Source organism: Arthrobacter sp. B6, assembly GCF_001663775.1.
Taxonomy (GTDB): domain Bacteria; phylum Actinomycetota; class Actinomycetes; order Actinomycetales; family Micrococcaceae; genus Arthrobacter.
This window is the reverse complement of sequence record NZ_KV467169.1, coordinates 279,447-337,117: the sequence shown is the minus strand read 5'-3', so window position 1 is coordinate 337,117 and position 57,671 is coordinate 279,447. Positions and strand designations below refer to the sequence as shown.

The 57,671-nt window shown below is 64.5% G+C and carries 49 protein-coding genes, 2 tRNA genes and 1 riboswitch (2 of these 52 cut by a window edge); of the genes, 40 read left to right on the top strand and 11 right to left on the bottom strand.

Annotated elements, in window-relative coordinates:
• Together AU175_RS16190 and ndk are read left to right on the top strand one after the other, a co-directional pair.
• Positions 1-170: the 3' end of a DUF4233 domain-containing protein gene (locus tag AU175_RS16190; RefSeq protein ID WP_066291957.1), read on the top strand. It extends 268 nt beyond the left edge of the window; 170 of the gene's 438 nt are visible here — the last part of the coding sequence; its start codon lies beyond the left edge, outside the window; its stop codon occupies positions 168-170.
• Positions 171-207: 37 nt separating this feature from the next.
• Entirely contained in the window at positions 208-627 is a 420-nt protein-coding gene (gene ndk, locus AU175_RS16185) for a nucleoside-diphosphate kinase (RefSeq protein ID WP_066291953.1), read from the top strand.
• 108 nt (positions 628-735) lie between these two features.
• Here the strand turns inward: ndk and AU175_RS16180 are convergent, their stop codons facing one another.
• Positions 736-1,416 (bottom strand): vitamin K epoxide reductase family protein, encoded by a 681-nt coding sequence (locus AU175_RS16180; protein ID WP_066291950.1) that lies wholly within the window; start codon positions 1,414-1,416, stop codon positions 736-738.
• Positions 1,417-1,916: 500 nt separating this feature from the next.
• Here AU175_RS16180 and AU175_RS16175 point away from each other — a divergent pair, with 500 nt between their 5' ends.
• The 13 genes from AU175_RS16175 (at position 1,917) to AU175_RS16115 (ending at position 15,379) form a co-directional block, all read left to right on the top strand.
• Complete coding sequence (locus AU175_RS16175) at positions 1,917-5,333, top strand: Rne/Rng family ribonuclease (RefSeq protein ID WP_066291946.1); 3,417 nt, start codon at positions 1,917-1,919, stop codon at positions 5,331-5,333.
• 120 nt (positions 5,334-5,453) lie between these two features.
• Positions 5,454-5,551, top strand: a riboswitch (TPP riboswitch).
• On the top strand, positions 5,534-7,129 hold the full coding sequence (locus tag AU175_RS16170; RefSeq protein ID WP_156642452.1) for a bifunctional hydroxymethylpyrimidine kinase/phosphomethylpyrimidine kinase: 1,596 nt from the start codon (positions 5,534-5,536) through the stop codon (positions 7,127-7,129). (Overlaps the previous riboswitch by 18 nt.)
• Positions 7,130-7,401: 272 nt before the next feature.
• Complete coding sequence (gene rplU, locus AU175_RS16165; RefSeq protein WP_066291943.1) at positions 7,402-7,710, top strand: 50S ribosomal protein L21; 309 nt, start codon at positions 7,402-7,404, stop codon at positions 7,708-7,710.
• 60 nt (positions 7,711-7,770) lie between these two features.
• Positions 7,771-8,034 (top strand): 50S ribosomal protein L27, encoded by a 264-nt coding sequence (rpmA, locus tag AU175_RS16160; protein WP_009372867.1) that lies wholly within the window; start codon positions 7,771-7,773, stop codon positions 8,032-8,034.
• A gap of 116 nt (positions 8,035-8,150) precedes the next feature.
• Positions 8,151-9,740 (top strand): GTPase ObgE, encoded by a 1,590-nt coding sequence (obgE, locus tag AU175_RS16155; RefSeq protein ID WP_066291939.1) that lies wholly within the window; start codon positions 8,151-8,153, stop codon positions 9,738-9,740.
• Entirely contained in the window at positions 9,730-10,881 is a 1,152-nt protein-coding gene (gene proB, locus AU175_RS16150) for a glutamate 5-kinase (RefSeq protein ID WP_066291936.1), read from the top strand. Before obgE ends, proB begins: the two co-directional genes overlap by 11 nt.
• Before the next feature lie 25 nt (positions 10,882-10,906).
• On the top strand, positions 10,907-12,280 hold the full coding sequence (locus tag AU175_RS16145) for a glutamate-5-semialdehyde dehydrogenase (protein ID WP_066291932.1): 1,374 nt from the start codon (positions 10,907-10,909) through the stop codon (positions 12,278-12,280).
• 77 nt (positions 12,281-12,357) lie between these two features.
• Positions 12,358-12,588, top strand: a complete 231-nt coding sequence (locus tag AU175_RS16140) for a hypothetical protein (protein ID WP_066291929.1) — start codon at positions 12,358-12,360, stop codon at positions 12,586-12,588.
• A gap of 13 nt (positions 12,589-12,601) precedes the next feature.
• The gene (gene nadD, locus AU175_RS16135) at positions 12,602-13,258 is read left to right on the top strand and encodes a nicotinate-nucleotide adenylyltransferase (RefSeq protein WP_442855362.1); all 657 of its coding nucleotides are present in this window, start codon (positions 12,602-12,604) and stop codon (positions 13,256-13,258) included.
• Between the two features lie 7 nt (positions 13,259-13,265).
• Positions 13,266-14,459, top strand: coding sequence for a hypothetical protein (locus tag AU175_RS16130; RefSeq protein ID WP_066291924.1), 1,194 nt, complete (start codon positions 13,266-13,268; stop codon positions 14,457-14,459).
• Positions 14,460-14,507: 48 nt separating this feature from the next.
• Positions 14,508-14,909: a ribosome silencing factor gene (gene rsfS, locus AU175_RS16125; RefSeq protein ID WP_066291921.1), complete on the top strand. Its 402-nt coding sequence runs from the start codon at positions 14,508-14,510 to the stop codon at positions 14,907-14,909.
• A gap of 126 nt (positions 14,910-15,035) precedes the next feature.
• A tRNA-Ala gene (locus tag AU175_RS16120) sits at positions 15,036-15,108 on the top strand.
• A gap of 195 nt (positions 15,109-15,303) precedes the next feature.
• A tRNA-Ala gene (locus AU175_RS16115) sits at positions 15,304-15,379 on the top strand.
• Between the two features lie 74 nt (positions 15,380-15,453).
• Here the strand turns inward: AU175_RS16115 and AU175_RS16110 are convergent.
• Positions 15,454-16,788, bottom strand: coding sequence for an SAM-dependent methyltransferase (locus tag AU175_RS16110; protein WP_066291919.1), 1,335 nt, complete (start codon positions 16,786-16,788; stop codon positions 15,454-15,456).
• Positions 16,789-16,917: 129 nt separating this feature from the next.
• Here AU175_RS16110 and AU175_RS22565 point away from each other — a divergent pair, with 129 nt between their 5' ends.
• The 7 genes from AU175_RS22565 to AU175_RS16080 all read left to right on the top strand — a co-directional run bounded on the left by AU175_RS22565 (position 16,918) and on the right by AU175_RS16080 (position 23,963).
• Positions 16,918-17,046: a hypothetical protein gene (locus AU175_RS22565; RefSeq protein WP_269449495.1), complete on the top strand. Its 129-nt coding sequence runs from the start codon at positions 16,918-16,920 to the stop codon at positions 17,044-17,046.
• Between the two features lie 16 nt (positions 17,047-17,062).
• Positions 17,063-18,208 (top strand): NAD(P)-binding domain-containing protein, encoded by a 1,146-nt coding sequence (locus tag AU175_RS16105; protein WP_066291917.1) that lies wholly within the window; start codon positions 17,063-17,065, stop codon positions 18,206-18,208.
• Complete coding sequence (locus AU175_RS16100) at positions 18,189-19,355, top strand: class I SAM-dependent methyltransferase (RefSeq protein ID WP_066291914.1); 1,167 nt, start codon at positions 18,189-18,191, stop codon at positions 19,353-19,355. The genes AU175_RS16105 and AU175_RS16100 overlap by 20 nt, the downstream gene beginning before the upstream one ends.
• Before the next feature lie 153 nt (positions 19,356-19,508).
• Positions 19,509-20,714, top strand: coding sequence for an ROK family transcriptional regulator (locus tag AU175_RS16095; protein ID WP_066294303.1), 1,206 nt, complete (start codon positions 19,509-19,511; stop codon positions 20,712-20,714).
• 106 nt (positions 20,715-20,820) lie between these two features.
• Positions 20,821-22,173, top strand: a complete 1,353-nt coding sequence (locus AU175_RS16090) for an extracellular solute-binding protein (protein ID WP_066291912.1) — start codon at positions 20,821-20,823, stop codon at positions 22,171-22,173.
• Between the two features lie 45 nt (positions 22,174-22,218).
• Positions 22,219-23,094 (top strand): carbohydrate ABC transporter permease, encoded by an 876-nt coding sequence (locus AU175_RS16085; RefSeq protein WP_066294300.1) that lies wholly within the window; start codon positions 22,219-22,221, stop codon positions 23,092-23,094.
• Positions 23,091-23,963: a carbohydrate ABC transporter permease gene (locus AU175_RS16080; protein ID WP_066291910.1), complete on the top strand. Its 873-nt coding sequence runs from the start codon at positions 23,091-23,093 to the stop codon at positions 23,961-23,963. Before AU175_RS16085 ends, AU175_RS16080 begins: the two co-directional genes overlap by 4 nt.
• A gap of 13 nt (positions 23,964-23,976) precedes the next feature.
• On the opposite strand, the gene AU175_RS16075 is transcribed toward AU175_RS16080, so the two are convergent.
• Positions 23,977-24,180: a hypothetical protein gene (locus AU175_RS16075; protein ID WP_066294296.1), complete on the bottom strand. Its 204-nt coding sequence runs from the start codon at positions 24,178-24,180 to the stop codon at positions 23,977-23,979.
• A gap of 141 nt (positions 24,181-24,321) precedes the next feature.
• Between AU175_RS16075 and AU175_RS16070 the strand changes: the two genes are divergently transcribed.
• The 8 genes from AU175_RS16070 to metE all read left to right on the top strand — a co-directional run bounded on the left by AU175_RS16070 (position 24,322) and on the right by metE (position 33,224).
• Positions 24,322-25,329 carry an AAA family ATPase gene (locus tag AU175_RS16070; protein ID WP_066291908.1) on the top strand — a complete coding sequence of 336 codons (1,008 nt, stop codon included), beginning with the start codon at positions 24,322-24,324 and terminating at the stop codon, positions 25,327-25,329.
• An 8-nt stretch (positions 25,330-25,337) separates the two neighbouring features.
• Positions 25,338-26,216 carry a DUF58 domain-containing protein gene (locus tag AU175_RS16065; protein ID WP_066291903.1) on the top strand — a complete coding sequence of 293 codons (879 nt, stop codon included), beginning with the start codon at positions 25,338-25,340 and terminating at the stop codon, positions 26,214-26,216.
• Entirely contained in the window at positions 26,206-26,676 is a 471-nt protein-coding gene (locus AU175_RS16060) for a hypothetical protein (protein WP_066291900.1), read from the top strand. The genes AU175_RS16065 and AU175_RS16060 overlap by 11 nt, the downstream gene beginning before the upstream one ends.
• Positions 26,676-27,683 carry a vWA domain-containing protein gene (locus tag AU175_RS16055; RefSeq protein WP_082979254.1) on the top strand — a complete coding sequence of 336 codons (1,008 nt, stop codon included), beginning with the start codon at positions 26,676-26,678 and terminating at the stop codon, positions 27,681-27,683. The genes AU175_RS16060 and AU175_RS16055 overlap by 1 nt, the downstream gene beginning before the upstream one ends.
• Entirely contained in the window at positions 27,680-28,798 is a 1,119-nt protein-coding gene (locus tag AU175_RS16050; RefSeq protein ID WP_066291896.1) for a vWA domain-containing protein, read from the top strand. The genes AU175_RS16055 and AU175_RS16050 overlap by 4 nt, the downstream gene beginning before the upstream one ends.
• Positions 28,795-29,541 (top strand): hypothetical protein, encoded by a 747-nt coding sequence (locus AU175_RS21845; RefSeq protein WP_066291894.1) that lies wholly within the window; start codon positions 28,795-28,797, stop codon positions 29,539-29,541. The genes AU175_RS16050 and AU175_RS21845 overlap by 4 nt, the downstream gene beginning before the upstream one ends.
• Before the next feature lie 328 nt (positions 29,542-29,869).
• Entirely contained in the window at positions 29,870-30,838 is a 969-nt protein-coding gene (locus tag AU175_RS16040) for a methylenetetrahydrofolate reductase (protein ID WP_066291891.1), read from the top strand.
• A 55-nt stretch (positions 30,839-30,893) separates the two neighbouring features.
• Complete coding sequence (gene metE / locus AU175_RS16035) at positions 30,894-33,224, top strand: 5-methyltetrahydropteroyltriglutamate--homocysteine S-methyltransferase (protein WP_066291888.1); 2,331 nt, start codon at positions 30,894-30,896, stop codon at positions 33,222-33,224.
• 176 nt (positions 33,225-33,400) lie between these two features.
• Here metE and AU175_RS16030 read toward each other — a convergent pair whose 3' ends face one another.
• Positions 33,401-33,907: a DUF2004 domain-containing protein gene (locus AU175_RS16030; RefSeq protein ID WP_066294294.1), complete on the bottom strand. Its 507-nt coding sequence runs from the start codon at positions 33,905-33,907 to the stop codon at positions 33,401-33,403.
• Between the two features lie 45 nt (positions 33,908-33,952).
• Complete coding sequence (locus tag AU175_RS16025; protein ID WP_066291885.1) at positions 33,953-34,870, bottom strand: LysR family transcriptional regulator; 918 nt, start codon at positions 34,868-34,870, stop codon at positions 33,953-33,955.
• Positions 34,871-34,995: 125 nt separating this feature from the next.
• Here AU175_RS16025 and AU175_RS16020 point away from each other — a divergent pair, with 125 nt between their 5' ends.
• From AU175_RS16020 to AU175_RS15975, 10 genes are all read left to right on the top strand, one after another.
• A complete protein-coding gene (locus AU175_RS16020) occupies positions 34,996-36,372 on the top strand; it encodes an NAD(P)/FAD-dependent oxidoreductase (protein WP_066291882.1) in 1,377 nt (458 codons plus the stop codon).
• Positions 36,369-37,100: a DUF1365 domain-containing protein gene (locus AU175_RS16015; protein WP_066291877.1), complete on the top strand. Its 732-nt coding sequence runs from the start codon at positions 36,369-36,371 to the stop codon at positions 37,098-37,100. The genes AU175_RS16020 and AU175_RS16015 overlap by 4 nt, the downstream gene beginning before the upstream one ends.
• A complete protein-coding gene (locus tag AU175_RS16010; protein ID WP_066291874.1) occupies positions 37,097-38,467 on the top strand; it encodes a class I SAM-dependent methyltransferase in 1,371 nt (456 codons plus the stop codon). Before AU175_RS16015 ends, AU175_RS16010 begins: the two co-directional genes overlap by 4 nt.
• Positions 38,468-38,851: 384 nt before the next feature.
• Positions 38,852-39,097: a glutaredoxin-like protein NrdH gene (nrdH, locus tag AU175_RS16005; protein WP_013601222.1), complete on the top strand. Its 246-nt coding sequence runs from the start codon at positions 38,852-38,854 to the stop codon at positions 39,095-39,097.
• Between the two features lie 196 nt (positions 39,098-39,293).
• Positions 39,294-39,698, top strand: a complete 405-nt coding sequence (gene nrdI / locus AU175_RS16000) for a class Ib ribonucleoside-diphosphate reductase assembly flavoprotein NrdI (RefSeq protein WP_066294293.1) — start codon at positions 39,294-39,296, stop codon at positions 39,696-39,698.
• Positions 39,699-39,751: 53 nt separating this feature from the next.
• Positions 39,752-41,872, top strand: coding sequence for a class 1b ribonucleoside-diphosphate reductase subunit alpha (nrdE, locus tag AU175_RS15995; protein ID WP_066294290.1), 2,121 nt, complete (start codon positions 39,752-39,754; stop codon positions 41,870-41,872).
• A 93-nt stretch (positions 41,873-41,965) separates the two neighbouring features.
• A complete protein-coding gene (gene nrdF / locus AU175_RS15990) occupies positions 41,966-42,940 on the top strand; it encodes a class 1b ribonucleoside-diphosphate reductase subunit beta (RefSeq protein ID WP_066291871.1) in 975 nt (324 codons plus the stop codon).
• 595 nt (positions 42,941-43,535) lie between these two features.
• Positions 43,536-44,546 carry a hypothetical protein gene (locus tag AU175_RS15985; RefSeq protein ID WP_066291867.1) on the top strand — a complete coding sequence of 337 codons (1,011 nt, stop codon included), beginning with the start codon at positions 43,536-43,538 and terminating at the stop codon, positions 44,544-44,546.
• Positions 44,547-45,025: 479 nt separating this feature from the next.
• Positions 45,026-45,541 (top strand): hypothetical protein, encoded by a 516-nt coding sequence (locus AU175_RS15980; RefSeq protein ID WP_066291864.1) that lies wholly within the window; start codon positions 45,026-45,028, stop codon positions 45,539-45,541.
• Between the two features lie 608 nt (positions 45,542-46,149).
• Positions 46,150-46,755 (top strand): DUF6994 family protein, encoded by a 606-nt coding sequence (locus tag AU175_RS15975; protein WP_066291861.1) that lies wholly within the window; start codon positions 46,150-46,152, stop codon positions 46,753-46,755.
• A 253-nt stretch (positions 46,756-47,008) separates the two neighbouring features.
• Here AU175_RS15975 and AU175_RS15970 read toward each other — a convergent pair whose 3' ends face one another.
• From AU175_RS15970 to AU175_RS15945, 6 genes are all read right to left on the bottom strand, one after another.
• Entirely contained in the window at positions 47,009-47,950 is a 942-nt protein-coding gene (locus tag AU175_RS15970; RefSeq protein WP_066291860.1) for a hypothetical protein, read from the bottom strand.
• A 385-nt stretch (positions 47,951-48,335) separates the two neighbouring features.
• On the bottom strand, positions 48,336-49,820 hold the full coding sequence (locus AU175_RS15965) for a hypothetical protein (protein ID WP_231938633.1): 1,485 nt from the start codon (positions 49,818-49,820) through the stop codon (positions 48,336-48,338).
• Positions 49,821-49,875: 55 nt separating this feature from the next.
• Positions 49,876-53,064 (bottom strand): type I restriction endonuclease subunit R, encoded by a 3,189-nt coding sequence (locus tag AU175_RS15960; RefSeq protein ID WP_066294287.1) that lies wholly within the window; start codon positions 53,062-53,064, stop codon positions 49,876-49,878.
• 87 nt (positions 53,065-53,151) lie between these two features.
• The gene (locus tag AU175_RS15955) at positions 53,152-54,333 is read right to left on the bottom strand and encodes a restriction endonuclease subunit S (protein WP_066291856.1); all 1,182 of its coding nucleotides are present in this window, start codon (positions 54,331-54,333) and stop codon (positions 53,152-53,154) included.
• Complete coding sequence (locus AU175_RS15950; protein WP_066291853.1) at positions 54,326-55,957, bottom strand: class I SAM-dependent DNA methyltransferase; 1,632 nt, start codon at positions 55,955-55,957, stop codon at positions 54,326-54,328. Before AU175_RS15950 ends, AU175_RS15955 begins: the two co-directional genes overlap by 8 nt.
• Positions 55,957-57,671, bottom strand: partial view of a hypothetical protein gene (locus AU175_RS15945; protein ID WP_082979250.1) — the 3' portion only. Its footprint extends 319 nt past the window's final position; only the last 1,715 of its 2,034 coding nucleotides appear in the window; the start codon falls outside the window, past its right edge; it ends in the stop codon at positions 55,957-55,959. Before AU175_RS15945 ends, AU175_RS15950 begins: the two co-directional genes overlap by 1 nt.

The window sequence follows — 57,671 nt, the reverse complement described above, 5'->3', positions numbered from 1 at the left end:
TTGTCCTCATTCTCACCGGCCTCGTGGAACCACTGATGTTCCTGGTGGGCGGGCTGTTCGGCCTTGCCTGGTGGTACGGGATCCGGACCGGCATCAGGATCGACTCCGAGGCCGCGCAGCGCGAACGCGAGCAGGCCGAGTGGAACGCCGCGCACCCGGAAGCCTCGTAGAATTGACCCGAAACCCCACCAACGCATTGGAGCAACCGTGAGCATTGAGCGCACCCTCGTTTTGATCAAGCCCGACGGCGTGGCCCGCAACCTCAGTGGCGCCATCCTGAGCCGCATCGAGGCCAAGGGTTACACCCTCGCCGAGCTGAAGAAGGTTGAGGCCAGCCGGGAGCTCCTGGAGCAGCACTATGAAGAACACGTGGGCAAGCCGTTCTACGAGCCCCTCGTTGAATTCATGCTCAGCGGCCCGGTGGTGGCGGCGATCTTCGAAGGCCACCGCGTGATCGAAGGCTTCCGCGCCCTCGCAGGCACCACGGATCCCACCACGGCGGCACCGGGCACCATCCGCGGCGACTTTGGCCGTGACTGGGGCGTGAAGGTCCAGCAGAACCTGGTGCACGGTTCGGATTCCGTAGACTCGGCGGAACGCGAAATCAAGATCTGGTTCCAGGACTAACATCCCGCCCAATTCAGGCGCGAACGTACACTTGAGGCCCTGCTTTCTTCGGAAAGCAGGGCCTCAAGTGTACGTTCGCGCTTCCCGCGGGCGCGTTATGGGGCTGGGTCAGAAGCCTGACGTCCCGGCGAACACCTGGATGAAGGCGAAAAAGATGGTGGCAATGACGGCCACGTACAGCAGCGCCGTAATGATCCAGCCTGAGTCGCCCAGTACCCGCGTGGCCCCGGCGGGAAGGGGAAGGACGCCGTGGGAGACGTTCCTGACCGTCACCCAGACGAAGAGCGGGATCATGGCAGCCCACACGATCATGCAGAAAGGGCACAGGACGTGGATCTCGTACAGGGCCTGGGACCACAGCCACACTACAAAGGCGAAGCCCAGGGTCACTCCGGCCTGAAGCCCCGCCCAGTACCACCGCGCGAACGCAGCACCGGAGAGCAGCGCCATCCCCGTTGTGATGATCACCGCGAACGCCACGATGCCGATGAACATGTTGGGGAAGCCAAAGACCGAACTTTGCCACGTCTGCATCACCTGCCCGCAGGAAATCCACGGGTTAACGTCGCAGACGGTGGTGTGGCTGGGGTCCTTGAGTACTTCGAGCTTCTCCAGGACCAGGGTCCCCGAGGCGAGCCAGCCGATGATGCCGGTGACCACCATCAGCCACCCCATTGGCCGGTTCCGCGTCATCGGGGGGACGGTCCCGCGAGGCTCCGGGGCCGTGGCTGTGCCCGCCGAGGCCGGGCTGCCGGTTTCGGCGCCGCTGACGGATGAGATGCTGGGCATGGTTTCAGGCGTCCTTTTCATCGGGTGCTCTTTGCCCGATTGTAACGCCGGAGCCTGAATCCGGCGCCCAGTTTGTCCTCCGGCCCTCGCAGCGGGGCGCGCCGCCGCCTGAATCGGACACGGCAGGCCCGTAGTGATCCCCTGCTCTTGCTTCCGCCGCCTTTTAGTCGGCATGTGAGAGAATGAATTTGGCTGGAGGCCGACCCACATTCGGACTCCGGTCCGGTGGCTTTGTTCCCAAGACCGCCAATGATGAGCTGGCAGGCTTCGGATTCTCTGATCCGTCTTCCCGCCATTCCATTGGTCGGCACCTGGTTGTGGCATGTAGAACAACGGGTTTCAGAACGCAGTTGCCGGCTCCCACGGGCTGCCGCACCCCACTGCCGGTGCGAACCTGGGAGTATCCACTTGACTTCTGTCAACGCCTGCGGGTTTTGACAATATGTGCCCCAATGGGTGCCGGATGTGGCGGCGCGTCAGGGGCAGGAGTGTTGCCACATATGGAAAATGAACAAGTACAGGCCGTTAACAACGAGGAAGCGGCAGCCGAGGCTCCGGACGTGCCCAAGAAGGCCACCAGGACCCGACGGAAGGCCGCACCGAAGGCGGAAGCCGCAGCAGCAGCCACACCGGAAGTGACGGCAGCGGCTGCCGGTCCCGCGGCTGGAAGCGAAGAAACTGCGCCCAAGGCGGCAGCGCCGGTCCGGCGCACCCGCTCGCGCAAAAAGGTTGACGCCGGAGCCGAACCGCTCCCTGCCTTCGCCGCGGATGCAGCTGACCAGGACACACCAGCCGAGGTGGATTCCGGCCAGGCGGATGCCGCTGTGTCCGCGATCGCCGCCCCGGAAGCGGAACCGGAGGCCAAGCCGGTCCGCCGACGCCGCGTAGCAACGCGGAAGACGTCGGCTCCCGACGCCGCCGCCGGGTCCGAAGACGTCGCTGGGTCCGAAGCTGCGGGGGAGCCCGCGGTTGCGCCGGAGTCCGCCGCAGCAGCTCTTGAAACCTCAGCAGACACAGAGAACTCCGCTCCGGAAGCCGCTGCTGTGGAAACTCAAGCACGTGACGTTCCCGGGTCCTCAGTTCCGGAAGCGGGCGCCACGGGTGGATCCGCAGATGCAGCGCAGAAGGCACCGGCCGGGACTGCACCCGCCAGCCCGTTCGGTTCCCTTTTCCTGGAGCCAGGATCGGCATCGTCCGTGCTGTTCCAGGCACCGGACCTGAGCACGGTGGTCCGCCCCGCCCCTGCCCCCGTTGCGGCCGCAGAGGAAGCGGAAGAGGACGACGCCGACCTCGGCGAAGAGGACGACGCCAGCGGCCGCCGCAGGCGTCGCAGCCGTGGCCGCCGCGGGCGCAGCCGCACCGGCGACCGCGATCTTGACGGAGACACCGAAAGCGCCGACAACGAGACCGACGAACCTGATGAGGAATCAGCCGGCCCGGCCGAGGAGGGTGTAACTTCCCGACGCCGCCGCCGGCGCCGCCGCGGCGACCAGGACCTGGAACTGACCGGCGGCGGGGACGACGACCCGCCCAACACGGTAACCCGCGTCCGCGCTCCGCGCGCCGTGACCGAGGCACCGGTCAACAACCGCGTGACCAGCGTCAAGGGCTCCACCAGGCTCGAAGCGAAGAAGCAGCGCCGCCGCGAATCCCGCGATACAGGCCGCCGCCGCACCGTCATCACTGAGGCGGAGTTCCTGGCCCGCAGGGAATCCGTGGACCGCCAGATGATCGTCAGGCAGCGCGACGACAGAATCCAGATCGCCGTCCTGGAAGACGGCGTCCTGGCCGAACACTTTGTGTCCAAGACGCAGCAGGACTCCCTGATCGGCAACGTCTACCTCGGCAAGGTGCAGAATGTCCTGCCCTCCATGGAAGCGGCGTTTGTTGACATCGGACGCGGCCGCAACGCAGTCCTTTACGCCGGCGAGGTGAACTGGGAAGCTGTCAACCTCGAAGGCAAGCAGCGCCGGATCGAGAACGCCCTGAAGTCCGGCGATACTGTCCTGGTCCAGGTCACCAAGGACCCCGTGGGCCACAAGGGCGCACGCCTGACCAGCCAGATCTCCCTGCCCGGCCGCTACCTGGTCTACGTCCCCGGCGGCTCCATGACGGGGATCTCCCGCAAGCTGCCCGACGTCGAACGCAACCGCCTTAAGCGCATCCTCAAGGACCGTCTCCCGGAGCATGCCGGCGTCATTGTCCGGACCGCTGCCGAAGGCGCCTCGGAAGAGGAACTCACGCACGACATCAACCGGCTGCGGGCCCAGTGGGAGGGCATTGAAAGCCAGTCCACGTCCACGAAGATCCTTGCCCCGGAACTGCTCTACGGCGAACCCGACCTCACGATCAAGGTGGTCCGCGACGTCTTCAACGAGGACTTCTCCAAGCTGATCGTCTCCGGTGAGGAGGCCTGGGACACCATCGAGGCCTACGTGACGTATGTTGCCCCGGACCTGGTGGGGCGCCTGGAAAAGTGGACCAAGGACCAGGACATCTTTGCTGCCTGGCGGATCGACGAGCAGATCCACAAGGCTCTGGAACGCAAGGTCTTCCTGCCCTCCGGCGGCTCGCTGGTCATCGACCGCACCGAGGCCATGACCGTTGTGGACGTCAACACCGGGAAGTTCACGGGCAGCGGCGGCAACCTCGAGGAAACCGTCACCAAGAACAACCTTGAAGCGGCGGAGGAAGTTGTCCGGCAGCTCCGGCTCCGCGACATCGGCGGCATCATCGTCATCGACTTCATCGACATGGTCCTTGAATCCAACCGGGACCTGGTCCTGCGCCGCATGGTGGAATGCCTGGGCCGGGACCGCACCAAGCACCAGGTGGCCGAAGTCACCTCGCTGGGGCTCGTGCAGATGACGCGCAAGCGCATGGGCACCGGGCTGCTGGAAGTCTTCGGTGAGCAGTGCGAGACCTGCGCCGGACGCGGCGTGGTCACCCACGACGATCCTGTGGAGCACCGCCGGGCCAACACCGTCGCCGCCGAGCACCACGTGCAGCGTGCGGACAGCCACCGCGCGGAAACACCGCGGCCTGACCAGCGTCCGGACAGCCACCGGGCTGACAACCAGCCCGGTGCCCGCGGTGACCGCAAGCGGCGCCGTGGGCGCGGAGGCGCGCCGCTGGAGGCCGCACCGTCCGCACCGGTCCAGATCCACACGGTCCACCCGGACCCCAGCGACGCCGAGCGGCACGCCAAGGCCGAGGCTACCCGGTTGGCCCTCGCCAACATCGCCGCGGCAGCGCACGCAGCGCACCTGCACGACGACGAGATAGCCCACGCCGCCGGCGCCGGGGCGTCGGCTGCCCCTGTAGCGCCCGCAACGGGGACGACGGCGGAGCAGGCACACGCTGCCCAGGCACCAACAGGCCAGGCACCAAGCCGTCCGACCGCCGCAGGCCAGGCACCAGGTACAGCCGCGCCGCACGACGCCGATGCTTCCGGACGTCCTGCTGCCGTACTCACGTTCGGCGGGGAGCAGGTGGTGCTGCCGTTCGTGGAGCACGCGGCAGACCAGCCGCAGCAGCCTGCCCTGACGCTCGACCGGCTCGCGGAAGCCTTCGCACACCTCGGCGAGCCCGCCGTTGCGGCGCCGGAGCCCTCCCAGGCCGTGCCACAGTCCGGCGCAGCAGTGCAGTCAGCTCCTGCCGTAGAGGAGAAGGACTACTCGGACCACACGGCTGAGCAGTCACGTACGCGCAGGCCCCGCCGCAACCGCAGCGCCAGCCGCGCCCAGGGTGCGGCCAACGCCACTTCGGTTGAACACCACGAGGCAGCGCACGCGGCGGCGGGGGGCCACACCCACGCGGCCAAGGCGCCCGAGCCGGCAAAAGCTGCCACGGGGGACAAGACGCCGGCCGAGGCACCCATCATCCTCGGCGTTGGGGTTCCGGCCTCCGAGCTCTGATCCTTGGCAAGGACATCCGCCAGGGTGCCCGGTCGCGGCCCTTCACGGGGGCGCCTCCGGGCATCCGGTGTTTAAGGGGCTTCATCTGACACGGAGCCCTGCGCAGAAACGCTAGGCTGGGTTACCGACACGGGGTGCCGCGCAGAGGGCCGGCTGAGATCCAGACCCGTTGAACCTGTCCGGCTAGCACCGGCGAAGGGATGTCTTCCTTGTCTTCAACTTCCGTCCTGCCTGCGGCACCCGCCTTGCGCCCTGCCGTGCCGTCCGCCGTCCTCCGCGATGTACCCCGGGTACTGTCCATCGCAGGCTCCGACCCGTCCGGCGGCGCCGGCATCCAGGCGGACCTGAAAAGCATCGCAGCCCACGGCGGCTACGGCATGGCCGCCATTACCGCTTTGACAGTCCAGAACACGCGGGGTGTCCGTGCAGTGCACGTGCCGCCGCCTGCCTTCCTGGCCCAGCAGCTGGAAGCCGTCAGCGACGACATCACGATCGACGCCGTTAAGATCGGCATGCTGGGCGACGCAGAGGTGGTGGCAGCAGTCCGCAGCTGGCTCGAAAAGGTGCGTCCCGGCGTCGTGGTCCTTGACCCGGTGATGGTGGCCACCAGCGGCGACAGGCTCCTGCAGGCATCGGCTGAAACTGCCCTGCGGGAACTGCTTCCGCTGGCTGACCTGATCACGCCCAACCTTGCGGAACTGGCGATGCTTCTGGGCGAGGCCCAGGCGGACACCTGGGCTGAAGCCCTGGAACAGGGCCGGCGGCTCGCCGCGGACACCGGGGCCACCATCCTGGTGAAGGGCGGACATCTCGACGGCGCCGCCTGCCCGGATGCCCTCGTCAACACCGGGGGACTGCTTGCCCGGGAAATTATTGAAATTCCGGGGGACAGGATCCCGACCCGGAACAGCCACGGCACAGGTTGCTCGCTCTCCTCGGCCATGGCCACGGCCCAGGCCCGGCTGGGGGACTGGGAAGCGTCTTTGCGACTCGTCAAGCCCTGGCTGGCAGGTGCCCTGGAGTCCTCAGGCGACCTGGACATCGGTACGGGGAACGGTCCCATCCACCACTTCCACCACCTGGCGACCCCGGGCGCGCTCCCAAGCCCGGCCAGTCCGGAAGTGCCGCCGCAGCAGGGACTGGCCGCAGGGGACTTCGCGGAGGTCCTCCGTGCCGAGACCGGCGCCCACCTCGAAGCCATCCATGGCCTGGAGTTCATCCGGGACCTCGCAGCGGGCAACCTGCCCGAAAAGCAGTTCGGCTACTACCTCGCGCAGGACGCCATCTACCTCAACGGGTACTCAAGGGTGCTGGCGCGGGCCAGCGCCCTGGCCCCCACCGAGGCGGCGCAGCTGTTCTGGGCCCGTTCATCCCAGCAGTGCCTGGAGGTTGAATCGGAGCTGCACCGGAGCTGGCTCAGCACGCGCACCGTTGAGCCAGTCCTTGGACCGGTGACCAAGTCCTACGTGGACCACCTGCTGGCTGCCTCAGTCTCGGGCAGTTACGCAGTGCTCGTCGCGGCTGTGCTGCCGTGCTTCTGGCTCTACGCCGAAGTCGGACAGGCCCTGCATGCGGAATTCCTCGCCGCCGGCGCCCCTGCGGATCACCCGTACGCTGAATGGCTGCGGACCTACGCCGACGAGGACTTCGCCCAGGCCACCCGGGAGGCCATTGCCCTGGCCGACGAAGCAGGGCGCCGGGCCTCGGAGGACGAACGGGCCGGCATGGTGGTTGCCTTCAGCCAGTCGTGCCGGTTTGAAGTGGACTTCTTCGACGCGCCGCGCCTCCACTCCTGACGGTCCAGGCCCGGTCCAGCCGGTACGATAGTCGGGCACGGTTCCGGATTGTCAGTGCTGCACCCGCTTGTGGTGCGTATCACCGACAGCCTGCCTGAACCAGCCTCATTTGCGGCCGAAGGCAAAATTAGCGTAATCTAGATCTTCGGTGCTTACGCCAACACTTGGGTTACGACCCCACGGCGTTGAGGCACAGCGACAGCCCAGCCAAATACAGGCCCAGGTTCCGCACGCAAATCTAGTAATAAACGTCGAGAGAAGTGAGTTCCCAAGTGGTGTACGCGATTGTCCGCGCAGGCGGCCGCCAAGAGAAGGTTTCCGTTGGAGACTTCGTTACCCTGAACCGCGTCCCCGGTGGAGCCGGCAGCACCATTCAGCTGCCCGCACTGCTCCTGGTAGACGGTGACAAGGTCACCTCCGCCGCTGCGGACCTGGCCAAGGTAACTGTTACGGCTGAGATCCTCAATGACCTCCGTGGTCCGAAGATCGTCATCCAGAAGTTCAAGAACAAGACCGGTTACAAGAAGCGCCAGGGTCACCGTCAGGAACTGACCAAGGTCAAGATCACTGGTATCAAGTAACCTTTCGTTACTGTTCAGGTTTTCAGCAGATTCCCCAGAATTTAGAGGCAGGCATTTCAAATGGCACATAAAAAAGGCGCGAGCTCCACTCGCAACGGTCGTGACTCCAACGCCCAGTACCTCGGCGTCAAGCGCTTCGGCGGCCAGGTAGTTTCGGCAGGCGAAATCATCGTCCGCCAGCGCGGCACCCACTTCCACCCGGGCGCAGGCGTAGGCCGTGGCGGCGACGACACCCTGTTCGCACTGACCCCCGGCGCCGTTGAATTCGGCACCCGCCGCGGTCGCCGCGTGGTCAACATCGTTGCTGCTGCAGCTGCAGAGTAACTAATAGTTCTGAAGCGGTGGAGCGGGCCATATGGTCCGCTCCACTGTTCTTTTAACCGCATTACAATCGTCTTGGCGCCTTGCGGCGTCCAGGAAACAGCACTGAGGAGATCCACGTGGCGAGCTTTGTAGACCGGGTAGTACTGCACGTATCCGGCGGTACCGGCGGCCACGGCTGTGTCTCCGTCCACCGTGAGAAGTTCAAGCCCCTGGGCGGTCCCGACGGCGGCAACGGCGGCGACGGCGGCGACGTCATCCTCCGCGTTGACCACCAGACCACCACCCTGCTGGACTACCACCACGCCCCGCACCGGCACGCCACCAACGGCGGACCCGGCATGGGGGACTGGCGCGGCGGCAAAAACGGTGAAACCCTCATCCTCCCCGTCCCGGACGGTACCGTGGTCAAGTCCAAAGACGGTACGGTCCTGGCGGACCTCGTCGGCGAGGGCACCGAATACGTCGCGGCCGCAGGCGGACAGGGTGGCCTGGGCAACGCGGCGCTGTCCTCGCAGAAGCGCCGTGCACCCGGCTTCGCGCTGCTTGGCATCGAGGGTGAGTCCAGCGACGTTGTGCTGGAACTGAAGTCCATAGCCGACATCGCCCTGGTCGGCTTCCCGTCCGCCGGCAAGTCGAGCCTGATCGCTGCCATGTCGGCCGCGCGGCCCAAAATTGCCGATTACCCCTTCACCACCCTGATCCCTAATCTCGGAGTCGTCCAGGCCGGCGATGTCCGCTTCACCATTGCCGACGTCCCCGGCCTGATTGAAGGGGCCAGCGAGGGCAAGGGCCTGGGCCACCACTTCCTCCGTCACGTGGAGCGCTGCGCCGCGCTGGTGCATGTCCTGGACTGCGGAACCCTGGAATCGGACCGCGACCCCCTGTCCGACCTCGCCGTCATCGAGGCGGAACTCGAGAAGTACGCCGTCGACATGAGCTACGCCGGCCAGGACGGTGAAGTGGTTCCGCTGAACCACCGGCCCCGCCTGGTAGCACTGAACAAGGTGGACCTCCCCGACGGCAAGGACATGGCTGAATTTGTCCGGCCGGAACTTGAGTCCCGCGGCTACCGGGTCTTCGAAATCTCCGCCACCAGCCACGAAGGCCTCCGCCAGTTGGGCTTCGCCATGGCGGAAATCGTCAAGGCTGCCCGCGACACCCTTGCTGCTGCCCCTCCGAAGGTCCAGCCGGTTGTGCTCAAGCCCCGGGCCGTCAACGAGTCCGGCTTCAAGATCCGCCGTGAAGAAAAGAACCTCGAGCCGCTGTTCCGCGTCCTTGGCGACAAGCCGGTGCGCTGGGTCAAGCAGACCGACTTCACCAACGAGGAAGCCATCGGCTACCTCGCGGACCGCCTGGCCAAGCTCGGCGTCGAAACCGAACTGTTCAAACAGGGCGCCAAGCCCGGGGACACCGTGGTGATCGGCGAGGAAGACGGCGTTGTCTTCGACTGGGAGCCCACTATGATGGCCGGCGCTGAGCTGCTCGCTTCGCCCCGCGGTACGGATGTCCGCTTCGCAGACATCGGCGACCGCCCCACCCGCGGCCAGAAGCGCGACGAGCAGCAGGACCGCAAGGACGCCAAGGCGGCCGCCCGTGCGGAGCTCGAAGCCGAGCGCAAGGCCGGGATCTGGACCGAATCCGTCAGCAGCCGCCGTGTTGCGAAGCCGCTCAAGGAGAGTGGACTGGGCGCAGACGATGACCAGTAGCGCGGCAACCGTGGTGCCCGCCCGGGACATCGCGGACAGGAGCGTGCTTTCGGGCGCCCGCCGGATCGTTGTCAAAGTCGGCTCGTCGTCGCTGACCAGCATCAAGGGCGGCATCTCCGAGGAGTCGCTGACCGCCCTTGCCGACGCACTGGCCGCCAAACGGAATTCCGGCACCGAGATTATCCTGGTGTCCTCCGGCGCCATCGCCGCCGGCCTCGCCCCGCTGGGGCTCGCCAAGCGGCCGCGTGACCTGGCCACGCAGCAGGCAGCGGCGAGCGTCGGCCAGGGCCTGCTCATGGCGCGCTATACCCAGGCCTTCGGCGCTCACGGGGTCACGGTCAGCCAGGTCCTGCTTACCGCCGATGACCTGATGCGCCGCAGCCAGCACACCAACGCCTACCGCGCCCTGGACAGGCTCCTCAACCTCGGCGTGGTGCCGGTGGTCAACGAAAACGATACTGTCGCCACCCACGAAATCCGCTTCGGCGACAATGACCGCCTCGCCGCGCTCGTAGCGCACCTGGTCCGGGCCGACGCGCTCGTGCTGCTCTCTGACGTCGACTCGCTCTATGACGGCCCGCCGTCGCACGGTGCAAAACGGATTCCCCTGGTGGAAGGTCCGCGCGACCTGGACGGCGTGACCATCGGCAAGGCAGGCAAAGCCGGTGTTGGCACCGGCGGCATGGCCACCAAGGTGGAAGCGGCGACCATCGCCGCCGGATCCGGCATCCACGCACTGGTCACGTCCACGGCCAATGCCGCCGCCGCCCTCGCCGGGGAAGATGTGGGCACGTGGTTCAGGGTGAACGGTGCCCGCAAGCCCGTCCGTCTCCTGTGGCTGGCCCACCTTGCATCGGTCCATGGCCGGCTCATCCTCGACGACGGCGCCGTGAAGGCGGTCCGGCACCGCCGCACGTCGCTGCTCCCCGCCGGGATTTCCGGCGTCGACGGCGATTTCGAAGCGGGCGACGCCGTCGAAATGGTCAGTTCCGACGGCACCGTCATTGCCCGGGGGCTGGTTAATTACTCAGCCGCCGAACTGCCGCAGATGCTTGGCCGTTCCACCAAGGAACTGGGCAAGGCCCTGGGCCGCGGCTATGACCGTGAAGTTGTTCATGTTGATGACCTGGTGCTGGTCTGAGCCTAACCTCGCCTAAACTTGGATCATGACTGAGGCACTGATTCACAACACCGCTGCGACATCCGGGGCCAACCCTGCTGCCCCCGCTGCTCCGGAGGACGGCAACCTGCCGCATTCAGCTGCCGTGCCGCTGTCCGTAGAGGACGTCGAAGCGGCCGTCCATGCCATCGCGGACCGCTCACGCCAGGCCGCACGGCGGATGGCGCGGGCCAACCGTGCGTGGAAGGACCGTGGCCTGCGGGCTATTGGCGCCGCGCTCCTGGAGCGCAAAAACCTTATCCTCGCCGCCAACGCGACGGACGTTGCCACCGGGAAGGCCAACGGGACCTCGGCAGCCATGCTGGACCGCCTCACCCTGACCGAAACGCGCATCGCCGGCCTTGTGGCTGCACTGGAGAACCTCGCCAACCTGCCCGATCCGGTCGGAAACGTGGTCCGCGGGCAGACCCTTCCCAACGGGCTGCGCCTGCGCCAGGTCAATGTCCCCATGGGCGTGGTGGCAGCCATCTACGAGGCCCGGCCCAACGTCACGGTGGACATCGCCGGCCTTGCCCTCAAGAGCGGCAACGCCGTGATCCTCCGCGGCGGAACTGCGGCGGCAGCCACCAACGAGGCCCTCGTCCACGTGCTCCGCGAGGCCCTGGACTCCGTCGGGCTTCCCTCGGACGCGGTGCAGACAGTGGACCAGTACGGCCGCGAAGGCGCCAACGCCCTGATGCGTGCCCGCGGCAAGGTAGATGTCCTGATTCCCCGCGGCGGCCGGGAACTCATCCAGACCGTGGTCACCAACTCGGCCGTGCCTGTCATCGAGACCGGCGAAGGCAACGTCCATATCTTCATCGACGAATCCGCAAGCGAAGACATGGCAGTGGAGATCCTGCTGAACGCCAAGACCCAGCGTCCCAGTGTCTGCAACACCGTGGAGACACTCCTGGTCCATACAGGATCCACCGTCCTGCCCGCCGTTGCCGCCGCCCTGCGCGAGGCCGGCGTCACCCTGCACACGGACGAGCGCAGCCGTGCAGCCCTGCCTTCCTCCATCGCGTCTGAACCGGCAACGGACGAGGACTGGGGAACGGAGTACATGGACCTGGACCTCGCGGTTGCCATGGTGGACAGCCTCGATGACGCCGTCAAGCACATCCGCACCTGGTCCACCGGCCACACCGAAGCCATCCTCACGAACAATCTCGCAAATGCCGAGCGCTTCATTGCCGAGGTTGATTCCGCAGCGGTCATCGTCAACGCCTCCACCCGCTTCACTGACGGCGGAGAACTGGGCCTCGGCGCCGAAGTGGGTATCTCCACGCAGAAGCTGCACGCCCGGGGCCCGATGGGGCTGACCGAACTCACTACCACCAAGTGGATCGTGCAAGGCGAGGGCCAAGTCCGCGGGTAGCAACGCGGTAACATAGACCTAAAGTCCGGAACGGCGGGGATATCCGCTGCCACATCCTTTGAACCCTAGGGGAGAACATGCTGCTCCAGCAGATAGCCACGACCATCGCCGAAGGCGAAGAACACGAACTCGCCCCGCTGTGGGCTGAGCCGTGGGTCTTCGGGGTGGCCATTTTCGCCATCCTGCTGGTGATGATGTTCGTCACGCTGTCCTACTCCAACCTCGGCAACCGCCACACGGCCACGGAAGAGCACGCAGATCCGCACCGCCAGCACCCGAACAAGCACGACCACGGCCAGGGCCACTAACATTTCACGCGTTCTGCACCATCAGGGTGCCGAAGGACGGCTGCGGCTGGGCGTGATGGGCGGGACGTTTGATCCCATCCATCACGGCCACTTGGTTGCAGCCAGCGAAGTAGCCGCAAAGTTCGGCCTGGACGAAGTGGTGTTTGTCCCCACCGGCCAGCCGTGGCAGAAAACGCACAAACAGGTCAGCCTGCCCGAGCACCGCTACCTGATGACGGTGATCGCCACAGCATCCAACCCGCGTTTTACCGTCAGCCGGGTGGATGTGGACCGTCCCGGTCCAACGTATACCATTGATACCTTGCGTGATCTTCGGACCCAGCGTCCGGACGCCGACCTGTTCTTCATTACCGGCGCCGACGCGCTGGCGCAGATCCTGTCATGGAAAGACATCGACGAACTCTGGTCGCTGGCGCATTTTGTCGGTGTGACCAGGCCGGGTCACGTGCTGGACGGCATGGGGCGGAAGGACGTCAGCCTGCTGGAGGTCCCGGCCATGGCCATCTCCTCCACGGACTGCCGGGCCAGGGTGGCCGAGCACAACCCCGTCTGGTACCTCGTGCCGGATGGCGTGGTGCAATACATCGCCAAATATGGTCTGTATGCCGAAGGTGCCTCCGGCAAGGGTGTACGAACTACCGAAACAGACGAACCAGCCAGTACTGAATGAGTTCTCAATGAGTCAGGAACAGCCCCCCGTCCGCAGCCGCCGCGAACTTCGGCGTGCCAGAGATGAGAAGCAGGTCAACGGATCCGCGGGTCCGGGCCCGGTTTCGCCTGCCTCTAAACAATCTCCGGCAAACCCCGCCGCTGAGCAGGCCCACGCCCAGCGCTCGTCGCAGATCCGGGCCAGGGACAGGGCTGCCCTGCGAACCATCAAGGAACTCGAAGAGAAAGAGGGCCAGCTGGCGGCCGGGGGACCACCCACCCGCCGGCAGTTGCGGCTCCAGCAGCTCAAGGAACAGGCCGTTACCTCCGCGAACCCGGTGGTTGCCGCCCCGGCGCCTGCCGACGGAAACGGACGGCCTCCAGCGCGGACGCCGCAGGCCGCCCATGAGCCGGATCCCGCTGCGCCGAAGCCTGCCGCGCCCCGGACGGCCTCCGCAGCACCTGCCGGCCCACGCATCCCGGACGGCATGAGCGTTGAACAGGCATTGGCCGCAAGATCGCTGATCGCCGAACAGGCCAAGAACCAACTGGCCAAGATGGAACACATCGCCTCGCTGGACCCGGAGGCTGTGGATCCGGAAATCCTCGCCGAGCAGATTGCGCTGGCCGAGCGTGCGGCGGTGCTCAACCGCCGTGCCATGGCCAAGCAGAAACTGGCCGAACAGGCCGCGCCGCAGGCTTCGCCAGCTACGCCTCGTCCCGCGCCTTCGACCGCCAGCAACCTCGCCATGGTCACTCCGTTGGAGTTCGTGCAGGTTCCGGGCGTTGACCGGCCCGTCATGAAACCGCCGGCGACCTCCCACGTGCCGGTGGCCACCAACCCGGGGCCCAGAGTCACGCCATCACCAGGCAAGGGCCGCCGCCCGGCTGACGCTCCGGGTACAGCCGGCGCCGGAGATGAGCACGTGGCAAGCGGCCGTTCACGCGTCATTGCACGCGCAGAGGCCGCTGCGAAGGCCGCCTCACGGCCAAAACCTGTGGTGTTCAGCCCGGTTGAAGCCGCGGAGCCGTCGGAGGATCTTTTTGACGACCTGCCCCGTATCCCGGCAAGTTCCGCCTACGGGCTGGAGCCGCTTGACGCTGCAACAGCAGGGCTCGGCCGTGCCAAGAGGATGCGCGTCATCCAGTTCTGCGTCCTGGCCTTCGGGATCGTCGCCCTGGTTTCCGGGGTCATGCTTATTATCAGCGGCATTACACGCTGACCTGGCTGCGGCCATCAACCATAGTTTTTGAAAACAACAAGGAGTCACGTGACTGCATCGAATACATCCATCGCCACAGCCCGCCACGCAGCCAAGGCTGCCGCGGACAAGATCGCCCAGGACATCGTGGCACTCGATGTCAGTGAGCGCCTGGCGCTGGCCGACGTCTTCCTCATCGCCTCAGCACCGAGCGAACGCCAGGTCAACGCCATCGTTGACGGCATTGAAGAGGAACTGTCCAAGCAGGACCTCCGCCCCGTCCGCCGTGAAGGCCGTTCCGGCGGCCGCTGGGTCCTGCTGGACTACTCCGACATCGTCATCCACGTCCAGCACGAGGAAGACCGCGTCTTCTACGCTTTGGAGCGGCTGTGGAAGGACTGCCCGGTGGTTGACCTGCAACTGGGCGACGACGCGTCCGCCAAAACTCCCGCTGCATCAGAGGCGGAGTAGGAACGCAGCGCAGAACGGCCCGTGCAGGTACCGGACGGCCGAATATGCCCGATTTGGAATTTTCGGAAATGCTGTTCTAAGATATTTGAGTTGCTTCGGGGAAACGCGGGGACAACAGAGAGATCTGGGGCTGTGGCGCAGCTGGTAGCGCACCTGCATGGCATGCAGGGGGTCAGGGGTTCGAGTCCCCTCAGCTCCACCGGACGATCCGCCGGAATCAATAGATTCCGGCGGATTTTTTGTTGCCCCAGAAGGAATGCGTCCCTCCAGCCGGCCGCGAAACTGCTTCAGCCGTGTTGCGCCGAAACGCCGCGTCCGATTGGCGTCCACGGCGATTCTGCATTAAGCTGATCAGGTTGCTTCCGCGAGCGAAAGTTCAAAGAAACAGAAGTTTGGGGCTGTGGCGCAGCTGGTAGCGCACCTGCATGGCATGCAGGGGGTCAGGGGTTCGAGTCCCCTCAGCTCCACCAAACACAAGAAAGCCACCCCTCCGGGTGGCTTTCTTGGTTCCCGCCGGAGGCGGCATTTCGCACGGGGCCGTTCATCAGGTCCAATCGGACCGGCGCAGCGGTGGCTCCGCGCCGCCCGGGCGCTGCACCAGGACCTGGTTCACTCCGGTAATTCCGGCCTCGAAGCCGAGGGCACTGGAGGCCATGTACAGCCGCCACACCCGCGCCCGCCCCAGGCTCGTCAGACTGACGGCCTCATCCCAGTTGGCTTCCAGCCGCCGCACCCACGCACGCAGGGTCAGCGCGTAGTGCCGGCGCAGGGCTTCGACGTCGAGGATTTCCAGGCCGCCGGCCTCCAGGGCACTGACCATCTCGCCCAGGCTGATCATTTCGCCGTCGGGGAAAACGTAGCGGGGGATGAAGGAGTCCGGGTCCGGGCTGGTAGGCCCGGCATTCCATGAGATCGCGTGGTTCAGCAGCCGGCCGCCGGGCCGAAGCAGGCTGTACAGCCGGGAAACGTAACCGGGCGTCTGGTCACGGCCCACGTGCTCGGACATACCGATCGAACTGATCGCATCGAAGGGACCGTCGTCCACGTCGCGGTAATCCTGGACCCTGATATCGATTCTCTCCGTCAGGCCGGCGTCGGCGGCCCGCTTGCGCGCCAGGACCGCCTGTTCAGTGGACAGCGTCACCCCGACGACGCTGACGCCATAACGGTCAGCGGCGTGGAGGGCGAAACTGCCCCAGCCGCAGCCGACGTCCAGCACCCTCATGCCCGGTTTCAGCCCGAGCTTGCGGCAGACCAGGTCCAGCTTGGCTTCCTGGGCGGCGTCGAGCCCGGCCACCAGGCTGTCGGGTCCACCGTTCCCGGGACCGTCGCCTGCGGGATCCGATCCAAGGCTGCTGTCCCAGACTGCACAGGAGTACACCAGCGATGGCCCGAGCACCAGTGAGTAGAAGTCGTTGCCGACGTCGTAGTGGTGCGAGATCGCGGCGGCGTCCCGGCGCTTGGAGTGCGTGCGCCCAGCCCGGTGGACGCGCGCCTCCTCCGGCGGAGGCGCGGGATTAAGCCCCAGGGCCCCCAACCTGACGGCGGTCTTCAGTAAAGTCCAGACTTCAGCGAGGCTGGGAGGCTTGAACGGGCCGGGCTCGGCGAACTTTCCCGCGGAGCTGAGGGCCGTGAAAGCCGCGAAGATGTCACCTGGCGAATCGATGTCACCGGCAACGTAAGCCCGGCTCAAGCCAAGCTGGCCCGGTGACCACAGGATCCGCCGGAGGGCACGACGGTTACGGAACTCCAGCACGGGCGCGTCCGGCGGCCCCGCCTCGGATCCGTCCCAGGCCCGCAGCCGGAGCGGGATCTCCCCGGTCCCCAGCACGATGCAAAGCGCCCTGGCCAGCCGTGATGCAGCAGTAGTGTTCTTCATGTTGGGTGCCTCTCTTCCGCCATGCGCCAACAGTACGGCCGACCCGGGCGCCTGTCAGCGATTGCGGGCGATTTTCTGGCCGAAATTCGAACCGCGCCATGAACGGTGCAGCCCGATTATCATTGGGAGGTGACTGACGACCTTCCCCCCTGCCCGGCATGCTCCAGCCCGTACGCCGATGAAATGGGCGCGCTCTTGGTCAGCCCGGACGGGGCGGGTCCCATCCAGCCCACATCCTCTGTCGTGGAGAAGGCCTAGCGGAGCCGGACAGGCCATGGAAAAGCAGCTGGTGGATGTTGCGGTGGTTGGTGCAGGGCAGGCCGGGCTCTCCGCCGCCTACCACCTGCAGCGCCGCGGTCTTGCCCCTGCAGGTACCCGCCAGGACGCTACGTATGCCGTTTTCGACGCCGAGGAAGGGCCGGGGGGTGCCTGGCGGCACCGCTGGAAAAGCCTCCGGATGGCCACAGTCAACGGCATCAGTGACCTGCCAGGCATCGCGAAGCCGGACGTGGATCCGGCGGAACCCAGCTCCGATTTCCTGGCCCGCTACTTCGGCGGCTACGAGCGGGACCTCGGGCTGGCCATCAGGCGGCCAGTCAAGGTCACCGCCGTCACCCGGGAAGACACCGACCCCGTCGGCCGGCTTGGCATCACCACGTCCGACGGCGACTGGTCCGCAAAGGCGGTCATCAACGCCACCGGCACCTGGACCAGGCCGTTCTGGCCCATCTACCCGGGACAGTTCACCTTCCGGGGCAGGCAACTGCACGTCGCCGATTATGTCTCCGCGGAGGAGTTCCGCGGCCGGCACGTCATCGTGGTCGGAGGAGGAATCTCCGCCGTCGGCCTCCTGGACGAAATCTCCCGGGTGACCACTACCAGCTGGTTCACCCGCAGGGAACCCGAATGGAGGGATGCCGACTTCGACGCCCAGGCCGGCCATAACGCCGTGGCCCTCGTGGAGGAACGCGTCCGCCAGGGGCTGCCGCCGCAAAGCGTCGTTGCCGTCACCGGCCTGGTCTGGACGCCAGCGCTGCGGGCCGCGGCCAGACGGGGAGTGCTGGACCGCCGTCCCATGTTCACGTCCATCGAGCCCGACGGCGTCAGGCTGCCGGACGGCAGCCTGCTCGCCGCCGACGTCATCCTGTGGGCCACCGGTTTCCGGGCCGAACTCGAACACCTCGCCCCGCTGCATCTCCGCGGGCCCGGCGGAGGCATCGCCATGGACGGCACGCAGGTGGCCGCGGAGCCGCGCGTCCACCTCGTGGGCTACGGGCCGTCGTCGTCCACCATCGGGGCGAACCGGGCCGGACGCGCTGCCGTGGCGGCCATCCTGAAACTGCCCGGACTTCAATACGGAACCTCCACGGCACCATCCAATGAAAAGGCGGCACCAGCCAGTGGCACACAACAGTCTTGAGGACGTCTTCGGGACGCTGCGGCGGCGCCCGGACGTGGAGGCTCCGAATCTCCAGGCCTGGGATGCCACGGACAGGCTCCTGCTGGAGACGGCGGCGGACCGCACAGGTCCGAACAGCAGCGTGGCCGTTATCGGGGACCGCTACGGCGCCCTCACGCTGGGCGCCCTGGCCACACTGGGAGTGCGCACGGTGCGCGTACACCAGGACCTCATCACAGGCGAGCGTGCACTCCGGAACAACGCCGCCGCCCTGGGCCTGGACTCCGCTCTCCCGGACGCCGGTGTACGGCATCGGTTCGAGCAGCTGCCGCTGGGGAAGGAACTGCTTTCCGGCGCCGACCTCGTCCTGCTGCAACTGCCCAAGACCCTGGCCGAACTCGACGACGTCGCCGGGGCTGTGGCACGCCACGCTGCTCCCGGGGCCGTGCTTTTGGCCGGTGGCCGCGTCAAGCACATGTCGCTGGGAATGAACGCCGTGCTCGAACGGTATTTCGGGACGGTCCAGCCGCAGCTTGCCCGGCACAAATCCCGCGTCATCGTGGCCGCGGACGCCAGGGGAGCGTCAGGACCGGATCCGGTTCCCGTGGTGGAGCACCTCGCTGAGCTGGACCTGGACGTCGCCGCACACGGGGCTGTCTTTGCCGGGGCCAGGCTGGACATCGGCACCCGGTTCCTGCTGACGTTCCTGCCCGCGATGCCCGCCGCCCGGCGCGCAGTGGACCTGGGCTGCGGCACCGGGATCCTGGCCGCCATGTACGCCAGGCAGCACCCCGAAGCCGAGGTCACCGCCACCGACCAGTCAGCGGCCGCCGTCGCATCCGCACAAGGTACGGCTGCAGCCAACGGCCTCGCCGGCCGGGTGAGTGTCCTCCAGGACGACGCCATGAGCACCCTCCCCGACGCCAGCGTGGACCTTATCCTGCTGAACCCGCCCTTCCACCTTGGCGCGGCCGTCCACGCCGGCGCCGGAATCAAGATGTTTGAGGCCGCCGGGAGGGTCCTCGCCCCGGGAGGCCAGCTGTGGACCGTCTTCAACCGGCACCTGAACTACCTGCCGGCACTGGACCGCCTGGTGGGCCCCACCGCCGTGATAGGCCACAACCCCAAGTTCACGGTAGCGGTCAGCACGAAGCGGGCATCACGGTAGGCCGTGGCCGCGGCGCGCCCTTGCCTCCACATATGGGCGGATGGCAGGCGGTAACGTACCATTCAGACATCATTTAGTGGCCGAAGACGTTTAGGGGAATCCGTGTCCGAAATCCGGCAGCCATCGCCAAGGCGCGGCACCAACCTGCCGCGGATGGGGGACTTCAACCTCACGGTCATCCTCGACGCCATCCGCAGGTCCTCCGGTGGCCTCAGCCGGGTGGAACTCGCCCAGATCGTGGGGCTCTCCCCGCAGACGATCTCCAACATCTCGCGCCGCCTGCTGGACCAGCACCTGATCGTGGAAGCCGGCAAGGAAGGCAGCGGCCCGGGCAAGCCGCGCACCATCCTCCGCCTGAACCCCTCAGGCATGTACGCGATCGGCGTCCACCTGGACCCCGCCGTGACAACATTCGTGGTGCTGGACCTTGTGGGCGCTGTGGTGCAGCACTCCCGGATCAAGACGCCCGGCGGGAACGATCCCGGTGCTGTGATCTCAACCATTGCCGCGGAGATCGGGCAACTGGTCACCGACTCCGGAGTGGACACTGCCAAGATCGCCGGCCTCGGCCTGGCAGCACCGGGCCCCATCGACCTGGACAACGGCACGGTGGTTGATCCGCCGCTGCTGCCCGGCTGGGACAGGGTTGAACTGCGCAACGCCCTGACCGAAGCCACCGGCTACTCCGTCCTGGTGGACAAGGACGTCACCAGCGCCGCCGTCGCCGAGACGTGGGCGGGCGGCCCCAGCGGCACCGGCAGCTTCATTTTTATGTACATGGGAACCGGCATCGGCTGCGGCATTGTGCTCAACGACGAGGTGGTCCGCGGAACGTCCGGCAACGCCGGCGAGATCGGGCACATCGTGGTGGACCCCGGCGGCCCCCTGTGCGACTGTGGCCTGCATGGCTGCGTGAAATCTTCGGCCATCCCGCAGGTGCTGGTGGCTGAAGCCGAAGCCGCCGGCATCCTGGACGGCGGTTCCCGCACCGACAACAGCGGGGCCGTTGTCCAGCAGAGCTTCTCACGGCTCTGTGACCTCGCTGATGAGGGGAACGCGCAGGCGCTCGCCATCATCGACAAGTCGGCAGTGCTCGTGTCCCGCGCCGTATCCGTGGTCACCAACACCCTTGATGTGGAGCGCGTTGTATTCGGCGGGCCGTACTGGAGCCGGCTGTCAGAGCGGTACCTGGAAAGGATCCCGCCGCTCCTGGAAGCCAACAGCGCGGCCCGGCTCATCCACACGATCGAGGTGGTTGGAACCGGGGTAGGGGAGGACGTGGGCGCCATCGGTGCCGCATGCCTGGTCCTGGAACATATGCTGGCCCCCCGCGCGCAGCGTCTGCTCCTGGAGAGCTGAATCCGCGGTGCCTTGCCCACGGCAGGGTGCCCGTCTAGCATTTGGATATCGCCGCGGCTGGGGCCCGCAGACAAGGGGACTGCAGCCATTTACTGAATGGAGCACCATGCGTCGCCGGGCCTTGAACATAACCTCCCTGATCGCCGCCGCAGCCCTGTTGCTGTGTGCCTGTTCGCCGGCGGCCCCGGCCGACCAGGCAAAGACCCTGAAGGTGGTCTACCAGAAGACAGATTCCTTCTCGGCGCTGGACAACCTCTTCCAGTCAGCCAAGTCTGAGTTCGAAGCCGCCCATGAAGGCGTCACGGTGGAGCTGCAGCCCATCCAGGCCAACGACGACGACTACGGCACGAAGCTGGCACTGGCCCTCCGGTCGCCGTCAACGGCCCCCGATGTCTTCTACGAGGACACGTTCAAGGTCCGTTCCGACGTTGACGCCGGCTTCCTGCTGAAACTGGATGACCATTTGGCGCAGTGGAAGGACTGGGAGAAATTCGACGACGCCGCCAAGGCTGCCGGTCTGGGGGACGACGGCGGCACGTACGCCGTCCCGCTGGGCACCGACACGCGCGCCATCTGGTACAACAAAAAAGTCCTGGCCGCTGCAGGCGTCGGCCTCCCGTGGGAGCCCCGCACCTGGCAGGACATCCTGGACACGGCCCGGAAAATCAAGGCCAACGACCCCACCGTGGTGCCTTTCAACATGTACGCGGGCAAGGGCACCGGTGAAGGCACCGTGATGCAGAGTTTCTATGAGCTTCTGTACGGAACCGGTGACGCCCTCTATGACGCCGACGCCAGGAAATGGGTGGTGGGCTCGGACGGGTTCACGGAGTCGCTGGCGTTCCTCAAGACCCTCTATGACGAACAGCTCGCGGTTTCCCCGGCCGAAGCCCTCGACGCGAACGTGTGGAAAAAGGTGTTCGGGGAGTGGCTCCCGCAGGGGAAAATGGGCGCCACGGTGGAAGGTTCCTACGCGCCGTCGTTCTGGCAGGAAGGCGGCAGCTACGAATGGCCGGAATACGGCACGGACATGGGAGTGGCCGCCTTCCCCACCAAGGACGGCCAGGCACCCGGCGCGGTCAGCATGTCGGGGGGATGGACGCTGGCCGTCGGGGCCGGCACGAAGGACCCGGACCTGGCCTTTGAGTTCCTGGGCACGGCGCTCAACCAGAAGAACTCACTGGCCTTCAACATCGCCAGCTCCCAGATCGCGGTCCGCGAGGACGTTGCAGCCGACGCCGGCTACCAGGCGGCAAACCCGTTCGTGAAAGACGTCTCCGACCTGGTCTCCGTCACGCATTACCGGCCGGCAACTGCCGACTACCCGCGGATTTCCGCAGCCGTGCAGGAAGCCACGGAAGCAGTAATCACCGGCTCGAAGTCCCCGGAACAGGCGGCTGCGGACTACGACGCCGCAGTGGCAGGCATCGTGGGCGGCGACAAGACCGTCCGGAAGTAGGCTGTGCCGGTTCTTCCCCTCATGCGTCCGTTGCCCACGTGGCGGATGCCGGCCGGGCTGCGGCGCAGGGCACGCCTGCTGCCGGTGGTTCCCGCCGTCCTGCTGCTGCTGGTGTTCCTGGCCGGTCCGGTGCTGTGGGCGTTCCAGGCGTCCTTCACCAATGCGGCGCTGACCGGACGGAACGCCCGCAGCCCGGGCTGGGTTGGCCTGGACAACTACCAGCGGCTGCTTACCGACCCCGTCCTGCCGCTTTCGCTGGGCCTGACCGTCCTCTTTGTCGGTGGCTCCGCCATCCTGGGGCAGAACCTGCTCGGGCTCACCATCGCGGTGCTGATGAGGCAGGCGCGGAAGCCGGTTGCCGCCGTCGTCGGGACTGCCGTGGTGGCCGCCTGGGTGCTTCCTGAGATTGTCGCCGCGTTTGCCGCGTATGCGTACTTCAGCCGGGACGGGACGCTGAACCAGCTGCTGGGCGGGCTGGGCTTCGGCCAGCCGGACTGGCTGTACTCCTTTCCGATGGCTGCGATCATGCTGGCCAACGTCTGGCGCGGTACTGCGTTCTCCATGCTGGTGTACCGCGCCGCCCTCAACGACGTCCCCGCGGACGTGACTGAGGCCGCCCTCATGGACGGCGCCACCGGCTGGCAGCGCCTGGCCTTCATCACGCTCCCCATGATCCGCGGCAGCATCGCCACCAACCTGATGCTCATTACGCTGCAGACGCTGGCAGTCTTCACGCTCATCTGGGTCATGACCGCGGGCGGGCCAGCGAATTCCAGCACTACGCTTCCCGTGCTGGCCTATGTGGAGGCGTTCAAATTCGGGGACATCGGTTACGGCACGGCGGTGGCGTCTTTGCTGATCCTTATCGGGGCTGTCTTCGGGGCGGCGTACGTCCGCCTCCTCCGCGAGGGCAAACCATGACGACGGCGGCACCGGCCTCCCGGCGCGAGCTGTACGTCGGGCCCTCCCGCGGCCAGCGGCGCGCCCGGCTTCCGGCGGACGCCGCCCTGCTGCTGATCGGGGCATGCTTCCTGCTGCCACTGTTGTGGCTGGTATTCGCCTCCCTCGACCCGGAAGCGGGCCACGAGACGCGGGTTCCCGGCGAGGTGTCCCTGGACAACTTTGCCGCGGTCATGACACCCGGCCTGCTGTTCCAGCCCCTGTGGAACAGCATGGTCCTCTCCGCCGGTACAGCGGCGGTCAACCTTGTGGCGGCGGTGCTGGCGGCCTATCCGCTCTCCCGCTACCGGTCCAGGTTCAACAGGCCGTTCCTCTACGCGGTCCTGTTCGGCACCTGCCTGCCCGTCACCGCCATCATGGTGCCCGTGTACGGGCTCTTCGTCCAGCTCGAGCTGCTGGACTCCATGCCCGCCACCATCTTCTTTATGGCCACCACCACGCTCCCCATGGCCATCTGGATGACGAAGAACTTTATGGATGCGGTGCCGGTCTCACTCGAGGAGGCCGCGTGGGTTGACGGCGCTTCCGGGCTTGCCGCCCTGCGCACAATCGTCCTTCCCCTCATGCGCCAGGGGCTGGGCGTGGTCTTTATCTTCGTCTTCATCCAGGCGTGGGGAAACTTCTTCGTCCCGTTCGTGCTGCTTCTGTCCGAGGCGAGACAGCCCGCCGCCGTTTCCATTTTCAGCTTCTTCGGACAGCACGGCGCGGTGGCCTACGGCCAGCTGGCCGCGTTCTCGATCCTTTATTCAGTTCCGGTCCTCGCGCTTTACGTCATCGTGGCGCGCGGAGCCGGCAGCTCCTTCGCCCTGACCGGTGCCATGAAGGGGTGAACCTGCATGGCCATCAGTCGATGTCCTCGACCACCACTCCAAAGGGGATGCTGTCGTCAAGGTGGGCCTGGTGGCCTGTGGGACCCACATTGTAGGTGACCCGGACACCGTGCAGCTGGTCTGCAGCGGACTGCTGCAGGACAGGCTTGACGGCAAGGATGAAGCTCTCGCTCTTGTCGGCGAGGAACTGCTTGTAACTGGCTGGAAGCTCGCTCATTGCAACAGGATAGACCTGCAGTGCCACGGATGGGGAGGGGTCCCCATTGCACGGGTCGCTGCGGCTGGCTTGGATAGTATGGCGGGCGGAGTGCAGTCAGCAGGCGATGGCCTGCCACACCGGCCATCAGGGGGAAATCCAGTGCTACAGACCAGTACATCCGCGAGAATCGAACCTGCGGAACTGGCCCGCGCGCAACAGGTGGTTGCCAACATCTCCCGCAGCTTCGACGCGAAGGTGGTGGGCCAGGCGCGGCTGCGGGAATCGCTGCTGATAGGGCTCATGACCGGCGGGCACATCCTGCTGGAAAGCGTCCCGGGCCTGGCCAAGACCACCGCCGCGCAGACGGTGGCCGAGTCCGTCAGCGCAGAATTCCGCCGGATCCAATGCACCCCGGACCTGCTGCCCAGCGACATCGTCGGCACGCAGATCTACGACGCCGCCAAGGGAACCTTCATCACCCAGCTGGGCCCGGTCCACGCCAACATCGTCCTCCTCGATGAGATCAACCGCTCCAGCGCCAAGACCCAGAGCGCCATGCTGGAGGCCATGCAGGAGCGGCAGACGTCCATCGGGGGACAGGAGTACAAGCTCCCGTCGCCGTTCCTGGTGCTCGCGACGCAGAACCCGATCGAGCAGGAAGGCACCTACCAGCTGCCCGAAGCCCAAATGGACCGCTTTATGATCAAGGACGTCCTGGACTACCCGTCCCCGGCGGAGGAGGCGGAGATCATCCGGCGGATCGACGCCGGGGTATTTACCCCGGAACAGATTCCGGCGGCGGCCGCCTCCCTCGATGCCGTGATGGGCGTCCAGGAGCTCGTGAAGCGCATCTACATTGATCCGGCCATCATCAACTACATCGTGGGCCTGGTGTTCGTCACCCGGAACGCCGGGCAGTACATCGACCGCAAGCTGGCAGGCTTCATCGAATTCGGCGCCAGCCCCCGCGCCAGCATCGCCTTCAGCCAGGCGGCCCGGGCCGTGGCGTTGATCAACGGCCGGGACCACGTGATCCCCGAGGACGTCAAATCGCTCGCGCACCGCGTGCTCAGGCACCGCCTCATCCTGGGCTTCGAGGCGGTGGCCGAGCAGGTGCCGGTGGAGACGGTCATCGACGCCATCGTGGCGTCCGTCCAGACACCCTGAGCCCCCCAATGACCAGCCTGCTCCAACGCGTGAGGTCGAAGATGTCCATCTTCGCCCACCGGAAAGCCCGCGGCATGCTCGACGGCGAGTACGGTTCCGTGTTCCGTGGCCGCAGCCTCGACTTTGACGACCTCCGGGCCTACATCCCGGGGGACGAGGTCCGGGACATCGACTGGAAAGCCTCAGCGCGCCACGGCTCACCGCTCATCAAGCGGTACGTTGCAGTCCGCCGGCAGACCCTCATGCTGATTGCCGATACCGGCCGGAACATGGCAGCCGAGTCCCGTGACGGCGAACCGAAGAAGGACATCGCGGTCATGGCCCTCGGCGTCATGGGCTATCTTGCCCACCGGCACGGGGACGTGGTGGGACTGGTCTGCGGCGACGCCCACGGATCCCGCACCCTTCCGGCCAAGGCCGGTGTTGCCCACCTGGAACGGCTGCTGCAGGAGGTTGATTCCGGGACAAGCCTGGGCAGCGGGCCCAGCCGGCTCCAGGAGCAGCTGCACCACGTGGCCCGCACCGTCAAGGGAAGGAAGCTGTTGTTTGTCGTCACGGACGAACTGGCGGAGGACCCCGGCCTGGAGCAGCTGCTCCGCCGGCTGCGGGCGCAGCATGAGATTCTTTGGCTCACCATCCGGGACGCTGAGCTTGCCGGCGGTGGCGCCGCGGATTCGTTCAGCGTGGCGGACGCCTCGCCGCTGCTGGACCGGATCGCGAGGTCGCCCGCAGTGGCTGCGGCGTATGCAACGGCCACGGCCGAACGGGAGTCCGGCCGGCATGCCATGCTGCGGAGCGTGGGGATCTCCGAGGGCCATGTGGCCAACAGCCACGACGTCATGACGGAACTGTTCGCCCTCCTGGAACGGCACAGGCGTGCAGGATAACGCCGGGTTCTATGGGCCGCTCCAGTACAGCCCGCTGTGGCTGTGGGCAGGGATCGCGCTGCTGACCCTCATCGTGGGCTGGTATGCCGCTGTTTTCCTCAGCACCCGCAACCGCCCGGCGCCGCCGGCAGCGCCGCGGTTCACGCCGCCGTCGGACATCCACAGCCTCAAGGAGGCGTACCTCGCGCGGATCGACGCCGTCGAAGCAGACGCCGCCGCCGGACGGCTGACGTCCCGCGCTTCCCACCAGGAACTGAGCCTCCTGGTCCGGAAATTCACCCGCGACGTCACCGGCGTGGACGCCCCCAGGATGACCTTGGCGGAACTGGGCAGCCACCCGCTGCCGGCCGCGGCCCACGCAGTGGGCAGGCTCTACCCCGGGGAGTTCGGCGCGGAACCGCTGCCGCCGCTGGCCCGGTCCGCCGAGACGGCACGCCAGGCGGTGCGCTCGTGGAACTGATGTACTGGTGGATCCTTCCCGTCGCCGCGGCGGCGGCAGCAGGTGCCGGCTGGCTCGTGTTCCGGAAGGGAAACCGGGAAAACGCACGACGGCGGCCGGTGGCCAACGCGGACCGGCTCACTGCCCTGCCCGAGTACCAGGCCGCCCTCCGGCGGTACCGCCGCTGGCTGGGCGTCGCGGCGCTCGCGGCGTCGGCCCTGGCGGCCTCCGCGGCCATCGCCGTCGCCCGGCCCGTGGAGCTGACCACCATCCGGCCCGTACAGCACAACCGGGACATCGTCCTGTGCCTGGACGCGTCCGGGTCCATGAGCAGCGCCGATGCCAGAGTGGTGGAGGTTTTCACCGAACTGGCCGCCGATTTCGACGGTGAACGGATCGGGCTCACGATCTTCGATAGCAGCGCCGTCCAGGTGTTTCCCCTGACCGACGACTACAGCTATGTGCAGGAGCAGCTGACAATGGCCAAGGATGCCTTCAACGGTGAAGCCGGGACCTCAGGCTTCCTGGACGGTACCTGGAACGGCCGCGGCTCGTCCCTGATCGGCGACGGGCTGGCCAGCTGCGTGGAGAGCTTCCCGGCCGCGGACGGAACGGCACATGACGGCCCGCCCCGGGACGAATCACCGCGCTCGCGGTCGGTGGTGCTGGCGACGGACAATTTCCTCTCCGGCGATCCGATCTTCACCCTGGACCAGGCGGGCGACCTGGCACAGGAACGTGATGTCCGGGTCTACGCCCTGAATCCGGGCGACTTTGATTACGGCACCGCCGCCGGACAGCCGGGTGCCTTGCTCCGGGCGGCAGCCGAAGCCACGGGCGGAGCCTATTACCCGCTGGACAGCCCGGATGCCGTGGCAGGCATTGTCCGGGACGTGCAGGCAACAGAGGCCGCGGCCATCCAGGGCGCGCCCCGCGCCGTGGTCTCGGACCGTCCGGACCTTCCCCTGACGGTGGCACTGCTGTCCGGCTTTGTCCTGGCCGGCGCGTCCTGGCGGCTCAGGCCATGACGCTGCATCCGGTGCTGCCAGGGTGGATCATGCTGCCGCTGATTGCCGCCGTCGTACTGTTCCTCGGTGGGCAGATCACCAGGGCCCGCCGACGGGACGCCGCCCGGGATCCGGGGGCTGTCCGCGATTGGCTGTTCCGCGGCATCCTCGTGCTGCTCGTCCTCGGTGCGGCGCTTCGGCCGGGTATCCCGGGCGGAAGCACAGACGCTGCGACGGCGGATGTCAACGTTTTCTTTGTCGTGGACACCACCAGCAGCATCGCAGCCGAAGACTACGGGGACTCCCTGCCGCGGCTTCAGGGTGTGCGCCAGGACGTCAGGGCCATCGCGGCGGAGCTGGCCGGTGCACGCTTCTCGCTGATCACCTTTGACACCAATGCTGCCGTCCGGATGCCTCTGACCACAGACACCTCGGCACTGGACACCCTTGTCACGGTGCTGGAGCCGCAGGTCGCCGCCTACTCCAAGGGAAGCAGCGTCACCGTGGCGGCGAAGCTCCTGGGCGAGCGGCTCCGGGCAGCCCGCGAGAACAACCCCGAACGGCCGCGCGTCGTTTTCTATTTCGGTGACGGGGAACAGACCAGTGGAAAGGCGCCGGCACCGATGCGCGTGGACACGGGACTGGTCAGCGGGGGAGCCGTGCTCGGCTACGGCACGGCCGGGGGCGGACGCATGAAGGAAAACACCGGGCCGGGCCCGGACCACGGCGCCGGCTATATCCCGGACCGGCGCGGCGGCACCGGCCAGGACGCCCTCTCCGTCATGGACGAAGGCCAGCTCCGGCAGATCGCCGGCGACCTGGGCGTTCCCTACGTGCACCGCTCGGCAGGTGACGCAACGGCGCCCATGCTGCAGGAAGCCAACCCGGGCACCCTCCGGCGCGGGGAAGGGGACGGCAACTTCGAGGGACGGATGGAACTGTATTGGATCCTGGCGGCGGGGGCGTTCGTGCTTGCCCTGAGGGAAACGGTGCTGGTGCTCCGGCAACTGCGGGAGCTCCGGCCGCCGGTCCAGAGCGCTCCGGTGGACCAGGCCAGAACGTCAACCCGGCCCAGGCCGGCAAAACCTTCGCCTCCCGGCCGTGACCGCCGGCCAGCACAAGGGGCGCTGAAATGAACCAGGATGTTTCATGGCCGCAAGCCACATTGCGCCGGCGCCGGCGGCTCCTCCTGCTCTGGTCCGGGCTGCCCGTGCTCCTTGTCCTCTGCCTGTCAGCCAAGCTGCTCAGCCTCGGCATCCTCGCGGGGCAGGCCGCCACAGGGTTTGAATCCCGTGATGCCAACGCAGTGGGCTCCGCTGCGGCGGGACTGCGGGCAGTCAACGTCATCGAACGCCACATAGCAGCCTTCGCAGAAGGCGACGCCCAGGTCCTGGCGGGGGATTTCGAGGCTGCGCGGCAGCGCTTCGAGGAAGCCCTGGCCCTGACCGGGGAAGATGATGAGTGCATCATCCGGGTCAACCTGGTACTCAGCATCGAACGGCTCGGTGATGCCCGGCTGGCTGCGAAGGATCCGCTGGCAGCCGGGCACCTTTTTGCCGAAGGGCTGGCGGTGGTGGACGGGGCACCCGAAGGGTGCCTGGAAGACTCGAACCAGTCGGCACAGGACGCGGGGGAGAAGCTGGAACAGGCAGAAGCCCGGCTGCGGCAGAAATCCGACGACGCGAAGGCGGGGGCGGAACCGCAGCCCGGGGACGCGAAAGGGGAGTCCCCTGCCGATGCCGATCCGGAGCGGCAGACCCAGCTGGAGCAGCTCAAGGAAAGCGCCCGGAATTCCCAGCTGGAACGCAACAACGGCCAGGAACGCGACGAATACCTGCGGGACGGCGATTACGGCTCCGGACCCGACAAGCCCTGGTAGCCGTTCCGCCAGCGAACAAAATTCTGTGGGGCCATGAAATACGGCGTAAAGCTGCGTCTTAATTCGGTGGCCAACTTGAACGCTTCCCGCCGGGCTCCTAGAGTTCTATACAAGTTACCGCGGTAACGTGTCAGCGATCCTCCGTCACGGAGGGTGTGGGTGCCCCCATGTGGGCCTGACATTTGCTCACGGACAACTTCATTCCAGGCGTAACAGTCGCGGCTGCGTCCTCGTGGAGTTCTCCCGTGTTCCCCAAACTCAATTCATTGCCGGCTACCGTCGCATCTGCTGACCGGTGGCTAACAACGACCCAAAGCCAAGGACGCAAATGTCACCCCCAAGCCTTATTGAAGCGCACCCAAATCTATCCGACACCGCCACCCCTGTGGCACTCTCGTACGAACTCTTCCCGCCACGCTCTCCGGCTGCTGCCGAGTCGCTCTGGAAAACCATCCGGGAACTCGAAACCACGGACCCGGACTACGTCTCCGTCACCTATGGTGCCGGTGGCTCCAACCGGGACACCGCCGTCGAGCTCATCAACCGGCTGCTACTGGAAACCACGCTGCGGCCCCTGGCCCACCTGACCTGCGTGGGCAACACGCCGAATGAACTCGCGGAGATCATCGGCGAGCTCCTGGACACCGGCGTGCGCGGCATCCTGGCGCTGCGCGGCGACCGTCCACAGGACGGCTCACCGCCGGTTGTCGGCTCACTGCGCTACGCGCAGGACCTGATTGAACTCGTCCGGCGCGTGGAGCAGCGCCGTTCCGCATTGCTGTGCGCCGGAAAAATCGCCGTTGGGGTGGCTGCCTACCCCACCCGACACCCGGAATCCCCCAGCGAGGACCATGACGTGGAGGTGCTGCTTGCCAAGCAGCGCTCCGGCGCCGACTTCGCCATCACCCAGGTCTTTTTCCGCGCCGAGCAGTATGCGGACCTCCTCACCCGGGCCCGCCGTGCCGGGGTCACCATCCCCATCATCCCGGGCGTTATGCCCTTCACCAGCCTCCGCAGGGTCAAACGGCTGGGCGAACTTAGCGGCGTAGAGCCGGCACCTGAGCTCGTTGCCCGCCTCGCTTCCGCGGACAGCGACACCGAACGGCTCCGGATCGGCGTCCGCGCCACGGTGGATCTGGCCAAGGCTGCCCTCGACGCCGGCGCCCAGGGCATCCACCTGTACACCTTCAATGAACATGAGAGCGCGCTGGAAGTGCTGGACAAGCTGGTGCTCCCACGGCATTCCCGCTCCGCCAGCCGGCGCACCGCAATCCTGCAGCGCCAGCTCGCCAGCTGAGCCGCGCGGCCTCAAGACTCTTCACAACGTTCCACCAAACTTCCAAGGACTTCCCATGACTGAACTGAACACCCCCTTTCCCGCTGCCTCCATTCTTGGCTACCCGCGCATCGGCCGCCGCCGTGAACTGAAAAAGGCCATTGAAGCCTACTGGGCCGGCAAGATCGACGCCGCCGCCCTGGACGCCGCCGCCAAGGAGATCCAGCTGGGCACGGCCAAGCGCCTCCAGGGCCTGGGCCTGACCGAAGCCGCCGCCGTTCCGGGCACCTTTTCCTACTACGACCAGGTGCTGGACGCCGCCGCCCACCTCGGTGCCGTGCCGGCCCGTTTCGGCAACCTGCTTAACGCCGAAGGCCAGCTGGACATCGATGGCTACTTCACCCTTGCCCGCGGAAACAAGGAACAGCAGCCGCTGGAAATGACCAAGTGGTTCGACACCAACTACCACTACCTCGTTCCGGAAATCGGTCCGGAGACCAACTTCGCGCTGACCTCCAACCGCATCGTGGAAGAGTTCGAGTACGCCCTGGCCAACGGCGTCGAGACCCGCCCGTACATCGTGGGTCCGGTCACCTTCCTGCTGCTGAGCAAGGCCTCCGACGACGCCCCCGCCGGCTTCAGCCCGCTGTCCCGCCTTGAGGATGTCCTCCCGGTCTACACCGCGCTGCTGGAGAAGCTGGCCGCCGCAGGTGCCGGCTGGGTCCAGCTGGACGAGCCCGCTCTGGTGGTTGACCAGGACGCCTCCGCCGCGGAGATCCAGGCCGCCGTGGCCCGCAGCTACGAGATCCTGTCAGCTGCAGCCAACCGCCCGCAGCTGTTTGTCTCCACCCCCTACGGCGCGCTGAACGAGCAGTTCGGCACCCTCGCCGGCTCCGGCATCGACGCCCTGCACATCGACGTCTTCAAGGGCGCCGTCCCCGCTGCAGCCGAGCTGGCCACCCTGGGCAACAAGACCCTGGTTGCCGGTGTTGTGGACGGCCACAACATCTGGCGCAACGACCTGCAGGCCTCGGCAGACAAGATCGCCGAGCTGAAGAAGTCCGTGGACAGGCTGGCCATCAGCACCTCCACCTCCACCCAGCACGTCCCGCACGACGTCGAAGAAGAGGCACAGCTGTCCGAGCAGCTCCGCAGCTGGCTGGCTTTCGCGGACCAGAAGGTCGTTGAAGTTGCCACCCTGGCCGGCGTCCTGACTGATGCCGCCGCCGTGCAGCCGGCCATCGACGAGGCCACCCGCATCATCGCCTCCCGCGCCGCCGCCGAAGGCGTCCAGCGCGCCGACGTCCGGGCCCGCACTGCAGCACTGACCCCGGCCGACTTCAACCGCTCCGAGTACTCGGTCCGCGAAGCCGCCCAGGAAGAGGCACTGCACCTGCCGCCGCTGCCCACTACCACCATCGGCTCGTTCCCGCAGACGTCGGAAATCCGGTCGGCCCGTGCCCGCAACAACAAGGGCGGCCTCACCAACGAGCAGTACGAGCAGCTCATGAAGGACGAGATCAAGCGCGTCGTGGAGCTCCAGGAGGAGCTCGGCTACGACGTCCTGGTGCACGGCGAGCCCGAGCGCAACGACATGGTGCAGTACTTCGCCGAGAACCTCGAAGGCTTCGACGTCACCGTCCACGGCTGGGTCCAGTCCTACGGTTCACGGTGCACCCGGCCCTCCATCCTGTGGGGCGACGTCACCCGCAGCGCCCCCATCACGGTTAAGTGGGCCGAGTACGCCCAGTCCCTGACCAGCAAGCCGATGAAGGGAATGTTGACGGGTCCGGTCACCATCCTGGCCTGGTCCTTCGTCCGTGACGACCAGCCCCTGGGCGAGACCGCCAACCAGGTTGGCCTGGCCCTGCGCGACGAGATTGCCGACCTGGAAGCCGCCGGCATCAAGATCATCCAGGTGGACGAGCCCGCCCTCCGCGAGCTCCTGCCGCTGCGCAAGGCCGACCAGGCAGCATACCTGGACTGGTCCGTGAACTCCTTCCGCCTGGCCACCGCCGGTGTCGCCGACGCCACCCAGATCCACACCCACCTGTGCTACTCGGAGTTCGGCGCGATCATCGACGCCATCGATGGCCTGGACGCGGACGTCACCTCCATCGAGGCTGCGCGTTCACGCATGGAGGTTGTCCACGACCTCGAGTCCCACGGCTTCGGCCGCGGCGTGGGCCCGGGCGTCTACGACATCCACTCGCCGCGCGTCCCGGGCGAGCAGGAAGTCACCGAACTCCTCAGCACCGCCGTCAAGCACGTCCCGTCCCGCCAGCTCTGGGTCAACCCGGACTGCGGCCTGAAGACCCGCGGCTACGCAGAGACCGAAGAGTCCCTGCGCAACCTGGTCAAGGCCACCAGGACGGTCCGCGCCGGCCTGCTGGAAGCAGCCAAGTAACTCAGCACGACAAATAAGTGGCGGCCCCTCACCTGGGTGAGGGGCCGCCGTCGCGCTTTAATCATCCACTGCTCCGTAGGTGCCCTTTTCAGGCTTCATAAGGGCAGTTACGGAGCAATCGATGCAGGATTCCCAGGCCGAGCTTGCAAAGCAGGGGACGGTAGGGGTCAATCGATTCAGGATTCCCAGAGGATCTCGTCGTCAACCACGCCATCCTCGTCGGCGGACACCACCAGGACTTCGTCGGTGAAGTGCGAGCCCAGCGTGAAATCAAGGACGAAGTAGCGTTCCGGCTGGCCGGGATAGATGCCGACGTGGCCGAGTTTCAGGGCCTTCAGGAACACGGCGTTGGTTAGTTGGCTGCGGTCCTCGACGCCGAAGACCTTCTTGAGGTGTTCGTCCTTGAGGGCGTTGCAGTGGAAGCGCAGGTACTCCTGCGGGCTGGTGCCTTCCTGCTCCAGTTCCTCTGCGATCATGTCCCGGACCTCATCAACGAGTTCGGGAAGGTAGCGGAGCCGGTAGTCCACCTTGTGCATGGCCGCTTCGTCAAAATGGTCATGCGCATTAATGTTCAGGTCCAGTTCCAGCGTGGTTCCACGCAGCTCATGTTTGGCGGCGATGTTGTGATCCTCACCGTGGTTGAGCTCGATTTCTCCAAAGTGCTGGCTCGCTACCCTGTTCATATCTTCAACATAGACCCGAAAAGCGGTCCGTTCCAGCATTCGGCCCTAATTGCCTGTTGTCCCCAGGCCTGCGAATGTTTCGGCCAGCAGGTCCACGAACAGCTGCACCCGGGCTGTCTTCTTCTCGTTGATCAGGAGCGCAAAAACGTTCCGGGCGAGCCTGATCTCCGGAACGTCCAGGACCACAACCCCGGCCGGCCGGTGCCTCAGTGCCAGTTCCGGCACCAGTGCGGCGCCCAGTCCGGCTGCCGCCATCTCCACGCTGGCATGGAAATCGTCGCTGTACGCGACCACGCGGGGATGCAGGTTGCAGCTCGCGAAGAGCCGTTCAATGACGACGGCGTCCGGAGTCCCGGGATGGTGCATGATCCACGGCATTTCGGACAGGTGGTCCGCGGCAACCTTCGCGTCCGAGCGGAACCCCCAGCCGGCGGGCAGCACCACGCGGAAGTTATCGTCCCCGATCCACTGCCGGTTGATCGTGTGCGGCCATGCCAGCCCGGACTGGCCCACCTGGAAGACCAATGCCACATCAAGTTCCCCGCCGGTCCGCAGCCCCTGGATGGTCTGGGACGGTTCCGCCACTGAGACCCTGAGGTCGATCCCCAGGTTCTTCCACGCCGGATTCTGCAGGATCCGGGGGAGGACGTAAGTGGCCAGGCTGGGAAAGATCCCCAGCCGCAATTCCTGGCTGGCACTGTCCTGCGTCCTGGAAGCGGCTGCCATCAGTGCCTCGATGTCCGTGAGCACCTTGGCCGCGTGCCGGGTCATCACCACGGCTGCTTCGGTGGGGACCACACTGCGGGCCGAGCGCTGGAAGAGGACCACTCCCGTGTCCCGTTCCAGGGCGGACATCTGCTGCGAAACGGCCGACGCAGTGTAGCCCAGCCGGGCCGCGGCGGCGGTAAAGGAGCCGAGCCGCGTTACTTCGAGCAGTGTCTTCAGATGTACGGGATTGACCACCCGCCCACACTACTCTGCCGGCCTGCAAGCGAAAAAGAAGCCGGCATCCGCACCCATCCTGAGCCCTCACGGTTCCGAACTGCCGGTGACTATCCGACGGCAAGTGTTCAGCAGAGGAGCAAAAATTGTCACCGACCCCAGCCTGGAGTGGCGGAGCGAGCAGACGCGTCGCAGTTATCGGCAGCGGAGTGGCCGGACTGACGGCGGCCTACGTCCTTAACCGGCAGGACACTGTCACCGTCTTTGAAGCGGATACGCGCCTGGGCGGCCATGCCCACACCCACAATGTGCCCCAGCAGGACGGCCCTGCTTTGGGAATTGACACCGGCTTCATCGTCCACAACGAACGGACCTATCCCACACTGCTCAAGCTGTTCGCCGAGCTGGGCGTGGAAACCCAGGGTTCCGAAATGAGCATGTCCATCCGCTGCGACGGCTGCGGCCTGGAGTACGCCGGTGCGCGCGGCGGGGCCCGCGGCATTATCGCCCGCCCGTCGAGCCTGCTGCGTGGACGCTACCTCCGGATGCTCGTTGAAGTCATGCGCTTCTACCGCCGGGCGCGCGCGCTCCTCGAGACGGCGCCGACGTCGTGCGCTGGCCACGGAACCCCGGTGCCGGAGCTGACCCTTGGCGAATTCCTGGTGCAGGAGCGGTTCAGCCCGTATTTCATCTCGCACTTCATGACGCCGGTGGTCAGTGCCGTCTGGTCCTGCGATCCTGCCACTGCACTGTCCTACCCGGCACGGTACCTGTTTACCTTCCTGGCGCACCACGGCATGCTCGGCGTCAAAGGTTCGCCCCAGTGGCGCACCGTCACAGGCGGTTCGGAGCGGTACGTGGAGAAGCTCGCCGCAACGCTGCCGGACATCCGGCTGGGCACGCCGGTAACTGCCGTCCGCCGGCACACCGACGGCGTGGAAATCACCACCGGGAAAGGCGTGGAAAACTTCGACGCCGTGGTTATTGCCGCCCACCCGGCGCAGGCCCTCGGGATCCTTGTTGACGCCAGCCCGGAGGAGAAGGACGCCCTGGGCGGCATGCCCTATTCCGTCAACCACACCGTCTTCCACCGCGATCCGGCGGTCCTTCCCGCCGCCGACAACGCCAGGGCCTCATGGAACTACCGGCTCCCCGGCTGCGATGCCCGTCCGGACAAAGTGCTGGTCAGCTACGACCTCACGCGGCTCCAGCGGCTCAAGCCCTCGGACGGCCGTCCCTATCTGGTCAGCCTGGGGGAGTCCGAACTCATTGCCGACGACCAGGTGCTCGAACGGATGGTGTACGAACACCCGCAGTACACGCCCGACTCACTCCGAGCGCAGCAGCGCATCGCCGGGCTCAGCGACCACCGCGTGGCTTTCGCCGGTGCCTACCTGGGTTGGGGTTTCCACGAGGACGGTGCGTTGTCCGGTGTCCGCGCCGCTGCGACCCTGGGCCGGAGCTGGACTGCTCCCGGGACGGCAGGGGAGCCTGAACTGCTGGTGGCAGCGGAGCCTGCATGACTTCCACCGCAGCCATCTACCGCACCTCGATATCGCATGTGCGGCACACACCCCTGAAGAACGCGTTCACGTACCGCAGCTACAGCTGGTTCGTTGACGTTGACCGGATCCCGCGCCTGCCGTGGCTGTTGCGGCCGCTGGCGGACTTCCGGGCCGGGGACCACCTGGGCGATCCTTCGGCAACCATCCGCGCCAATGTTGAGCGGTTCCTGCGGACCCGCGGGTTTGAGCCCGACGGCGGGACCATCCGGATGCTGACCAGCGCCCGGGTGTTCGGCCACGTCTTCAACCCGCTCACGCTTTTCTGGTGCTACCGGCAGTCCGGGGACCTGCAGTGCGTCGTCGCAGAAGTCCACAACACCTATGGTGAACGGCACTGCTACCTGCTGGAGACCGACTCCTCCGGCCGGGCCAGCGTGCCCAAGGCCTTCTACGTTTCACCGTTCAACGACGTTGACGGGCAGTACCGGATGAAGCTGCCAGCACCGGGCGAACGGCTCGCCGTATCGATTGTCCTGGAACGCGAAGGGCACCGGCCGTTTATCGCCACCATGGACGGAGAACGGCACGCCGCCACGGTCCAAAACATCCTCGCAGTGGCACTGGCCCTCCCGGCCGCGCCGATGCTGGTATCCGCCCTGATCAGAATCCAGGGCATCAAACTCTGGGCCAAACGCCTGCCCGTCGTCAAGAAACCACACCACCCCTCACAGGAGGCAGTCCAATGACCATGACCGACGAGAACGGAGCTGCAGCCGCGGAGCTTTCCACCGCCAAGCCAGCGTTGCGCCACCAGGTGACGGGATGGAACGCTGCCGGGGTACCGGCAGCGCCGCCCATCATCGATCCGGACATATGGCCCGGTGTTGCCCACGCGCCGTCGGGCAGCAAGGCACTGGTGGCGGGCAAGGCCGCGGGCCTGCTGTTCAAAGCGGCTGTCCGCCGGCTGCCCCTGCTCGTGTCCTACCCGGACGGTTCGGTCCTGGGGACCGGCGGTGCGGACGCTCCCGTCATGAGCATGGTCAGGCCGGGCGCGTTCGAGGCCCGGATCGGGGACAACGGCCTGATCGGTCTGGGTGAGTCGTTTATGGCGGGGGACTGGGAGGCGTCCGATCTCGCGGGCGTGCTGGAGGTCTTCGCGGCGTCCGTGGACACGCTGATCCCCGCCCCGCTGCAGAAACTGCGGACCCTCTACCTGCCCCGGACGCCCCGGCAGGAACGCAACGAGGAGCAGAACACGCGCAGCAACATTTCACGTCACTACGACCTCTCCAACGGGCTCTTCTCCAAGTTTTTGGACACCACCATGAGCTACTCGTCGGCGCTGTTCCCGGCCGATGCCGGAGCCCTGGCATCCGTCCCGTGGGAATCCCTGGCGGAAGCACAGCAGGCAAAGATCGACAGGCTGCTGGACAAGGCCGGTGTGAAGGCAGGGACACGCCTGCTGGAAATCGGCACAGGCTGGGGCGAGCTGGCACTGCGGGCAGCGGCACGCGGCGCCACCGTGTACAGCGTCACCCTTTCCAGCGAGCAGCAGTCCCTGGCCCAGGAGCGGATCGCCGCAGCCGGTTACGCGGATCAGGTCACCGTGGCGCTGCAGGACTACCGGGCTGTGGAAGGCGAGTTCGACGCCGTCGTCTCCGTTGAGATGATCGAGGCGGTGGGCTACGAATACTGGCCCATCTACTTCCAGACGATCGACCGTGTCCTGGCACCCGGCGGCAAGGTGGCCATCCAGGCGATCACCATGCCGCACGGGCGCATGCTTGCCACCCGCAACGCCTACACCTGGGTCCACAAGTACATTTTCCCCGGCGGATTCCTGCCCTCGGTGCGCGCCATCGAGGGAGTGACGCAGCAGCATACGACGCTCCGGGTCCGGGAGCGGATGGGCATGGGCGACCACTACGCGGCCACACTGCGTCTTTGGGAAGAGCGCTTCATGGCCCGTTCGCAGGAAGTCGGCCGGCTTGGCTTTGACGCGGTCTTCCAGCGGATGTGGCTGTTCTACCTCTGCTACTCGCGGGCAGGTTTCCAGTCGGGCTATCTGGACGTCCAGCAGATCGTGCTCGACCGCCGGGAGGTGCAACTCTAGCTGCCGTGATTGTGCGGGCCTGCTGTATTCTCTCGTGCGATTGGTCACTTCAAGGGGTCCCGAAGGTCGCTTCGGGGCCCCTTTCTTGGTGCCATACACAACATCCAGTGCCCCCGGAACCGGGCGCGACACGCCGTCCATGAGGCGACACGCTGAGGGATAAATGTGGCTAAGTACTCCACAGGGTGTGGATTTCGTCCCCGAAATCCGCGGATTCCCGGACATTTTGCAGTGCCTCTCCTGTGGATTAAAACTGCATTAAATGACATACTTGTAATACATCATCTTGGGGTTCCAGAGAGCCGTCTGCACTACATGTAGTATCTACATACAGCTTGAGCCGGATACCGGATGAGCAAGTTTTCAACAAAGGGGACAGGGACCATGACCGTTACGGTTTACACAAAGCCGGCCTGTGTTCAGTGCAACGCAACGTACCGCGCACTGGATAAGAAAGGCATCACCTACCAGAGCGTGGACATCTCCCAGGACGCCGAGGCCCTTGAGCGCCTGAAGGCACTGGGCTACATGCAGGCTCCTGTTGTGGTCACTGACCAGGACCACTGGTCAGGCTTCCGCCCGGACAAGATCGAGGAACTGGCGCTCTCCGCCGTTTCCTCCGTGGCCTAGGGCCCATTTTTCCTGCCGTCAGGCAACCTTCGATGCAGCTGAGGTGACTCCCGTGGCACTGGCAACAGCCGGGGCTTCCTTCACAGCGAATGGTGAAACCGACAATCCCGTCGACGCGGCTCAGCGCGCCGGACGGGATAGTGCCGGCGAGGACGAGACGGTTCCCCCGGAGCCCGTCACCACGCAAAGCCAGCTCATCTATTTTTCCTCCACCTCCGAGAACACCAGCCGCTTCGTTGCAAAACTCGGCCGCGAACTGGCCCGGATCCCGCTGTACCCAAAGGACGCACCCCTTCTCGCCACCAGGCCGTTTGTGCTGGTTGTGCCGACGTACGGCGGCACCGGGGGAGAGGGATCGGTGCCCAAACAGGTCATCCGCTTTCTGAACAACCCGCAGAACAGGAAACTGATCCGCGGCGTCATCGGTGCAGGCAACACAAACTTCGGGGACAACTACTGCATGGCGGCGGACATCATCGCCGCAAAATGCAAGGTCCCCAGGCTTTACCGCTTCGAACTTATGGGCACGCCAGACGACGTTGCCCGCGTCAACAATGGATTGGACACGTTTTGGACACGACTGTCGCAGACACAGAAGTAACCAGGGCCGAAGGCCAGGGCACCCGCGCAGGCGCCGCCGTCGAAAAGCCCGAGATGCCCGCCGCCTACAAGGGGCTGGGCTATCACGAGCTCAACGCGATGCTGAACCTGTACGGCCCCAACGGCGAGATCCAGTTCGAGGCTGACCGCGAAGCCGCGCACCAGTACTTCCTGCAGCACGTGAACAACAACACCGTGTTCTTCCACGACCTGGAAGAGAAGCTCGACTACCTGGTGAAGAACCAGTACTACGAGCGCGAGACCCTCGACCAGTACACGATGAACTTCATCCGCGAGCTCTTCAACCGCGCGTACAAAAAGAAGTTCCGCTTTGAGACCTTCCTTGGCGCGTTCAAGTTCTACACGTCCTACACGCTGAAGACGTTTGACGGCAAGCGGTTCCTGGAGCGCTACGAGGACCGCGTGTGCATGGTGGCGCTGCACCTTGCCCGCGGCGACGAGCAGCTGGCCCTGCAGATGGTGGACGAGATCATCGAAGGCCGCTTCCAGCCGGCCACCCCCACCTTCCTGAACGCCGGCAAGAAGCAGCGCGGCGAGCTGGTCTCCTGCTTCCTGCTCCGCATCGAAGACAACATGGAGTCGATCGGCCGGTCCATCAACTCGGCGCTGCAGCTGTCCAAGCGCGGCGGCGGCGTGGCGTTTGCGCTGACCAACATCCGCGAGGTGGGCGCCCCGATCAAGCAGATCGAGAACCAGTCCTCCGGCGTCATCCCCGTGATGAAGCTCCTCGAGGACAGCTTCTCCTACGCCAACCAGCTCGGAGCCCGCCAGGGCGCCGGCGCCGTGTACCTGCACGCGCACCACCCGGACATCTACCGGTTCCTGGACACCAAGCGCGAGAATGCGGACGAGAAGATCCGCATCAAGACCCTCTCGCTGGGTGTCGTCATCCCGGACATCACGTTCGAGCTGGCCAAGCGGGACGAGGACATGTACCTGTTCTCGCCGTACGACGTCGAACGCGTCTACGGCATGCCGTTCTCCGACGTCTCGGTCACCGAGAAGTACTACGAGATGGTGGACGATTCCCGGATCAAGAAGACCAAGATCAAGGCCCGCGAGTTCTTCCAGACCCTCGCCGAGATCCAGTTCGAATCCGGCTACCCGTACATCATGTTCGAGGACACCGTGAACCGGGCCAACCCGATCGACGGCAAGATCATCATGTCCAACCTGTGCTCCGAGATCCTCCAGGTCTCGCAGCCCACCACGTACAACGATGACCTGTCCTACGCGGACACGGGCAAGGACATTTCCTGCAACCTGGGCTCGCTGAACATCGCCAAGACCATGGACAGCCCGGACTTCGGCCTGACCATCGAGACGGCCATCCGCTCGCTCTCGGCAGTGTCCGACATGTCCAACATCACCTCGGTGCCGTCCATCGCCCGCGGCAACGACCAGAGCCACGCCATTGGCCTCGGCCAGATGAACCTGCACGGCTACCTGGCCCGCGAGCGGGTCCACTACGGTTCCGAAGAGGGCTTGGACTTCACCAACATCTACTTCTACTCGGTGGTGTTCCACGCACTCCGCGCCTCGAACAAGCTGGCTATCCAGACCGGGCAGACCTTCGGCGGTTTCGAGAAGTCCAAGTACGCTTCGGGCGAGTTCTTCGACAAGTACACCGAACAGGAATGGGTGCCGCAGACCGAGAAGGTTGCGGAGCTGTTCAAGAACATCCACATTCCCACGCAGGATGACTGGCGCGAGCTGAAGGCTTCGGTCATGGAGCACGGCATCTACAACCAGAACCTGCAGGCTGTACCGCCGACGGGCTCGATCTCCTACATCAACAACTCCACCTCCTCGATCCACCCGGTGGCGTCCAAGATCGAGATCCGCAAGGAAGGCAAGCTGGGCCGCGTGTACTACCCGGCGCCGTACCTCACCAACGACAACCTGGAGTACTACCAGGACGCGTACGAGATCGGCTACGAGAAGGTCATCGACACCTACGCCGCCGCCACGCAGCACGTGGACCAGGGCCTGTCCCTGACGCTGTTCTTCAAGGACACCGCCACTACCCGCGACATCAACAAGGCCCAGATCTACGCCTGGAAAAAGGGCATCAAGACCATCTACTACATCCGTCTCCGCCAGCTCGCGCTGGAGGGAACTGAGGTAGAGGGCTGCGTCTCGTGCATGCTTTGACCTTCAACTAAATCGTGCCAGTACGACGGCGGGTGCCCGCCCGCCGTCGTACGCTTTACTTCAAAGAAACAACCCAACTTTTTAGGGGATGACATGACCGAGAAGGTCAAGCTGCTGACGCATGTCGAAGCAATCAACTGGAACCGCATCCAGGACGATAAGGACGTTGACGTCTGGAACCGCCTGGTCAACAACTTCTGGCTGCCCGAGAAGGTGCCGCTGTCCAACGACGTCCAGTCCTGGAATACCCTGACCCCGGCCGAGCAGCAGCTCACCATGCGCGTGTTCACCGGCCTGACCCTGCTGGACACCATCCAGGGCACGGTCGGCGCTGTCTCCCTGATTCCGGATGCGCTCACCCCGCATGAAGAGGCTGTGTACACGAACATCGCCTTTATGGAGTCGGTGCACGCGAAGAGCTACTCCTCCATCTTCTCCACGCTGGCCTCCACCAAGGAGATCGACGAGGCATTCCGCTGGTCCACCGAGAACGAGAACCTTCAGAAGAAGGCCCAGATCGTCATGGACTACTACCAGGGCGATGACCCCCTGAAGCGCAAGGTGGCCTCCACGCTGCTGGAGAGCTTCCTGTTCTACTCGGGCTTCTACCTGCCCATGTACTGGTCCTCGCGGGCGAAGCTGACGAACACGGCTGACCTGATCCGCCTGATCATCCGCGATGAGGCCGTGCACGGTTACTACATCGGCTACAAGTTCCAGAAGGGCCTCGAAGGCCTGTCCGAGGAACGCAAGCAGGAGATCAAGGACTACACGTTCGAGCTGCTGTTCGAGCTGTACGAGAACGAAGTCCAGTACACGCACGACCTCTACGACGGCGTGGGCCTGGCCGAGGACGTCAAGAAGTTCCTGCACTACAACGCCAACAAGGCGCTGATGAACCTGGGCTACGAGGCGATGTTCCCAGCCTCCGTCACCGACGTGAACCCGGCTATCCTCTCGGCGCTGTCCCCGAACGCTGACGAGAACCACGACTTCTTCTCCGGGTCGGGTTCCTCCTACGTGATCGGCAAGGCCGTCAACACCGAGGACGAGGACTGGGACTTCTAGCACACAACAAGGTCCCCTCAGCGTTGTAATGCCCCGTTGTGATGTGAGATGACAACTTAGTTGGCATAACTGACAAGATAGTCGGCGCCCTGACAAACAGACTGGCGCGGGGCCAACTATCTTGGCCGGCCATGCCCGTTGCTGAGACCAGGCCCTACCTGAGTAAGTGGGACTCAAACTCGGCAACGTGAAGTTGGGTTGCGATGCAGGCCAGTTGGAAGACATGAGACGCTGGTTCGGAGAAAACAGCGCGGGTAGCTGGAAGTCTCCCAACTCGTGAGTAGTCATCACTCCCTTGATATGGCGTGCAACCCGATTCGTCTGCGAACTCTGGCTCATCGTGGGCAACAGCTTGTCTGGCTGGTGGCGTGGGCATTTCTTCGGGGCTATTTCTTCTGGCACGTCCTTGGGACCCCTATCGACCGGGGAGTGCCCGGTGAAGGCACGTCACAAAATCGCTTCGTCAATACTTATCGAGCAAGGCCCCCAGCGTCCAAGGTTCTTGCGTGGGCCAGGTCGAGCCGCCGGGTAAGGCGGGCACGGTGCAGCGCACAAGAATCCGCTTTGAGAAGGAAACTACTGACAGGAGATTTCCTTGGGAAACACGGCCGACGTCCTCGATGACGTCAGGACCCAGATTGATGCCGACCCGGACGCGCTGGGTGAAGCACGAAACCGTCTTCGGCTTGTCCGTGATGCCTCCGCTGGGCTATATGGCAGTCTGCGTACCTATGCCAGTGGGTCGCTGGCAGCCCACACTATGATCAACCCTGTCTCTGACGGGGACGGTGGCGTCGTTCTCGACCGGCGTTTCTATCCGGCGCTTGGACCCGAAGGCAGGGATGAACCGCCCTTTGAGATTGTTGCAGAACTGTGTGACTTGATCGGCCCCCTTGTTCGAGAGCAGTATCCGAATGCACGCATCTATACTTCCAAACGGGGTCCAAAAGTCACGTTCGGGGCGCCGGTAAACAACCAGAATCCCACCGTCGACTTGGTTGTTGCCCTGACCCGGAAAGAAGGCAGCGGGCTGTGGATTCCAAACCTGAAAAAGAACACATGGGAGCCCTCTGACCCTGAGGGCCATGTTGCACTGCTCAACTCCGTTGGCTCTTCGCCGCGGTCCATCCGCCGGAAGGTCATCCGTCTGGCAAAGGCCTGGAATATGCAGTTTGTGTTCCCTGGAGTTTCTTCATTCCAGCTGAGTGTGTGGGCCCATGAATTCGTCGAACAAGGGATGGGAGTGCCCGTCGGCCTCCACGCCCTGTTCAGTGGTGCAGCGAGCAGGCTCGAATTGCACCAGGCAACTCCGGACCCGCTCGGTGTATCTGTAAACCTCAAACTTCTCCGGCCCGCGGACGATGTGAGGCGACGCCTTCGGAAAGCCGCTGATGCGCTTGCCGAGGCGCTTGAAAACGACACGGATGAAAGTGACGTTTATGCAGCGTTGAACCGGGTCTTTTGGAACTACGTCGATGCAGAAAAGTCGCGGGGACTGGCGGCAGCGGCCCAGTCTCTCTCGCGTCGCCAACCGGTAGCTGCAGCTGCCCTTGGCCTTTCCGGCATCACGGCCACCATCCCGCCCACCCGCTCCTACGGCGGATAAGCACGATAACCGCCAAGCAGCCCTGGCGCGAGCCGCCGTGGTTCGCGGCCCCGGCGAAAAGGATCAGTTTCCTCCGTGCGATCAACCGAATCGACCCGACAGCGTGCAGCATCAGGCCGCGATATGCCTACCGCGGCGGGTTCGGCCTTCAGCTGTCTATCCGGCCGCCAGATCTGCCCTTGAGACGTGTGGAAATTTATTTCTCTCCGGGATCACCCGGAGTACCACGCGTGTTCGTCGATGGCCCGGAAGAATCCCCTCACCGTTATCCCGATCAAAGCCTATGTATGTGGTACCCCTACGATCCACCTGAGGCGCGATGGTGGCCAACTGACGGTGCGGGAATCCTCCTTGGCCACGTCGCGGCCCACCTCATCAAAGAAGAGTGGTATCGCCGAACCGGGGAATGGCCCGGTGATGAAATCGCCCATACCCCTCGCTGAAACCGGAACGAATAGAAAGAACGACACCCGCTGGCCATGATTAGCATCAACCCCTCCCTCCTTCTCACCAGTGCAGTCATCGCAGCCCTCCTGACGGCAACGATCAACATCGTCCTCGCTCGTCGTAGGAGCCGGGAAGAAGAACGAGCGCGTGTGCGCACGGTCTTCGCCGAAGCCTTCGCTGCGTACGCACAGTACAAGGAGTATCCCTACGTCATACGTCGGCGGAACGCCGACAAGCCGGCCGAGGAACGGGTCCGGATTTCCGAACAGATCCGCACAACCCAGGAGAAGCTTAGCTACTACCTTGCTTGGACGGCAGCAGAATCATCTGACGTGGGCAATAAGTACGCTGAGTTGGTAGCCCAGATGCGCGCAGTGGCGGGTACAGCTATGAAGGACGCTTGGCGCGTCCCCCCGATCACCGAGGATTCGAACATGGTTATCCCAACCTCCGACGTCAACCTCTCGGGTCTCAAGCAAGCCGAAGAAGCATACAGCGCCTCTGTGGCGCAACACCTTGCCAAAATAAGCCCCTGGTGGGCACGCTAAGCGAACCGAACTCTGCGCTGCTTCCGCGGCGCCGTCGTGTCCTTGAGGAGCATCGCGTCACTCGCAGCCTCGGACGGAGCGAGGCGCGGCGAGGAGGCTACAGGGTCTTTCGTTCCGGCGGCAGAGCGGATTTTAGGGCCTTCCGGACCGTCGTTCTCTCCACGTCGTGCTTGCGCGCGGGTCCCGGATCAGCTTTCCTTCGACTCTGGCGTCCCTGCGAAACTAGCGATAAACTTCACTCTTGACACCATCCCGGCCTCCTGGAATTGACCCCGATATTGATGGCATCAACGCTCACAGGTGGCTACCATTCAAGCCGTCCTCGTGGGCTCCGGTCAGACTGACATTCGTGTCGATGCCGTTATGAATGCAATGCCCGCAACATGCGTGCGGCGAACGCCCCGGAGAGCGGCTGCGAGGTAATGTCTCGTTCTGTGGCGGCGGGGAGCCGGCCACTCAGTATCCTCGACGCAGCGGAACCTGTGACGGCCTGTCCCCTGAACCCGGCAAGTACGGGAGAGGTTACATGACCGCAGGTGTTGATACGTCCTTTGACTACCGGTCGGCTACTCCGCCGGGAAAGGAGGCCCGACAAGCACAGCCCGACCTTGCGCAGGCACCACCAGCTGCTGTGGAGTAAGGATCTCCCCTACGGCGGGGGCGGCTTCGATCTGGTACAAGAGCCCGGCCGGTACCTCGTGCACCGGTCCGAGCTGGGTGTCTTCCTTCTGGCCAGCGACGCCATCACCACCAGACTGACCGACAAGGCGTCCAAAGCCATAGCGAAGATTACGGACCATGAACTGCCACAATACGGCGGCTACACCGCCGGGAGCGCCCTCATGTTTCTTGGCAACCGCATCGGCAGAAGAATGGAGGTGAATAATGCAGGGGGATGCAATCCGGGCATCCCCGACCGCTTCGACGTGACCCTGGAAGGCATCCGCCGCCACTATTCAGGCGAGCCTTCGAACAAATTCGGAGAAGTCCTGGACAGGTATTCAGACTTCTTCGCCCTGGTCAAGGACTTGGACGGCTACGTTGAATTCTTCCTACTGCCGGACCTCATCAATGAGGATGGCACCATCCGGTTCTTCCACCCGTTCGACAATTTGACATCCGCAGTTTCAAAGCCCCCGCCGACTACCTCAGTATTTACAACGCAGCAGGGATTTCATCCGTTTACGCAACAAGACGATCGACGCACAACCTGAGCTTCTGATCAGCAGGCTCGAAAGCTACGGTGAATACCCGCTGAAGACTGGGCGAGTTCGTGAAGCAAAGCGCCTTGGTACAAGCGACCTCCTTCTATGACGTGCCCACTTTGATTTTGAACTGCTGCAGTTGGCTGCCATCGGGACAGTGGGCAAGGCTGGGAAGCGGCGTTACTCAGACTGCGCCGGTCGACGTCGACCTCACCGGTGAACTTCCCGTGTGGCCCCGCGCGATGTTAACTAGCTGGGTTCTCTATTCGGACCTGAAGCACATGGGAAGGATCTCCTCGATTTTGTTGGTGAGGTTTCCGTGTGGGGCCTTGTCGATCCCGTAGAAGGAGATGGCGTACGAAAGCGAGTTGTAGAAGGTGGTAACGGCTAGGGCCAGAAGCTTCTCGAGGAAGGGAATGTCTACCTCCAAATTGGTTCCAAATCCGTCACTGAGTTTCACTGGCCTTCGCATTTGGCGAGCCTGGTAGAGAGAAGCGTGCGTTCCTCCGCTTAGGAATGCATAGACCCCTTTAGCTTGGCGCGCGTCCAGCGATCCGTTACCGTTCTGGTAGACGTGGTTGAACATCCAGTCCACACCGCCCTCAGGCCCAGGAAGAATTTGGCCGGCGAGCGTGCGCCCAGGCTTTTCATTAGTCAGGTCAGTTGCTGTCGTGCCGGGGAACGCAGCCATGGCTCTGTTCCTCACTTCTTTCCACCGCGCCTTCGCCTGAAGTATGGCGTCCGCATCGCCCCCCATTCGCTCGGCGGCCAGCTTGGCGGACTCGCAGCTGAGGAACTCCTCTAGGTAGGCGCGCGCCAGGATGTCCGTGTTTGCACCCGTGCCGCCTCCAAGAACCCACATTGCGTGCGCACAGTATTCGAGGATTGAGCGGACAACCGGAAGCGGGGAAAACATGGCCTCTCCGGAGCGATAAAGCGCACCTAACCCGCCAAGGTGGTTGGCAGCGACCTCAAGGTAAGTGACGACAACTTCTGTAACCAGTTGGAATCCGGGCAAGATGCCCTTGGCCGGGGATGCGGGATCCTGCCGCTCGATGTCGATCTTCGCAGCAGCCGCAGCGGAGCCCGTCCCTGGCTGCCACTTCGAACTGATGCTTGTTAGGAGGAAGGCGCCACGGCAGGCTTCGGCAAGATCCGCCAAGGCGTCGAGTCGGTTCTGGGTGGTCGGGAGGTCAGTTGTCACGACATTAACCTTACTGGTTGCCTGAGGCAGCGCGCGTCCGCCACGGGACGTACAATTCTTTCCTGAGTACAAGCAATTAAAGGTTGCCACGAAGATGTGTACCGTTCAGCTATTAGCAGCGTGATACTACACATTGCCTATAATTTCGCCAACTAGGTGAGTCAGCCGACTTGAGCAGTACACCAAAACCGGGGAATCATGGTCCGCTCTTGGCGCTTTTCGCCGAGTGCCCTTAGGTCTCACAGTTTCTCTTTATTAGTGAACTCAGTTTTGGCCGTAGAAGGCACCACACTCAACAGAGCGCGGGCCCTTCCGGGATATCAAGGTCGTGCTTGGAGTCCGTCAGGCCTATAACTAAGTAGCGAAGGTGGCTACTTCTAGCGGCTTAGGCCTGTTCCTTCGAAAGATCGCCCGTATCATCCAACAGCGTACTCAGCTTGGGTGACCAGATTTTGATGGTGTTTTCGAAGGCTTCGTCAATTATCCTATTGTGAGTCGCCATCTTGTCCGGATCGGCAACTTGCCGTATTGAATGGACGGCACTCAGCGTATTAAATTCTCCGTCACTTACTATGGTTTTGAGCGTACGTACCATCTCGTCGGCACCGAGGTGGCAGAGAATTTCAAGCTCCCTCAGCGAAACGACCAACGTCGGGCATCCAGTCTCGGGCAGACCTTCGATGAAGGTTGATTCGTTTGCCATGTGTACCGGCTCTGCCGTCACAATCAATCCGATTGAATCAAGTCCTTCATACGAGGCGAATTCTTCCTGGCCGTCGTTTATCAATCGCAGAGACTTGCCGATCTGACCGCGAGCCTTACCCACTCTTGATTCAAGATAGTCCAGCGCTCCTAGACCTCCGGCCTTGACGTCCAAGGTCTGTTTTGCTGCCTTGCATTCAATTAGGAGTAGCGTACCGTCATGAACGACGAGCCAATCAACAGACTTTTTATTATCCCTACCATAAGTGATTTCCGGCTGGATGTCAGTGAATTCTGCGTATTCCAACTGTCGGCCGGTGTAGGCTTCAACACGGTACCCCAACTCTTCAGGAAAGAGCTTCCACTTTTGTGTGGCTCTATAGAAGATATTCTCGACCAGCATGCAACGCAGAATTAGCAAATATTGAGGGGCTACGAGCAAGTCATCTCCAAAATCGATCAGTGGAGTACTGTTCAGTTGGTTGTAAGCGAAACGTCGGAGATGGTCAGCTACGTCAGGCGCAAATCGAGTCTTTTCTCGGAACTCTTGTGGGTTGGTAACTAATTGTTGCAGAACAACGTCGACAAGATGTGGTGACAAATCTGGATTGAGTTTATGCCATGCATCGCGTTCAGGAGATGTAGGGTCGAAATGGCCGCCTCCTCCTTTTGTAGCCGTAGCAAGGGCGAAAATAATGATGAGCCACTGCTCAAGGTCCACACCGAGTACTTCAGTCCAGTCACGGTCAGGGATCTCGGGAGCTAGGATTGCCGTATCTCTCAGCAGAAGAAGTGTCCGGGCAACATCGTGCAAGGGCGTATCTTGGTAGTGACCCTGCTCGTACAAGAAGGCTGTCATCATTAACCAGACTTCTTTGCCCTCCGGTACTTCACCTTCAGCTCGGTTGAATAGCCGAAACAGCTTGTTCAATGTTCGATTATTCACCGGTGCAGAACGGTACTCGTTCCCATATAGGAGGCTGTCCCTGCCGATCGCTGCTGCCGCCCACGGCGAAAACAATTGCCATGTCTGGTCGAATTCGTACTCCTTTAGCTGGCTAGCGATCTGCGCGACCATGGGTAATAGTTCTGATGGCGCATGCCGTCGAACAGCCTGTTGATATTCGCCCCAGCGGACTCGTCGGTTATTTTCGAGTGTGCTGTTCACTTGCGGCCTTTCCTAGTCGTTTGGCGTGCTGTCTCGTTGCGGTCTCTTGGAACGCCTATTGCTGGGCACCAGCGAACCGCGGAGCCATAGACTCCATCTGCTCCATGACCAGCTTTATAGCCTCGGGCTGCTTGTCCGGCGGGTAACCGAACCGGACCAGGAGCCGTTTGATGGAGGAACGCAGCTTCGCACGTACATCGTCGCGGACGGTCCAGTCAGTCCGAACGTCCCGCCTCATCACCGACACCAGTTCGCGTGCAATGTCCGCTAGAACACCTTCGCCCTGGACCTCCACCGCCGACTCGTTCTGAGCCACCGCGTCGTAGAACGCCAACTCATCCGAGTTCAGCGGGGGAGTGAACTGCTGACCGCGTTTACCTTCGGCAGCCACTTCATGGGCCAGTTCCACAAGCTCCGCAATGACCTCCGCTGACGTCAGCTGCTGGTTCGTGTACTTCTTCATCAGCTCGGTGATCCGCTCCGAGAACACCCGCTGCCGGATCACGTTGTTCCGGGTGGATGATGCAGACTCATCGGCGATCAACTTCCGCAACGCCTCGATGGCCAGCTGCGGGTTCCGGGCCTTCTGCGTCTTGGCAATGAACTCCGGCGTCAGGTCATCCAGGGACGGCTTCGGCATGCCTGCCGCATCATAGATGTCCAGCACCTCGCCGGAAGACGTGGCCTGAGCAATCAGGTTCCCCAGCAGCCGCTGAATGTCCTCCGGCACGGGCTCGCCGCTCGCCTGCCGGTCGGCGGCGTCGTACTTCGCCATCCAGACGCGAATCTCCTCGTACACCTGAATCTCCGGCCGCAGCTCAGTCAACGTTTCGGACCCGGAGCACAGGGCCCAGGCACGCGACAGCTGGCTGGAGAACTTCCGGTACTTCGCGGCAAGCGTCTCCTCGCCGTCCGCTGGCTGGTTGCCCGGCGTGGCAGGATTCCGCAGATAACTGACCGCCCCGGTCACGGCGTTGAGGAACGACTTCGGCCCGCCCTTCATCAGTACGGCCTTCCAGTCGTACCCGGCCAGCAGGGTACGCAGCGACTCCACCAAGGACACCGTCAGGCCAACAGCCTCCTCGATGTTCTTGCCCACCGGCTTGTTCGCCTGGTCCGACTGCGTGTACTCACCCAGCGCCTTCGCCAGGTTCTCCGCCAGCGGCGCGTACGCCACCAGCAGCCCGTCCTCCTTGCCGCGGAACGTGCGGTTCACCCGGGCAAGCGTCTGCATCAGCAGCGCGCCCTTGAGCGGCCGGTCCAGGTACAGGGTGTGCAGCGGGGGAGAGTCGTAGCCGGTGAGCATCATGTCCTTGACGATCACCAGCTCCAGCTCGTCGTCGACGTTCTTGAGCCGCTCCTTGACCTGGGCATTCAGCGAATCCCGGCGCACGTGATCGGATACCGGCGGCACATCTGTCGCATCGCCGGAATACACCACCTTGATCCTGCCCTTTGACAGGTCGCACGAATGCCAGTCCGGGCGCAGCTCCACGATCGCGGAGTACAGCTTCGCGCAGATTTCCCGCGTCCCGCCCACGATCATCGCCTTGCCCGGCGCCTCGATGAACTTGCCCATCCGCTCCCGCCGGTTCTCCCAGTGCGCCACCAGGTCCTCGGCGAGTGCGGCAATGCGCTGCGGCGCACCATAGACAGCGTTGACGACGGCGACACTCGCCTCGATGCGCGCACGTTCCGTGTCGTCGAGCCCCATCGTCAGTTCATCGGCGGACTTGTCCAGGTCCTCCTCCGTGACGCCTTCGGAAAGTCCCACCTTGATCAGCCGCGGTTCGAAATAGACGGGCACAGTCGCGCCGTCTTCGACTGCACGCGAGAGGTCGTAGATGTCGATGTAGTCGCCGAAGACCTCCTGGGTGTTGCGGTCATCGAAGGAGATCGGCGTTCCGGTGAACGCGATGAGGGTGGCATGGGGGAGCGCGTCGCGCAGATGCCGGGCGTAGCCGTCCAGATCGTCGTAGTGCGAGCGGTGGGCCTCGTCCACCACCACGATGATGTTGCGGCGATCGGACAGCAGAGGGTGGTCGGCGCCTGCGTCCTTCTCAGATTTGCTGCGGCCGAACTTCTGCAGTGTGGTGAAGTAGATGCCGCCGGTGGTCCGGTTGCTCAGCTCGTCGCGTAGTTCGGAGCGTTTCCTGATCTGCTTGGGTGACTCCGCCAGAAGCAGGCTGCGGTCGAAGCCTTCGAATAGCTGCCCGTCTAGCTCGTTCCGGTCCGTGATGACCACGACAGTCGGGTTCTTCAGCTTGTGCGCACGCGCCACCATGTTGGCATAAAGTTCCATTTCCATGGATTTGCCCGACCCTTGGGTGTGCCACACGACCCCGGCCTTGCCGTTGCTTTCCACCGCCTGGATAGTGCTGGCGACAGCCTTGGTGACCGCGTAGTACTGGTGCGGCTTGGCAATGCGCTTGGCCAAACCAACTGAGCCCTGGTCGAAAGCGGTGAAGTTGCGAGTGAGCTGCAGGAATCGTTCCTGGTTGTAGAGCCCGTCGAGCGCTGTGTCGAGTGCGGTGACGGCGTCGCCGTCGACCATGTGGCCCTGGGGGACGGGGACGCCGTCATCGTCTACATTCCACGGTGAGAAATGGTTGAAGGGGGTGAACGGCGTTCCGTACTTGGCTTGGATCCCGTCGGTGGCGAGCGTGAAGACGCAGAAGCGGAACGCCATGGGGAATTCGCGGAGGTAGGTCTGGAGCTGGGCGTGGGCGCCGCGGAGGTCGGCGTGGGCGCTGCCGGCCTTCTTGAGTTCGATGATGCTGACGGGCATGCCGTTGCAGTAGAGCACGACGTCGAAGCGCCGTTTGTAGTCGCCCTGCACCAGTGTGACCTGGTTGACGGCGAGCCAGTCATTTTGGTCCGGTGCCCGGCTGATCAGCCGGATGGTCGGGTTGGCCTCGTCGCCGTCGGAGTCGATATAAGTCAGCCGGTAGCCGTCGACGAGGCAGTTGTGGATCCGGTGGTTCTCAGCCATGGCATCGTTCGACTTGGGCGATGCGATTTCCGCGAGTGCCTGCTGCAGATACTGCGCCGGGACTGCCGGGTTGAGCCGCCGGAGGGCGGCAAGGAGGCGGGGCCGGATCAGGAGCTCGGACCAAGAGTCCCGCTCCCCGGTGCCGGGCGCGATTGCCTGCCCCTCCAGCGGCTTCCAGTCCAGTTCGCCCAGCCGCTCCTTCGCGGCGCCCTCCCAGTCGGCTTCCGAAAAGGTTACTGATGGTGCTGTCACGGTGATTCCCCACAATCTATTTGTTGTTCAGCTTATTCAGGTTTCGGGCGGCCATCCCGAGGTGCCCACTACAAACGCGATGAGCGTTTACACTCCGGCGTTCTCTAAGACCTTCTCCGCATCCTTGACCCGGAGCTTGCCGGACATCAGCTGAGGCAGGAGCGTGTCGCGGGCCTCGGCGAGCGAACTGTTTTCCCGGACGACCCCAGCGACCACTTCAAGCAGGGGACCCATTTCGCATTCCGTAGCTGCTAATGCTTCAGCGTCAAAGTCTGGAAAGGGTAAATGGTCAAAGGTTTTCATCGTTATCGTGTCGAAGACGGAGCCATGGGCAATTTCTTTAGCCCTCAGCACTGCCCTAGTGATGGCGAAGTAGAGGACACCAGGCGGTATGGCGCCAGGCACGAACCCATAACACGACTGATTGAAAGACGCAGGGGCGGCCAGCCTGGCTACTGCTCCGACAGTCCCTCGTGCGGTAAGAATTACGCTTCCCGCAGGCAAAGGCTTCGCCTTCGTGCCTGCTACGGCACCCTCTGTGATCTTCTCGTCAGTGGAAAGCACCACGCCAAATTGCGCGCCGGTAATATCCTTCGCTGACGCCCAGAGTCGGTCCCCGCCCCAGAAGTCTGCTCTCGACCGCGCTGGAGTGCCACCCAGGACTGGCGTAAGCACGTCGCTCATTGGTCGTGCATCGAAATCAGCAGCCGAATGGTCATATTTCAATCCAGCAAGCTCGCTGGCCGTAGCGGCGAGTTTGGTGTTGGCGGCGATCTTGTCATCGAGGGCGCCCAGCACCTCTGCGATTGCCTGCTGCTCGCCAAGACTGGGGAGAGCTACGGGCCACGCGCCCATTGTGGAGAGGCTAATGCGGTTAACGGTTGCCCCATGGATGGTGTGTTGTTCAATCGTTCGCTGAAACCCTGGGCTCAGATAGTAGTAGAGAAGAAACTTGGGGTTTACCACTGAACGGTTTGGACGAATCAGCGCCATGCGCCTACCGAGGCATGCCCGAACGCCCGCAGGCATGAGAGCTGCCTCACCCAGTCGCGTCTCATAGGAGAATAGAAGATCCCCTTCTGTGGGCTCAACGCGCTTAGTCCATTTCTCAAAGTCTGCTTCTGATACGTGATCGGACTGGTCCAGCTCCAATCGTCCGCCGCTCAGGCTGGCGATGTTCAGGAAGTAGGGCCCCGATTCAATCCGTGTGGGCGTCGCGTGGGGACCGTCAAAGAGGGTGCCCATGTCACGAACGGTCAGCTCAGACATCGACCCTCCCCAATTGCTCGCGCACAACAGCCGCCAGTCGCTCAGATTCCTCGAACTGCTCGAACAGCTCCTTCGACAGCCGTGCGATCTTCTCCTCGATCGGCTCGCCGTCGTCCTCCACATCAGGGGCCCCGACGTACCGTCCAGGCGTCAGCGCGTAGTCCGCTGCCTTGACCTCGGCAAGCGAAGCCGAATAGCAGAAGCCGGCCTCGTCGTCGTAGGTCAGCCCGGCCTCAACAGCTGACGCCGTGCCGCGCCAGGCGTGGTAGGTGTTGGCGATCTTGGCGATGTCCTCGTCGGACAGGGCGCGCTCGGCCCGGTCCACCATGTAGCCCAGGCTACGGGCGTCGATGAATAGCACTTGCCCGGTCCGGTCCACCGAGCCGCGCGGGCCGGCGGTCTTGTCCTTCGCGAAGAACCAGGTGCACACCGGGATGCCGGTGCTGCGGAACAGCTGGGTGGGGAGGGCCACCATGCAGGAGACGAGGTCGGCCTCCACCAGCTGGGCGCGGATCTCACCTTCGCCGCCGGAGTTGGAGGACATGGAACCGTTGGCCATGACTACGCCCGCACTGCCGCCGGGCGCCAGCTTGGAGATGATGTGCTGGATCCAGGCGTAGTTGGCGTTGCCGGCCGGCGGGACGCCGTACTTCCAGCGCGGGTCGGACTCGGAGCGGGCCCAGTCCTTGATGTTGAAGGGCGGGTTGGCCATGATGAAGTCCGCGCCGTTGTTCCCGGTCAGCTCCGGGTGCTGATCCCGGGCGAACGTGTCGCCCCAGCGCGATGCCAGGTTGGCGTTCAGGCCGTGGATGGCCAGGTTCATCTTCGCCATCCGCCAGGTGCGCTCGTTCAGCTCCTGGCCATAAACGGAAATGTCCGAACCCTCAAGGTGGTGCGCGGCAAGGAACTTCTCTGCCTGCACGAACATGCCGCCCGAACCGCAGCACGGGTCGTAAACACGCCCGCGGTGGGGCTCCAGAACCTCCACCAGGACTCGGACCACGCCGGCCGGCGTGTAGAACTCGCCGCCGCGCTTGCCCTCGGCCTTGGCGAACTTCTCCAGGAAGTACTCGTACACCTCACCGAGCAGGTCGCGCGCCTTGCTGGCTCCTTGGCCGGTGAATCTGGCCGAGTTGAAGAGGTCCAGCAGCTCGCCCAGGCGGCGCTGGTCCACGTTGTCCCGGTTGTAGATTTTGGGAAGCGTTGCGGCCAGGGACTTGTTGTCGGCCATGACGAGGTCCATCGCCTCATCAATCAGCAGCCCGATGGACTTCGGCGCCGCGCCGTCCACCGCGTCCAGGCCCTTGGCGTTCTCAGCCAGGTAAGTCCAGCGTGCCCGGGGTGAAACCCAGAACACGCCGCGGCCTGTGTACTCGTCCACGTCGTCGATCAGCTGCGCGATCTGCTCCTCGTTGAGCCCGTCCGCCTCCAGCTCGGCCTGGATCTGTTCGCGCCGTTCCTCGAACGCGTCCGACACATACTTCAGGAACACCAGCCCCAAAATCACGTCCTTGTACTGCGAGGCATCCATCGAACCGCGGAGCTTGTCCGCCGCCTTCCAGAGCGTGTCCTTGAGTTCCTTCATGGTGGACGGGGCGAGCTCCACCTTCACTTTCGGGGGCATTATGCTGTTCCTTCTACTGGTGCGGCGTTGGAAATGGGGTCTGTCAGGGTGAGGCTTCCGCCCGCTACGCCGTCCGTAATCAGAGTAGCGAGTTCTTCCAGCCGTTCGAGGCGTTGGCGGGCTTGGGCCTGCTCGTGTTGCAGGCTTTCCAGCGCTTTGGTGAGTGGCCCGCGCTCGACTTCCGAGGTGCGGCGGAGCCGCCAGTTCTGCCAGGACTTGTCCGCAGCCTTGAGCCGGTTGATGTCCGCGACGACGACGGCGGGCAGCAGGCCGCCCGGGTCACCGCGATCAATCCTCAGGATCCGGGCAGGAAAGACGACGACGGCGCCGCCCTCCGCGTCTATCATCGCGACAGGCCTCGGGCTGGTACAGAAGACGACATCGCCTGGTTCGGTGAGCCGGCCGGCCGGGTATTTGGCGGCGAAGTCCAAAAGGGTGATGAAGCGCGGTTGTGTGTTATGCGGATCGATCAGTTCGTCGCGGCCCAGGATCCTGCTTCCGCCTTGGCTGTTTTGGTCAGCCTCTTTAAGCCTGATGCCGTTGAGGTACTTGAGGTTTCCGGCCTTGATGAGCTCCTGGACTGTAGCCGCGCGGAGTGAGGCGCCGGCAGCGGCAGGCTGGACAGCCGGCAGTGTTACCCGGCCGGAGCTGCCGGTGGACAGGCCCCGGACGAGTTCCTCGATCCGAAGCGTTGTCTCGGCGCCCGCTGCCGTCGTCGTACTTTTGGTCGGTGGGGGGTTCACCAGTGCCCCGGTTTCTGCGAGCAGGAGGCGGCTCGGCACGAGACGGGCGAAGCGGAACGAATGCGCGCGGATGGTGGCGCGGTCGCCCATGGAGGCGACAACGTCGCTGATGAGGTCCTGGCTAACGTCCAGGGTCAGGGAAGTAGTGCTCAGGTCCGCCGCCATGGTCCACCGTTCCGCGATGGGCACTTCCGCGAAGGACGGCCCAAGTACCCAGAGGGCTTGCGGTTCACGCGGCTTGGCGCGAAGGAGGCCTGGCTGCAGCCGCACGATTGCTCGTACGCGGCCGGAACGCAGAAGATCAGAGCGGAGGTTGCCGGATTCTCCGGCAAGTGCGTCACACAGCACCCTGGCCGGCGCAATGACCACCGCCCGCTGACTGTCGTCCATTTGCAGGGTGATGTTTTCGATGCTGTTCAGGATGCCGATGGTATCCATGGAGGGATTGCCCGGTGCAGGATATTGGGCGACGTGCACAGCCGGGCCGTTGACCGCGAAGGCGCCCTTGGCATCGATCTTCACAGGGCCACTGTCTGCACCATGCACGGCCAGGCGCCGGCGGGCCAACCGTGAGGCGCCGCCGTGGTGGTCTGCCGCCAGAAAGGTCATGGACTGCGATTCGCCGTAGTGCTGGACGATGCTGAGCATCACATCGCTTCCGCCAGGCGTCGAGTCGACGAACAGGACCTTGCTGTTCAAGGTGGAGGCCAGTTCCGTGGCGGTGGCGCCGACCAGCTTGAGCGCGGTGTCCGCCAGTGCAGTATCAGACTGCTCGCGCAGGCCCTCCTTGAACCGGTGGGCCAGGAGCTTTTCGAAGGCTGCCGGAGCGCTGAACGCACTGTCCACCAGCCTGTCCGCGAAGTTGGCGAGACCCGGAAGTGCGGAACCGAGGGCCTCCAGCTCGGAGTAGAGGAACACGTCGTCGGGGTCGGCTTCGTCGGCGGCGTCTAATAGGTCCGCTGCGGTGCTTC

Bases quoted from the DNA above. Each gene is read 5' to 3' on its own strand.
- AU175_RS16050 (WP_066291896.1), top strand. From the start codon at position 27,680: ATGACGCTGCATCCGGTGCTGCCAGGGTGGATCATGCTGCCGCTGATT.
- AU175_RS16010 (WP_066291874.1), top strand. From the start codon at position 37,097: ATGACCATGACCGACGAGAACGGAGCTGCAGCCGCGGAGCTTTCCACC.
- AU175_RS15950 (WP_066291853.1), bottom strand. From the start codon at position 55,957: ATGCCCCCGAAAGTGAAGGTGGAGCTCGCCCCGTCCACCATGAAGGAA.
- AU175_RS16130 (WP_066291924.1), top strand. From the start codon at position 13,266: ATGAGTCAGGAACAGCCCCCCGTCCGCAGCCGCCGCGAACTTCGGCGT.
- AU175_RS16140 (WP_066291929.1), top strand. From the start codon at position 12,358: ATGCTGCTCCAGCAGATAGCCACGACCATCGCCGAAGGCGAAGAACAC.
- AU175_RS16095 (WP_066294303.1), top strand. From the start codon at position 19,509: ATGGGGGACTTCAACCTCACGGTCATCCTCGACGCCATCCGCAGGTCC.
- AU175_RS21845 (WP_066291894.1), top strand. From the start codon at position 28,795: ATGAACCAGGATGTTTCATGGCCGCAAGCCACATTGCGCCGGCGCCGG.
- nrdH (WP_013601222.1), top strand. From the start codon at position 38,852: ATGACCGTTACGGTTTACACAAAGCCGGCCTGTGTTCAGTGCAACGCA.
- AU175_RS15955 (WP_066291856.1), bottom strand. From the start codon at position 54,333: ATGTCTGAGCTGACCGTTCGTGACATGGGCACCCTCTTTGACGGTCCC.
- metE (WP_066291888.1), top strand. From the start codon at position 30,894: ATGACTGAACTGAACACCCCCTTTCCCGCTGCCTCCATTCTTGGCTAC.
- rpmA (WP_009372867.1), top strand. From the start codon at position 7,771: ATGGCACATAAAAAAGGCGCGAGCTCCACTCGCAACGGTCGTGACTCC.
- AU175_RS16180 (WP_066291950.1), bottom strand. From the start codon at position 1,416: ATGCCCAGCATCTCATCCGTCAGCGGCGCCGAAACCGGCAGCCCGGCC.
- AU175_RS16075 (WP_066294296.1), bottom strand. From the start codon at position 24,180: ATGAGCGAGCTTCCAGCCAGTTACAAGCAGTTCCTCGCCGACAAGAGC.
- AU175_RS16085 (WP_066294300.1), top strand. From the start codon at position 22,219: ATGCCGGCCGGGCTGCGGCGCAGGGCACGCCTGCTGCCGGTGGTTCCC.
- AU175_RS16105 (WP_066291917.1), top strand. From the start codon at position 17,063: ATGGAAAAGCAGCTGGTGGATGTTGCGGTGGTTGGTGCAGGGCAGGCC.
- AU175_RS16175 (WP_066291946.1), top strand. From the start codon at position 1,917: ATGGAAAATGAACAAGTACAGGCCGTTAACAACGAGGAAGCGGCAGCC.
- AU175_RS16040 (WP_066291891.1), top strand. From the start codon at position 29,870: ATGTCACCCCCAAGCCTTATTGAAGCGCACCCAAATCTATCCGACACC.
- AU175_RS16170 (WP_156642452.1), top strand. From the start codon at position 5,534: ATGTCTTCCTTGTCTTCAACTTCCGTCCTGCCTGCGGCACCCGCCTTG.
- proB (WP_066291936.1), top strand. From the start codon at position 9,730: ATGACCAGTAGCGCGGCAACCGTGGTGCCCGCCCGGGACATCGCGGAC.
- AU175_RS16065 (WP_066291903.1), top strand. From the start codon at position 25,338: ATGACCAGCCTGCTCCAACGCGTGAGGTCGAAGATGTCCATCTTCGCC.
- nrdF (WP_066291871.1), top strand. From the start codon at position 41,966: ATGACCGAGAAGGTCAAGCTGCTGACGCATGTCGAAGCAATCAACTGG.
- AU175_RS16055 (WP_082979254.1), top strand. From the start codon at position 26,676: ATGTACTGGTGGATCCTTCCCGTCGCCGCGGCGGCGGCAGCAGGTGCC.
- AU175_RS16145 (WP_066291932.1), top strand. From the start codon at position 10,907: ATGACTGAGGCACTGATTCACAACACCGCTGCGACATCCGGGGCCAAC.
- AU175_RS16110 (WP_066291919.1), bottom strand. From the start codon at position 16,788: ATGAAGAACACTACTGCTGCATCACGGCTGGCCAGGGCGCTTTGCATC.
- AU175_RS16015 (WP_066291877.1), top strand. From the start codon at position 36,369: ATGACTTCCACCGCAGCCATCTACCGCACCTCGATATCGCATGTGCGG.
- nrdE (WP_066294290.1), top strand. From the start codon at position 39,752: ATGCCCGCCGCCTACAAGGGGCTGGGCTATCACGAGCTCAACGCGATG.
- AU175_RS15980 (WP_066291864.1), top strand. From the start codon at position 45,026: ATGATTAGCATCAACCCCTCCCTCCTTCTCACCAGTGCAGTCATCGCA.
- AU175_RS16030 (WP_066294294.1), bottom strand. From the start codon at position 33,907: ATGAACAGGGTAGCGAGCCAGCACTTTGGAGAAATCGAGCTCAACCAC.
- AU175_RS16090 (WP_066291912.1), top strand. From the start codon at position 20,821: ATGCGTCGCCGGGCCTTGAACATAACCTCCCTGATCGCCGCCGCAGCC.
- AU175_RS16080 (WP_066291910.1), top strand. From the start codon at position 23,091: ATGACGACGGCGGCACCGGCCTCCCGGCGCGAGCTGTACGTCGGGCCC.